51 protein-coding genes are annotated in these 57,671 nt (G+C 56.9%); 45 read left to right on the top strand and 6 right to left on the bottom strand.

Annotated elements, in window-relative coordinates; genetic code table 11:
• The first annotated feature begins 537 nt into the window (after positions 1-537).
• The 4 genes from RIN56_16240 to RIN56_16225 are packed head-to-tail and all read left to right on the top strand — an operon-like array spanning position 538 to position 5,966.
• The gene (locus RIN56_16240; GenBank protein MDR7868349.1) at positions 538-1,833 is read left to right on the top strand and encodes a TrkH family potassium uptake protein; all 1,296 of its coding nucleotides are present in this window, start codon (positions 538-540) and stop codon (positions 1,831-1,833) included.
• 9 nt (positions 1,834-1,842) lie between these two features.
• Positions 1,843-2,502 (top strand): TrkA family potassium uptake protein, encoded by a 660-nt coding sequence (locus RIN56_16235; protein MDR7868348.1) that lies wholly within the window; start codon positions 1,843-1,845, stop codon positions 2,500-2,502.
• A gap of 58 nt (positions 2,503-2,560) precedes the next feature.
• Positions 2,561-5,272: a sensor histidine kinase KdpD gene (locus RIN56_16230; GenBank protein ID MDR7868347.1), complete on the top strand. Its 2,712-nt coding sequence runs from the start codon at positions 2,561-2,563 to the stop codon at positions 5,270-5,272.
• A gap of 4 nt (positions 5,273-5,276) precedes the next feature.
• A complete protein-coding gene (locus tag RIN56_16225; GenBank protein MDR7868346.1) occupies positions 5,277-5,966 on the top strand; it encodes a response regulator in 690 nt (229 codons plus the stop codon).
• A gap of 224 nt (positions 5,967-6,190) precedes the next feature.
• On the opposite strand, the gene RIN56_16220 is transcribed toward RIN56_16225, so the two are convergent.
• A complete protein-coding gene (locus RIN56_16220; protein ID MDR7868345.1) occupies positions 6,191-6,604 on the bottom strand; it encodes a uracil-DNA glycosylase in 414 nt (137 codons plus the stop codon).
• Between the two features lie 560 nt (positions 6,605-7,164).
• On the opposite strand from RIN56_16220, the gene RIN56_16215 reads away from it, so the two are divergent.
• From RIN56_16215 to tatC, 11 genes are all read left to right on the top strand, one after another.
• Positions 7,165-7,860, top strand: coding sequence for a 4Fe-4S dicluster domain-containing protein (locus RIN56_16215; protein MDR7868344.1), 696 nt, complete (start codon positions 7,165-7,167; stop codon positions 7,858-7,860).
• Between the two features lie 15 nt (positions 7,861-7,875).
• The gene (locus tag RIN56_16210) at positions 7,876-9,693 is read left to right on the top strand and encodes an aldehyde ferredoxin oxidoreductase family protein (protein ID MDR7868343.1); all 1,818 of its coding nucleotides are present in this window, start codon (positions 7,876-7,878) and stop codon (positions 9,691-9,693) included.
• 66 nt (positions 9,694-9,759) lie between these two features.
• On the top strand, positions 9,760-10,221 hold the full coding sequence (locus tag RIN56_16205) for a hypothetical protein (protein ID MDR7868342.1): 462 nt from the start codon (positions 9,760-9,762) through the stop codon (positions 10,219-10,221).
• Positions 10,218-10,787, top strand: a complete 570-nt coding sequence (locus RIN56_16200) for a hypothetical protein (GenBank protein MDR7868341.1) — start codon at positions 10,218-10,220, stop codon at positions 10,785-10,787. Before RIN56_16205 ends, RIN56_16200 begins: the two co-directional genes overlap by 4 nt.
• 12 nt (positions 10,788-10,799) lie before the next feature.
• Entirely contained in the window at positions 10,800-11,360 is a 561-nt protein-coding gene (locus RIN56_16195; GenBank protein ID MDR7868340.1) for a 4Fe-4S dicluster-binding protein, read from the top strand.
• 13 nt (positions 11,361-11,373) lie between these two features.
• Positions 11,374-12,522, top strand: coding sequence for an aminotransferase class V-fold PLP-dependent enzyme (locus RIN56_16190; GenBank protein ID MDR7868339.1), 1,149 nt, complete (start codon positions 11,374-11,376; stop codon positions 12,520-12,522).
• Entirely contained in the window at positions 12,519-12,797 is a 279-nt protein-coding gene (locus RIN56_16185) for a DUF3343 domain-containing protein (GenBank protein MDR7868338.1), read from the top strand. The genes RIN56_16190 and RIN56_16185 overlap by 4 nt, the downstream gene beginning before the upstream one ends.
• 4 nt (positions 12,798-12,801) lie before the next feature.
• Entirely contained in the window at positions 12,802-13,524 is a 723-nt protein-coding gene (locus RIN56_16180) for a twin-arginine translocase subunit TatC (protein ID MDR7868337.1), read from the top strand.
• Complete coding sequence (locus tag RIN56_16175) at positions 13,524-15,521, top strand: FAD-dependent oxidoreductase (GenBank protein MDR7868336.1); 1,998 nt, start codon at positions 13,524-13,526, stop codon at positions 15,519-15,521. The genes RIN56_16180 and RIN56_16175 overlap by 1 nt, the downstream gene beginning before the upstream one ends.
• Positions 15,522-15,544: 23 nt before the next feature.
• A complete protein-coding gene (locus RIN56_16170) occupies positions 15,545-16,477 on the top strand; it encodes a 4Fe-4S binding protein (GenBank protein MDR7868335.1) in 933 nt (310 codons plus the stop codon).
• Positions 16,478-16,491: 14 nt separating this feature from the next.
• Complete coding sequence (tatC, locus tag RIN56_16165) at positions 16,492-17,244, top strand: twin-arginine translocase subunit TatC (GenBank protein ID MDR7868334.1); 753 nt, start codon at positions 16,492-16,494, stop codon at positions 17,242-17,244.
• Positions 17,245-17,434: 190 nt separating this feature from the next.
• Here tatC and RIN56_16160 read toward each other — a convergent pair whose 3' ends face one another.
• Positions 17,435-17,848, bottom strand: coding sequence for a uracil-DNA glycosylase (locus RIN56_16160; protein ID MDR7868333.1), 414 nt, complete (start codon positions 17,846-17,848; stop codon positions 17,435-17,437).
• A 565-nt stretch (positions 17,849-18,413) separates the two neighbouring features.
• Here RIN56_16160 and RIN56_16155 point away from each other — a divergent pair.
• The 9 genes from RIN56_16155 to RIN56_16115 all read left to right on the top strand — a co-directional run bounded on the left by RIN56_16155 (position 18,414) and on the right by RIN56_16115 (position 25,952).
• The gene (locus RIN56_16155) at positions 18,414-18,734 is read left to right on the top strand and encodes a hypothetical protein (protein MDR7868332.1); all 321 of its coding nucleotides are present in this window, start codon (positions 18,414-18,416) and stop codon (positions 18,732-18,734) included.
• Positions 18,735-18,754: 20 nt separating this feature from the next.
• Positions 18,755-18,937 (top strand): hypothetical protein, encoded by a 183-nt coding sequence (locus RIN56_16150; GenBank protein MDR7868331.1) that lies wholly within the window; start codon positions 18,755-18,757, stop codon positions 18,935-18,937.
• A gap of 74 nt (positions 18,938-19,011) precedes the next feature.
• Entirely contained in the window at positions 19,012-20,607 is a 1,596-nt protein-coding gene (locus RIN56_16145) for an ATP-binding protein (protein MDR7868330.1), read from the top strand.
• Between the two features lie 16 nt (positions 20,608-20,623).
• Complete coding sequence (locus RIN56_16140) at positions 20,624-22,099, top strand: sigma-54 dependent transcriptional regulator (GenBank protein ID MDR7868329.1); 1,476 nt, start codon at positions 20,624-20,626, stop codon at positions 22,097-22,099.
• A gap of 276 nt (positions 22,100-22,375) precedes the next feature.
• Positions 22,376-22,747 (top strand): GreA/GreB family elongation factor, encoded by a 372-nt coding sequence (locus RIN56_16135; GenBank protein MDR7868328.1) that lies wholly within the window; start codon positions 22,376-22,378, stop codon positions 22,745-22,747.
• 34 nt (positions 22,748-22,781) lie between these two features.
• Positions 22,782-23,147, top strand: a complete 366-nt coding sequence (locus tag RIN56_16130) for a VOC family protein (GenBank protein MDR7868327.1) — start codon at positions 22,782-22,784, stop codon at positions 23,145-23,147.
• Positions 23,148-23,243: 96 nt separating this feature from the next.
• Positions 23,244-23,663 carry a hemerythrin domain-containing protein gene (locus tag RIN56_16125; protein ID MDR7868326.1) on the top strand — a complete coding sequence of 140 codons (420 nt, stop codon included), beginning with the start codon at positions 23,244-23,246 and terminating at the stop codon, positions 23,661-23,663.
• Positions 23,664-23,750: 87 nt separating this feature from the next.
• Complete coding sequence (locus tag RIN56_16120; GenBank protein ID MDR7868325.1) at positions 23,751-25,037, top strand: Glu/Leu/Phe/Val dehydrogenase; 1,287 nt, start codon at positions 23,751-23,753, stop codon at positions 25,035-25,037.
• Positions 25,038-25,064: 27 nt separating this feature from the next.
• The gene (locus RIN56_16115; protein ID MDR7868324.1) at positions 25,065-25,952 is read left to right on the top strand and encodes a nucleotidyltransferase domain-containing protein; all 888 of its coding nucleotides are present in this window, start codon (positions 25,065-25,067) and stop codon (positions 25,950-25,952) included.
• A gap of 227 nt (positions 25,953-26,179) precedes the next feature.
• Here the strand turns inward: RIN56_16115 and RIN56_16110 are convergent, their stop codons facing one another.
• The gene (locus RIN56_16110; GenBank protein ID MDR7868323.1) at positions 26,180-26,578 is read right to left on the bottom strand and encodes a uracil-DNA glycosylase; all 399 of its coding nucleotides are present in this window, start codon (positions 26,576-26,578) and stop codon (positions 26,180-26,182) included.
• A gap of 568 nt (positions 26,579-27,146) precedes the next feature.
• Here RIN56_16110 and RIN56_16105 point away from each other — a divergent pair.
• The 16 genes from RIN56_16105 (at position 27,147) to RIN56_16030 (ending at position 48,085) form a co-directional block, all read left to right on the top strand.
• Positions 27,147-27,782, top strand: coding sequence for a corrinoid protein (locus tag RIN56_16105; GenBank protein ID MDR7868322.1), 636 nt, complete (start codon positions 27,147-27,149; stop codon positions 27,780-27,782).
• A 38-nt stretch (positions 27,783-27,820) separates the two neighbouring features.
• Positions 27,821-29,272: a trimethylamine methyltransferase family protein gene (locus RIN56_16100; protein ID MDR7868321.1), complete on the top strand. Its 1,452-nt coding sequence runs from the start codon at positions 27,821-27,823 to the stop codon at positions 29,270-29,272.
• Positions 29,273-29,293: 21 nt separating this feature from the next.
• Positions 29,294-30,274 (top strand): hypothetical protein, encoded by a 981-nt coding sequence (locus tag RIN56_16095; protein ID MDR7868320.1) that lies wholly within the window; start codon positions 29,294-29,296, stop codon positions 30,272-30,274.
• A gap of 163 nt (positions 30,275-30,437) precedes the next feature.
• Positions 30,438-32,198: a sigma 54-interacting transcriptional regulator gene (locus RIN56_16090; GenBank protein MDR7868319.1), complete on the top strand. Its 1,761-nt coding sequence runs from the start codon at positions 30,438-30,440 to the stop codon at positions 32,196-32,198.
• A 33-nt stretch (positions 32,199-32,231) separates the two neighbouring features.
• Positions 32,232-33,044, top strand: coding sequence for a CZB domain-containing protein (locus tag RIN56_16085; GenBank protein MDR7868318.1), 813 nt, complete (start codon positions 32,232-32,234; stop codon positions 33,042-33,044).
• A 355-nt stretch (positions 33,045-33,399) separates the two neighbouring features.
• Positions 33,400-34,035, top strand: coding sequence for a corrinoid protein (locus tag RIN56_16080; GenBank protein ID MDR7868317.1), 636 nt, complete (start codon positions 33,400-33,402; stop codon positions 34,033-34,035).
• 15 nt (positions 34,036-34,050) lie between these two features.
• Positions 34,051-35,526: a trimethylamine methyltransferase family protein gene (locus RIN56_16075; GenBank protein MDR7868316.1), complete on the top strand. Its 1,476-nt coding sequence runs from the start codon at positions 34,051-34,053 to the stop codon at positions 35,524-35,526.
• Positions 35,527-35,556: 30 nt separating this feature from the next.
• On the top strand, positions 35,557-36,906 hold the full coding sequence (locus RIN56_16070) for a uroporphyrinogen decarboxylase family protein (GenBank protein ID MDR7868315.1): 1,350 nt from the start codon (positions 35,557-35,559) through the stop codon (positions 36,904-36,906).
• Between the two features lie 384 nt (positions 36,907-37,290).
• Entirely contained in the window at positions 37,291-38,709 is a 1,419-nt protein-coding gene (locus RIN56_16065; protein ID MDR7868314.1) for a sodium/glutamate symporter, read from the top strand.
• Between the two features lie 21 nt (positions 38,710-38,730).
• Positions 38,731-40,584 (top strand): ASKHA domain-containing protein, encoded by a 1,854-nt coding sequence (locus tag RIN56_16060; protein MDR7868313.1) that lies wholly within the window; start codon positions 38,731-38,733, stop codon positions 40,582-40,584.
• 51 nt (positions 40,585-40,635) lie between these two features.
• Complete coding sequence (locus RIN56_16055; GenBank protein MDR7868312.1) at positions 40,636-41,580, top strand: GTP-binding protein; 945 nt, start codon at positions 40,636-40,638, stop codon at positions 41,578-41,580.
• Between the two features lie 10 nt (positions 41,581-41,590).
• The gene (locus RIN56_16050) at positions 41,591-42,298 is read left to right on the top strand and encodes a hypothetical protein (protein MDR7868311.1); all 708 of its coding nucleotides are present in this window, start codon (positions 41,591-41,593) and stop codon (positions 42,296-42,298) included.
• A 23-nt stretch (positions 42,299-42,321) separates the two neighbouring features.
• Positions 42,322-44,277 (top strand): hydantoinase/oxoprolinase family protein, encoded by a 1,956-nt coding sequence (locus RIN56_16045; GenBank protein ID MDR7868310.1) that lies wholly within the window; start codon positions 42,322-42,324, stop codon positions 44,275-44,277.
• Between the two features lie 62 nt (positions 44,278-44,339).
• Positions 44,340-45,212 carry a methyl-accepting chemotaxis protein gene (locus tag RIN56_16040; GenBank protein ID MDR7868309.1) on the top strand — a complete coding sequence of 291 codons (873 nt, stop codon included), beginning with the start codon at positions 44,340-44,342 and terminating at the stop codon, positions 45,210-45,212.
• Positions 45,213-45,276: 64 nt separating this feature from the next.
• Entirely contained in the window at positions 45,277-47,112 is a 1,836-nt protein-coding gene (locus tag RIN56_16035) for a nitrilase-related carbon-nitrogen hydrolase (GenBank protein MDR7868308.1), read from the top strand.
• A gap of 112 nt (positions 47,113-47,224) precedes the next feature.
• A complete protein-coding gene (locus tag RIN56_16030) occupies positions 47,225-48,085 on the top strand; it encodes a DMT family transporter (protein MDR7868307.1) in 861 nt (286 codons plus the stop codon).
• A 422-nt stretch (positions 48,086-48,507) separates the two neighbouring features.
• Here RIN56_16030 and RIN56_16025 read toward each other — a convergent pair whose 3' ends face one another.
• From RIN56_16025 to RIN56_16015, 3 genes are all read right to left on the bottom strand, one after another.
• Positions 48,508-48,921, bottom strand: coding sequence for a uracil-DNA glycosylase (locus RIN56_16025; GenBank protein ID MDR7868306.1), 414 nt, complete (start codon positions 48,919-48,921; stop codon positions 48,508-48,510).
• A 174-nt stretch (positions 48,922-49,095) separates the two neighbouring features.
• Positions 49,096-50,430 carry a HAMP domain-containing sensor histidine kinase gene (locus RIN56_16020; protein MDR7868305.1) on the bottom strand — a complete coding sequence of 445 codons (1,335 nt, stop codon included), beginning with the start codon at positions 50,428-50,430 and terminating at the stop codon, positions 49,096-49,098.
• Positions 50,420-51,106: a response regulator transcription factor gene (locus RIN56_16015; GenBank protein MDR7868304.1), complete on the bottom strand. Its 687-nt coding sequence runs from the start codon at positions 51,104-51,106 to the stop codon at positions 50,420-50,422. Before RIN56_16015 ends, RIN56_16020 begins: the two co-directional genes overlap by 11 nt.
• A gap of 844 nt (positions 51,107-51,950) precedes the next feature.
• Between RIN56_16015 and RIN56_16010 the strand changes: the two genes are divergently transcribed.
• Genes RIN56_16010 through RIN56_15990 form a run of 5 tightly spaced genes read left to right on the top strand, consistent with a single transcriptional unit; the run spans position 51,951 to position 57,543 of the window.
• Positions 51,951-52,778 carry a 4Fe-4S binding protein gene (locus RIN56_16010; protein MDR7868303.1) on the top strand — a complete coding sequence of 276 codons (828 nt, stop codon included), beginning with the start codon at positions 51,951-51,953 and terminating at the stop codon, positions 52,776-52,778.
• A complete protein-coding gene (locus RIN56_16005; GenBank protein ID MDR7868302.1) occupies positions 52,771-55,341 on the top strand; it encodes a molybdopterin-dependent oxidoreductase in 2,571 nt (856 codons plus the stop codon). Before RIN56_16010 ends, RIN56_16005 begins: the two co-directional genes overlap by 8 nt.
• Positions 55,342-55,343: 2 nt before the next feature.
• Positions 55,344-55,910: a 4Fe-4S dicluster domain-containing protein gene (locus tag RIN56_16000; GenBank protein MDR7868301.1), complete on the top strand. Its 567-nt coding sequence runs from the start codon at positions 55,344-55,346 to the stop codon at positions 55,908-55,910.
• Position 55,911: 1 nt separating this feature from the next.
• Positions 55,912-56,823 carry a DmsC/YnfH family molybdoenzyme membrane anchor subunit gene (locus RIN56_15995; protein ID MDR7868300.1) on the top strand — a complete coding sequence of 304 codons (912 nt, stop codon included), beginning with the start codon at positions 55,912-55,914 and terminating at the stop codon, positions 56,821-56,823.
• Positions 56,824-56,880: 57 nt separating this feature from the next.
• Positions 56,881-57,543, top strand: coding sequence for a molecular chaperone TorD family protein (locus tag RIN56_15990; GenBank protein ID MDR7868299.1), 663 nt, complete (start codon positions 56,881-56,883; stop codon positions 57,541-57,543).
• Positions 57,544-57,671: the final 128 nt, after the last annotated feature.

Genomic DNA, 57,671 nt, shown 5'->3' with positions numbered 1-57,671 from the left:
CCCTAAAGGGCTTAGATGAGTTTCGAGGTCTTCAAAACGTAGTGAGCACCTAAAAGAGCCAGGGCTGCACTAATAAGTACGGCCCCGGCGGCGTATTTCCACGGGCGGCCCTCGGCCGCCGGCCAGGACGGCTAGCGAGAGCATAGCTGAGACGCCATCCGAAACGCGCAGGCCGTGACCGCCTTCCCTGATAAGAAACGAGAGCTCAAAGCTCTCGTTTTTACATTTTCTTTACACCTATGCCATAATCCCAGACACTGTCTTAACATTGATTGGACTTATAATTATTCTGTTAATCAACCGCATATTAAACTGATCTGGTCAGTTATTCGCATGTACGGCGGGGAGCCGCCGGTTGTGTCCGAGGGGGGCGGGTGCTGGGCGTGATCAACTTGCGCCAAGTTCCCGACGGCGGCGAATGAGTATCCAGACCTCAGCGTTCTACTAAAGATAAGATTAGGAGCGGAGACTGTGAATTTTGCTTACACTATACCCCGATTTATTGACCCCGCCCGATGGCGGATGTCGACATACCAGATGCTGGTTTTGGGTTTTGCCGGACTCATTCTGGCCGGCGCGCTGCTGCTGATGACGCCGCTGGCGCTGCAGCCCGGAAAGAGCCTGAAATTCATCGACGCGCTGTTTACCGCCACCTCGGCGGTTTGCGTCACCGGCCTTGTGGTGGTGGATACGGGTACGCATTATTCGGTTTTCGGCCAGATGGTCATACTCACCCTCATCCAGGTCGGCGGTCTGGGGGTTATGACCGTGACCACCTTGCTGGCTGTCGCAGCCGGTAAAAAAATCAATCTGCGCGAAAGACTGCTGATTCAGGAAGCCACCAATCAGCTCGACCTTTCCGGGGTAGTCAAGCTTACGCTGACAATTATCAAAACTACGCTGGTTGTCGAGTTCATCGGCGGCTCCATCCTTGCTTTTAGGCTATATCAGGACTTCGGGCCGCAGGGGGTCTACTTCGGCTTCTGGCATGCCGTCTCCGCCTTCTGCAACGCCGGCTTCGACCTATTCGGTAACTACACAAGTATAACAAGCTATGTCGACGACATAACAGTGAGCGCTACGGTCGCCGCGCTGATAATAATCGGCGGCATCGGGTTCCCGGTAATCGCCGATGTATGGAATTACCGTCGGACAAGACGACTTTCCCTCCACAGCAAGATCGTTCTCCTTACCAGCCTTTTGCTTATTATCGGCGGGGCTAGCGTTGTATTTTTGGCCGAGTATACAAATCCCGACACGCTGGGTCAACTGCCGCCGTGGGTCATGATAATGGCCAGCCTCTTCAAGGCGATCACTGCCCGGACAGCGGGCTTCAATACTATCGACACCGGGGCTTTACGTGAGGGGACACTGCTCTTTATAATGCTTTTAATGTTCATCGGGGCATCACCGTCCTCCACCGGCGGCGGCATAAAGACCTCAACATTCACAGTTCTTCTTTGCGCCCTGGCTGCCTCGTTCCGGAGCCGCAAGGACGCGGAAGTATTCAGGCGCCGCATTCCGGAAGGCTCGGTCAATAAAGCTTTCATTTTGGCGATGATCTCTTGGAGCTGGGTACTGGTCTTATCCATGCTGATGTCCTTTACCGAAGATGCCCCGCTCATCAAGGTGATGTTCGAGGTGTTCTCGGCCTTCGGGACGGTCGGTCTGTCGACAGGAATTACGCCGACGCTTTCGCCGGTGGGCAAGGCTTTGATCATTTTAACGATGTTTGCCGGAAGAGTAGGAACCGTAACGCTCATAATGGCGCTGATTCTCCGAAAGCGCACGGGTAATATCCAGTATCCCGAGGGAAAACTGCTGATAGGATAGGTGTGCTAAATGAGAAAACAATACGCGGTAATCGGTCTTGGCAGGTTTGGACTCAGCCTTGCAGCCACGTTGGCGAAGGCAGGCAACGAAGTTCTCGTAATCGATACCAACGAAGATATTGTACAGAAGTATTCGGATCTATTCACCCATGCCGTTACGGCCGACACGACGGATGAACAAGCCATCAAGGCTCTTGGCCTGCGGAACTTCGACGTTGTTGTCGTAGCCATCGGCCATGATGTACAGGCCAGTGTTCTCACTACCCTTCTGCTGAAAGAGATTGGGGTCAAGTACATCGTGGCTAAAGCCGACAACCAACATCACGGAAAGATGCTGGAGAAGATCGGCGCGGACAAGGTGGTATTCCCCGAACGGGATATGGGCAAACGGATCGCCCACAACCTGATGGCCGCCGGCGTGGTCGAATATATTGAGGTCGCCCAGGATCTCGGACTGATGGAGACGGCTGTTCCGGCAAGCCTACAAGGGATAAGCCTGCTGGCTTCGGATTTGCGCCCCAAATACGGCATCACGGTACTGGGGATCAGACGTAATGGAAGGATATTGTTGTCCCCCAGCCCTGAAGAAGTTTTCCGGGAGGGGGATGCACTAATCCTAGTAGGTGACAGCACGGGTATACACCATTTTGAAAAGGATTACTGCGATTAGCTCGCGAAGGTTTATGTAATTTTTCAGAGGCGAGTGAGTGTTTCCGGAGGAGTGCCATATGCCGACAAGCAAAAGGAGAGACGACCGGTCCGACCCCGATGCTCTTCCGGAGACAGGCAGTAAGGAGGGGCGTGGCAAGCTCACTGTTTTTCTCGGCGCCGCCGCAGGTGTAGGCAAAACCTACACAATGCTGGAGACTGCCCATGAACGCCGTCGGGCGGGTACGGATATCGTCATCGGCTGGGCGGAAACCTATGGTCGCGAGGACACCGGGCGCCTGCTCGCCGGTCTTGAACGCATTCCGCCGCGGATAATCGAATACCGGGAAAAGCGCCTCGATGAGATGGACACCGACGCCATCCTGTCGCGCAAGCCGGAAATAGTGCTCGTAGACGAGCTTGCCCATACTAACGTGATGGGGTCGCGCCACGCGCGGCGGTTTCAGGATGTCGAGGAAATCCTCAACGCGGGAATTAATGTATATACCACCCTGAATATCCAGCACCTCGAAAGCTTGAACGACATAGTTGCCCAAATCACCGGCGTTGTCGTCAGAGAGACTGTCCCCGATCACATCCTTGAAGACGCCGATAGTATTCAGCTTGTCGATATACCGCCCGAGGACCTTTTGGAAAGGCTGAAAGAGGGCAAGGTATACGTTCCCGAGCAGGCTGATCGCGCTCTGAAAAAGTTCTTCCGCCCCGGAAACATCAACGCCCTCCGGGAACTTGCCCTCCGTTATACCGCTCGCCAGGTCGATAAGAATCTCAGCGATTATATGCGGGAGCAGCGTATCGAAGGGCCGTGGCCGGCGGCCGGCCGGGTCATGGTATGCGTGAGCGCCAGCCCCTTTTCAACCCAACTGATCCGGGCCGCTCATCGCCTGGCGGGCGGTCTGCAGGCGGACTGGCTGGCTGTGCATGTGGAGACTGCGCGCCGTATACCCTCTACAGCTGAGGAGCGCGACAGAGTCGCGTATAATATGAAGCTGGCTGAAGAACTTGGCGCCAAAACGATTAGCCTCCATGCGGATAATATCGTAGACGAGCTGCTGGAGACGGCCCGTACCCATAATGTGACGGCCATCGTCGTCGGCAAACCCGGCCACAGCCGGCTGGTCGAATTATTCCGGGGGTCGGTTGTCGATAAGCTTATCCGCCGAAGCGGCGGCATCAACGTCTACGTTATTCAAGCTGCCAAAGAGAAGGAGAAAAGGCCGGCTATAGTTACCAGGTCGTCAATCGAGCGCCCGGATTGGCGCCAGTATGGAGCAAGCCTGCTGATGGTCCTCGCGGTAACGGTAGTTGGTCTGGTGCTAATAGAGCGTATCGAGACGATCAATATCGCTCTTCTTTATCAACTGCCTGTAACCATGAGCGCGTATTGGTGGGGCCGTTGGCCGTCCTATTTTACAGCCTTAACCAGCGTTCTGTTGTTTGATTTTCTCTTTATTCCCCCGATTTTGACCTTTACTGTCGACGATATACGATATGCATGGAGTTTTATTACTTTCCTGATTGTCGCATTCGTCATCGGCGGCCGGACGGAACTGCTCCGCAACGAGGCTGCGCTGGCTCGGAAGAGAGAACGGAGCACTGCGGCCCTTTATAAGTTCAGCAAAGGGATTGCTGCGGTCGTCGACTTGGAAACGGTAGTCCGGGAGCTAGCCGTGCAGGCGGCTGATACGTTGGGACGAAAATTTCTGGTGCTGCTCCCCAATGACGAAGGCCGTTTGGTGGTTTGGGCTGAGCTTGAGCCTGGTTCGGAATGGCCTGAGGAAGGCCTCAGCCGAGCGCCCCTTGCCGACAGCAACGAGGCGGCGGTGGCTACATGGGCCTTCGAGCATAGGAAAGTAGCCGGCCGCTCGACGGAAACGCTGGCCGGCGCCAACTACCTTTATCTGCCACTGTCGACCAGGGATAATACCGTCGGGGTAATCGGCCTGCATATCGTTGAAAAACTGATCTCGCCTGAACACCGTCAACTGATGGAGGCTTGGGCGGGGCTGGCGGCCATGGCTATCGAACGGGTAATACTGGCGGAAAAAGCCCGTGAGGCGGCCCTGTTCGTCGAGTCGGACAAACTGCGCACCGCGCTATTCAACTCAATTTCCCACGAACTGCGTACGCCGCTTGCCTCTATCATGGGGGCGGCATCCACCCTTCTGGAGTCGGAGACCATCTATTCGGCGAACGACCGGCGGGAACTCATGGAGACTGTCAGGGACGGCGCCAACCGGATGGACCGCGTCATCGCCAACCTGCTGGATACCGCAAGGCTGGAAAGCGGCATGATGAAGCTGAAGAACGAGTGGTGCGACATCGAAGATATCGTCGGCACAGCGCTCAGGAGGATGCGCAGTTCGCTTTCCAACAGGACAATCACCGTCAATAGTCCCCCGGCTCTGCCGCTTGTGCGCGGGGACAGCGTACTCCTGGAGCAGGTAATGATCAATCTTGTCGACAACGCCAATAAGTATTCGCCTGGGGGTAAACCTATCGAAATCGCGGTTACAGCTGAGACTGGCCGGATAATGGTATCAGTATCCGACCGCGGGGTGGGTATACCGGCCGAGGATCTCCCGAAGGTATTCGACAAGTTTTACCGTGTGCAGCATCGGGCTATCCGCGCCAGTGGCACAGGGTTAGGGTTGTCCATATGCAAGGGTATCATCGAGGCGCACGGAGGAGAGATATGGGTGAATAACCGGGCCGGCGGCGGCACGACGCTAACATTTTCCCTGCCGTCGCATTCCGGGGAAAGCAGGTGAAGCTATGATCGAGAAGGGCCTTAAGGTTCTCGTAATCGATGACGAACCGCAGATTCGCAAACTTCTGCGAGTATCACTGGCTGCCCATGGATATGACGTGCATGAAGCTGCCGCGGGATTAGACGGCGTTTCTCAGGCTGTGGCGATAAAGCCGGATATCATTATCCTTGACCTCGGTCTGCCCGATGCGGACGGGAAGGAAGTCGTCAGAAGCATAAGGGAATGGTCGGATGTACCAATCATCATTCTGACTGCCCGCGAGCAGGAGCAAGAAAAAATCGACACCCTAGACGCGGGTGCTGACGATTATCTCACCAAGCCCTTCGGCGTGGGCGAACTTATGGCGAGGATGCGGGTTTCGCTCCGCCGGGCGGCGCATTCGGAAGACGAACCTGTTATACATTGCGGCGATCTGGCCGTCGACCTCGCGCAGCGGCGTGTCACGGTCGATGCCCGGGAAATCAAGCTTACCCCCACTGAGTACGATATTATCAAGGCGCTTGCCCAGCATGCCGGGAAGGTATTGACCCACAAGCAACTACTCAAGCTAGTGTGGGGAAGCAACTTCAACGAGGATACCCACTATATCCGTGTTTATATAAGCCAGCTGCGCCGTAAGATAGAGGAAAACCCGACCCAGCCGAAATACATCGTTACCGAGTCGGGGGTAGGCTACAGGCTGATAGGTAAGTGAGCTGAGGCTATTTCAGCCTCAGCGGATAAGGGAAAATGAATAACCCCACCGCCAGACCCAGGCAGAACATTGTTACTGCCGGGTAAGGGCGACTGACCAATCCATGATGTAGCACCCGCCTTGGATGTACGTCGGCTACATAGTATAAAAAACGACGCTCCGACTTGACCGGGAGCGTTAGAGAACTAAATATAATCTCGGCGTCAAAATGGGTAAGCTCAACTCTATCGGCCTTTTCGCCGCTCTTGCCTGCGGCTCTCGTACATGGCCAGCAGGTCGGGCTTTTCGGGGGAGGCGAGTTCGTACCCCGGCTCCAGTTCACGGCATTTCTCTACCGCTGCTTTGAGGTCGTAGAAGACTTCCCATTTCGCTCTTATCTGGTCCTGGCTGGCGAGGCGCAGGAGGTAGGCGGGGTGGTAGGTGGCGATGGCGGGGATGCCGTATTTTGTGTCGAACCAGCGGCCGCGGTCTTTGGTGATGCGGGCGTCGGGACCCATCAGATACTTCAGAGCCACGCTGCAGAGGGCGACGATTACTTTGGGCTTGACGAGGCCGAGTTCTTCGTCGAGCCAGTGGAGGGCGCAGATGCGCTCTTCTTCGACGGTGGGAGTGCGGTTGCCTTTGGGGCGGCATTTTATGATGTTGGTAGTACGTCAGTTATCTGCCGCAGGTTGTAAACCAAGTTGGTATCTAGTCTCTCGGGATATACAATGACCTTACTTATCAGTTCATCAAGGAGCATGTTTTAGCGGTTCGATCCCGCTTATCTCCAACAGTCACGACAAAGGCATCGCGGAAACGCGATGCCTTTGTTTTTTATTGTTGGCCGGCAAGCGGTCATGGCATACTCTCCTTCGCAAATTAATATGGTTTATAGGGCAAGTACTCATGGATAATTGCAGGAATATTCTTACGCATAAAGAATATCTCTCAGCATAATTACCAAATTTAACCATAAATGTATTTATATAGATTCCGTGTCCGGGTAAATGAGTGACGCTACCGGCCGGGCGAAGGCCGCCGTCACCAAAGTGCTTTAATAATCATACGGGGGGAGATGGGATCGTTTTGAATTCCGGCCGGCAACGAGGCTGAGGAGGGTCGTCCGGACAGATAGCCTCGGAACTGAATCACGGCAAACGGGAATGGCTGACTTGAGTGCCGTCAGCCGATTACACAAAAGGGAGGGGGATAAGCCATGAGTGAAAACGAGAAGAATCCGGAAGGCCAGGGCGAGCAAGATAACAGGTATATGTTCTTCACACGGCGCGAGTTCGTCATCGGGGCGGTGGCCGGCGCTGCGGTCGGCGCCGCCGTGACAGGCGTGTCGATGAAGGGGGGCCCTGCGACAGCTCCGGCCAAGCCCGGCGCGGTTTCGGCAAAACCGATCAAGGTGCCTAGCTACATAGCGGTCGATTACGCCAAGTGCACCGGCTGCCGAAACTGTGAGGTAGAGTGCGCGCTCTTCCACGACAAGAAGCTCGATCTCACGCGGGCGCGGATCAGAACCTACTACTTCAACCCGCCGGTGGATGTTCCGTCGCTGTGCGCCAAGTGCGGCGACGCTCCCTGCATCAAGGCCTGCCCCGAGAAGGTGGGTGCCATGAGCAAAGACAAGACGACCGGCGCGGTGCTTGTGGACGAGAAGAAATGCATCGCCTGCTGGGCGTGCATCGAGCCGTGCGCCAAAGATCGGACCGACGTTATCCGCAAAAGCAAGGACGAAAAGGTCATCGTCGGCATCTGCGATCTGTGCGGCGGCGACCCGAGCTGCGTCAAAGGCTGCCCGGAGGGCGCCCTGTCCATAGTGCCCGTCTACCAGGACGGCAAATACTTCGCCGCCAAGCCGGCCGAAATTGCCCGGGCTGTGGCCAAAAGCCTCTATAGAGCGTAAAGGGGGGGAGAGAAGATGGCGAACGGATACATGGGGAAAATCCTCGAAATCGATCTGACAAGCAAAAAGGTCGGAACGATAGACACTGACATGAAGATTGCCGAGAAGTTTGTCGGCGGCCGGGGAATGGGCGCAAGATACCTGTGGGAAAGGGTGAAGACCCCCGGCCTTGACCCGCTCAGCCCGCAGAACCCCCTGATGATATTCACCGGGCCGCTCACCGGCACCATCCTGCCCGGTCCTTCGCGGCTGGTTGTGTGCACCAAGTCGGCCAACACCTCGCCGGCGTCCTCGTCCTATCCAAAGGCGTCGACAGTCGCCTATTCCTGTATGGGCGGCCAGATCGGCCCCGAAATAAAATTCGCCGGCTATGACGGCATCATTATCACCGGCAAGAGCGAGAAGCCCGCCTATATCGTGATCGACGACAGCAAGGTCGAGATCAGGGACGCCGCCAAACTGTGGGGCAAATCCACCAACCAGACCGATCTGCTGCTCAGCCAGGAGCTGGGGCCGACCTTCCGCACGATGTACATCGGCCCGGCGGGCGAAAACCTGGTGAAATACGCGGGCATCATCACCGAGTCGTCGCGGGCCGCCGGCCGCTCCGGGGTCGGCTGCGTGATGGGCTCGAAAAACCTCAAGGCGATCGCCGTCCGCGGCACCAACATCGTGCCGGTGGCCGACATGGAAGGCCTGGTCGCGCTCCGCAAGGAAATGTTCAACGCCCTGAAGACCTGGAACGGCTACGACCAATGGCGGCGCTGGGGCACGGCGGCGATGCTGCTCGCCTCCAGCCAGGCCGGCACCCAGTCGACGAAAAACTTCCGGGAGGGCACCGACCTGCAGGGGGCAAAAATCGGCGCGCCCATTTCCGAGAAGGAATTCTGGGTCAAGCACCGTTCCTGCTTCCAGTGCCCGCTGCACTGCATGAAGATCGGCCAGGTGACGAGCGGCCCGTATAAGGGCACCATCGCCGAAGGCCCGGAATACGAGACAGGCACCATGCACGGTTCCAACTGCCAGGTCACCGATGTCGCCGGGATGATGAAATCTATCGAACTGGCCGACGATCTTGGCTTTGACAGCATATCGGTCGCCAACGTCCTGGCCTTCGTCATGGACCTGTACGACAAGGGCGTCGTCACCAGCGCCGACCTTGACGGCATCGAGATGAAGTGGGGCAATGTCGAGGGCATGATCGCCATGCAGAAGAAGATCGCCTACCGCGAAGGCGTCGGCGCCATCCTGGCCGAAGGCGTCAAAGCAGCCGCCGCCAAGTTCGGCAAGGATGCGGACAAATTCGCCATGCATATCAAGGGCCAGGAGATCGCCGCCTGGAACATCCCCGCCAACCACGGCTTCGCCATCGTCTACGGCACCTCCAACCGCGGCGCCTGCCATCAGGTAGGGCCGACGGTCGAAGAACAGCAGCGCCGCACGATGTGCGACACCGTCGTTATCTGCCGTTTCCTCTATTACGGCATCGGCACCGCCCTGTTCCAGAAGGCGCTCAACACCGTCACCGGCTGGAAGCTGGACGACGCGGCCTTCTTCCGCGTGGCCGACCGCATCTGGAACCAGGAGAAGGTCTTCAATGCCCGCGAAGGCTTCCGCCGTGTGGACGACTACGTGCCCAAGCGGATGACCACCGAAGCTTTCACTGCGGGGCCCAAGAAGGGGGCTATCCTGCCGCCTGAAAAACAGGAGCAGATTCTCGACGAATACTATACGAAGCGCGGCTGGGACACCAAGACCAGCCTGCCAACCGAGGCCAAGCTGAAGGAACTCGATTTGAGCGACCTTGCGCCCGTTGTGCAAGGTCTCAGGTAAGAAGACGGCCGTGTTGTGCCAGTTGGTTTTGCCAACTGGCACAACGATGTTAGAGGAGTGGCGTTCATGGAACGAGTTACGCCGGTAATGATGGGCGTGGTCGCCGCCGCGCTGGCGGTTGTGGCCCAGGCCTTTCTATGGGTGGTGCCGCCACCGGCTTACGGACTGTGCATCGTCTGTCACGGCCGCGATTTCGTCGTGTGGCTGACCGGCGCGCTGACCGGCCTGCCTGTCCAGGTGGCCGAGGCCAGCTCTGCCTGGCCGCTGCTGACAGTGCTCGGCGTTTTCCTCGGCGCCCGCTATGCGGCGGCTGAGCACGGCGAATACCGAGATCAATGGATCGAGCCCCGCTTCACTGCCTTTTTCTGCGGGATGGGTGTAATGATTCTAGGGCTGCTGATTATGGGCTGCCCGACAAGGCTGCTGCTCCGCGCCGCCTACGGCGACCCCATCGGCGCAACCGGCGCGGTTTTCGTGCTCCTCGGCGTGGCTGCGGCCACATTCGTGATGCGCAGGAGGGCTGGATGATGCTGCCGGCTTTCATCAGCCTCATTTTCGGGTTCATAATCGGCTACATGGCCCAGCGGTCGCGGATGTGCTTCATCGGCGGCCTGCGTGATTATATCCTCGTGCGCGACACCGCCCTGCTCAAAGGCCTTGTCGCCTTCCTCGCGACAGCGGCGCTGTTTTTCCCGCTCGCCCAGGCCATGGGCGGCGAAACGCCCGGCTACCCCTGGTACGACCGCGCGGGCAGGACGGCCGCGGCGGTCGACGCCGCCAGGGAGTTCTATATATTTGCCGCCTGCGTCATCCCCGACGAGGTGCTGCTGGCCATAAAACGTGCCACCGAAGTGCCCTTCCGCGGCGTTTCGCTGCCCGGCGGCCTGATGGTAAGCTACGCCGCCCTTATGTCCATCGCCTGCGGTCTGGGTATAGGCTACCTGTCCACCGTGGCCAACGGCTGCCCCGTGCGCCAGCATGTAATGGCCGCATCAGGCAACAGGAGCGCCGGTGTCTACCTTCTCGGCTTTTACGCCGGCGCGCTCGTCTATAACTATCTTATATTCCCGCTTATCAATAAATTATTGCAATAGGCGGTGACTATCATGCCTTATTCCCGTCGTACTTTCATCAAGATGACCGGCGCCGCCGCCGTGACGGTCGCGGCGTTCGGTTCCGCCAGCCTCCTTCCCGCCGAGGCCGGGCTCGTCAGGCCGCCCGGCGCGGTGGCGGAGAGCGATTTCCGGCACATCTGCCTGCGCTGTCACCAGTGTCTCGACACCTGCCCGGAAAAGGCGATCGCTTCGGCCCATCTCGGCACCGGCTGGAGCAATGTGGCCACGCCGCTGCTGGCGGACGGTTGTACGCTGTGCATGAAATGCACCGCGCGTTGCCCCTCGGGGGCGTTGGCAAGAATACCGGCCGCCGAGGCCAAGATGGGCACCGCCGTCATTCTCGAAAAGGAGTGCGTGGGCTGCGACAAGTGCATAAAACCCTGTCCGGCCGGCGCTATCAGCAAGGTGCCCGGCAAACGCCTTGTGGCCGTCGACCCGGCAAAGTGCACCGGCTGCTACACCTGCGTCAAAGCCTGTCCCGTCAAGCCGGTAGCCATTAAGGTCACGGCGGCGGGGGCCAGGCGTCCGGCCTTCTCGACCGCGAAAGCATAGAGGGTGAATGACCATGGCTATCTACCTGGACAACGCGGCGACCTCCTGGCCCAAACACCCGGCCGTGCTCGCCGCCATGCAGGATTATCTGGCAACGGCCGGTGGCAATCCCGGCCGGTCTGGGCACAGCATGTCGATCGAAGCCGCCCGCGTAGTATTCGCGGCCCGCGAAGGCCTGAGCCGGCTGTTCAACGCCGCGTCGCCCGACCGGGTGGTTTTCGCCAAGAACGCCACCGAGGCGTTAAATATGATCATCTTCGGCCTGCTCGGAGCAGGCGACCATGTCGTTACCACCGGCATGGAGCACAACGCCGTCATGCGGCCGCTGCGCAGGTTGGAGTCGCTGGGAGCCGCCCTTACGGTGGTGCCGTGCGACCGCACGGGGATGACAGACCCGGACGGCGTTAAAAGGGCTGTCACACGGAACACCAGGCTGATTATCGCGACCCATGCCTCCAACGTCACCGGCGCCATCATGCCGGTCGCCGCGCTCGGCCGCATCGCGCGGGAATGCAGGGTGCCGTTCGCTGTCGACGCCGCCCAGACGGCCGGCTGCGTGCCCATCGACATGCAGGCCGACAACATCGATCTACTCGCCTTCACTGGCCACAAGGGACTGGGCGGGCCGCAGGGCACAGGCGGGCTGGCGCTGTCCCCCGCGGTCGAGCTGCCGCCGTTGCTGTACGGCGGCACCGGCAGCTTATCCGAGGCCGAATACCAGCCGGACTTCCTGCCTGACCGCCTGGAAAGCGGTACCCTCAACGCCGTCGGCATCGCCGGCCTGGGGGCCGCGGTGGCCGAACTGGCGGCGACCGGGGTCGACAAGATCGCAGCCCACAAGCAGGACCTCGTCGCCGCGCTCGTCAAAGGGGCGGCCTCCATCCCCGGTATCACCGTTTACGGGCCGACGGACGCGGCGGACAACGCCGGTGTGGTGTCCCTCAACTACGACGGACTGGTCTGCTCGGAAGTGGGGCTGGCCCTCGACCGGGCGTTCGGCATCCTGACCCGGACGGGCCTGCACTGCGCTCCGGCCGCCCACAGGACGATCGGCACCTTCCCCCAGGGGACGGTGCGGTTCAGCGTCAGCCAGTTCACGACCAGGGAAGAAATCGGCCTGGTGGTAAGCGCCCTGGGCCAGATAGCCGAAATGGCGAGGTGAGCGCCTTGAGCGAGCCGTGCGGTATCGTCACCTTTTTCTCATCCCAGCACGCCGTCCAGGCGGAAAAGGTGCTGACACGGGCCGGCCTGGCGGTGGAGCTTATCCCCGGGCCGAAAGATATAAGCCCCAACTGCGGCGTGGCCCTGAAATGCGCCATCCGGGACCTCGCCGCCGCCGAGGCGCGATTGCGCGAGGCCGGTGTCCGCTACGAAGCCGGCCACAGCTACGTCCTCGTTGCCTCGAAATCGCTGCTCGATAAACTTCTGGGGCGGTGACGCTGTGGACAACACCCGCCTTAGCCTGGTAGAGCACCTGACCGAATTGCGCCGGGCCATCATCGCCGCCCTCGCCGCCCTGGCCGCAGCCACAGCCGCCGGCTATTTCATGGCCCCGGCATTCTTCGCCGCCCTGAAGTCGGTGCTGCCTGGCGTGCAGATGGTCTTTTTCGGGCCGCTCGACGGCTTCTACCTGCAGCTCCGCCTGGCGGTGACCATCGGCCTTATCCTTTCTTTTCCCGTGACGGTGGCCAGCGCCGCCTGGTTCGTGGCTCCCGGCCTGCGCGAGGGGGAGAAACGGCTGGCTGTGGCGGCCGGCGTGGCGGCAACCGTCATGTTCGCCGTAGGGGTAAGCTACGCCCTGTTCGTGGTCCTGCCTGTGGTGATGGTTTTCCTCATGAGCTTCTCCACCACCGAGATGACGCCTTTTATCGCCGCCGAGGAGTACCTCTCCTTCGTCCTCGCCTTCATCATTTACGGCGGCCTCGTTTTTCAACTGCCCTTGTTTCTTTTTATTCTCTTAAAGACCGACCTTATCCCGCCCGCCCTCGTCAGCAGCCAGCGCAAGCTGCTGGCCGCGGTCCTCACAGGGTTGACGCTGTTTTTCTCCCCGGGCGGCGATCTTACCGTCCAGCTTTTACTGGCGGTGCCAATTTTCCTGCTCTTCGAGGGCGCCGTGCTGCTGGCGAAGCTGGTCAGAGGCGGGCGCAAAAGCCAAAAGGAGTGATGCTGAACATGGCTCAGGCTGATATCAGGGTCACGGTCAAGGGACAGGTGAAAAAGCCGGGGACGTATACGGCGAAGGGGGGAGAAAACCTGCTTGACGCCATCTTCGCCCACGCAGGCGGCCTGGCCGACAGCCGGTTCTCGCTGCGCGCCGTCCTCGTCGGCGGCGCGCAGGGACATTTTGCCGCGGCGGACGAGCTTGCCGCCCCGCTGACTTCGTCCGCGGAACTGATGGTCGTCGACAGCGGCAGTTGCCTGGTCAACTTTGTCCGCCTGCTGCTTGCCTATAACGACACGGCCCAGGCCGGCTACGGGGGTTGCCTTTCCTGTCGCGGCGCCTTGGCCGCCGGCGTCCGTCTACTCGCCAGGCTGTGCACGCCCCTGGGGAGCGCCGCCGACCTGGCTGAGCTTGAAAGGCTGACGGGAGTCATTAATCCGGCCTGCCCCGACCAATGCAGCGCCCTCAGGCCTCTGGCCAGCGCCCTAAGCCACTGGCGGGAGGAATTCGCCGAGCATGCCGCCGGCCGCTGCCGGGCCAGCATCTGCGCAGAGCTCATGCTGAGCCCCTGCAACAACGCCTGCCCCGCCGACGTCGACCTGCCGGGCACCATCGCCTTGACTCAGTTGGGCCGGTACATCGACGCCGTGGCCCTGGGGCGGCATGACAACCCCTTCTTCCTGACCTGCGGCCATGTGTGCGAGGCCCCCCCCTGCCAGAAGAACTGCAAGCGGCTCAATTTCGACGATGCCATCTACTCGCAGAGCCTGCACCGTTACGCCGGCGAGAAGGCCGCCAGGGCCGCCGGCGGGCTCGGCAAGGCCCTGACCCACGATACCCTCAGACCCGGCACCAAGTCCGGCAAAAAGGTGGCCGTCGCCGGCGCCGGGCCGGCCGGCCTCGCAGCCGCCCATTTCCTCGCGAGGCTGGGCCACAAGGTCGTCGTCTACGACCGCAACCCCAAGCCGGGGGGGATGATGACCTACGGCATCCCGGCCTACCGGCTGCCGCGGGCAACGGTGGAGGCCGAGATAGCGGCCATCGCCGCCCTGGGCGTGGAAATCCGCGGCGGCTGCGACCTGGGCCGGGACATAACCCTTTCCCGGCTGCGGGAAGAATACGACGCCGTGCTGCTCGCTCTGGGCAACGGCAAAAGCCGCGGCCTGGGCATACCGGGCGAAGACCTGTCCGGCGTGATCTCCGCCCTCGACTTCCTGCATCAGGTGGCGGACACCGGCGCGGCGGAGGTCGGCCGGCGGGTGCTCGTCGTCGGCGGCGGCAATGTAGCCGTCGACGTGGCCCGCACCGCCAGGCGCCTGGGCGCGGAGCACGTCGTCATGATGTGTGTCGAGGACAGGTTCGAAATGCCGGCCTCGCCGGGTGAGATACAAGCTGCCGAGGACGAGGGCGTCAGGATCAGCGTCCTCGCGGTCCCGCTCGCCTTCAGCGGCGCCGGCCGCGTTGCCGGTGCCCTCTGCACGGCAATAAAGCCCGGGCCTTACGATGTCCTGGGGCGGCGCTGGCCGCCGGCGCCGCTCCGGGAAGCGGGCAAGGAGGAGGAGTACGACGCGGTCATAGTCGCCATTGGCCAGATGGCGGAGTTAGACGGCCTAAAGGGCAGCGGCCTTGCCTGCACCAAATCATTCATCGCCTGCCCGGACGGCCATGCCACCAGCCTGCCCGGCGTTTTCGCCGCCGGCGACTGCGCCGGCGCTCTCAACTCCGTTGTCAAGGCGGTGGGCAGCGGCAAAGCGGCGGCCTTCGCCATCGACCGCTTCCTTACCGGGGCTGACCGGACGCTGAGTTCACCCCTGCGCGTCAAACTGGGCTGCAGCGAAGGAGAATATACCTGGGCCGTCGCCACGCGTGCCCATATGCCCGAGCAAGACCCCGCCGCCCGGGTAGGCAACTTCGCGCCGGTGGAACTGGGCCTGGACGACAGCCGGGCCGCCGCCGAGATGCTGCGCTGCATCTGCGCCGCCAAGGGCGGCAGGCAGTAACCTGTTGGGAAAGGGTGAGAAGGATGAAACCTCGGCAACTGAAAATCGCCCGGACTGCCAGCCAAATCGTCTTTTTCCTGCTCCTGGCCGTCTTGCTTGTCGGCACGTTCTGCTCGGTAAGCCTTGGCGGTAATTATTACCTCTCCTGCCCGTTGGGCGTGCTGCAGCTTACCCTTGGAGCGAGGGAAATGCTCGTGGGCGCCATCGTCTCCGGCCTGCTGCTCATCGGTCTTACCCTGCTTCTCGGACGGGTGTTTTGCGGCTGGATCTGCCCGTTCGGCGCCCTGACCGACTGGCTGCGCAAACCGCTGGCCCGCTGCCGCGCCGCCCGCGCCGATGTCCCCGCCCTGCACCCGGACAACAAGGCTCTCAAATACGGCATCCTCGGCGGCGTGCTGCTGACGGCGGGCATCTTCCGTTCCCCGGCGTTCTGCGCGATCTGCCCGGTTGGCACAACCTGCCGCACCGCCGGCCTGCAGGGGGTCAACCTCGGGCTGGAGACGGCGGCCGTGCCCCTCATCCTCAGTCTGGAGACCGTCAACAGGCGGTTCTGGTGCAAGATTCTTTGCCCCATCGGCGCTTTGCTGGCTCTATTTTCGCGCTTCCGGCTGGCCAAGATCCGTCTGCCGTTCGCCGCCTGCGCGGGCTGCAACCGCTGCGAGCAGGCCTGCGCGATGGATAATTCGCCGCGCCAGGGGCACGAGCGGCTGAAAATCGACCCGGCGGTGCTCCAGGCTCTGATAGAATACGGCGTCCCCGATCTCCTCGACCGCCCCGGGCAATACGAACGGGCGCCGCAGCCGATACGCGACTTGCTGGACGCCAAGGCAAGCTCGCTGTCGGTTCCCGGCGCCGAGTGCACAAGCTGTTATTCCTGCATTGCCGCCTGCCCGGTCCTCAACAGACAGGCGGACAAGAGCGGTGCTGCCGACCAGTCCGCGCAGATAAGCGCCTGAAAGGGGGCATTCGCATGGAAACCAGCGACATCTACACCCTGCTCGCCCAGATCACGATCAAGCTGCGGCGGCGCCTCCTTGTCCTCGCCGCCCTGCTGGGGCTTGCCACCTGCGTCGGCTGGTTTTTCGCCGACGATGTCATGCGCTATATGTTTAGGATGGTTCGCCAGGTCATCTTCATCAGTCCCACCGAGGCATTTGTCACGAAACTGAAGGTATCGTTCGCCATTGGTTTGTCATTGAGCCTGCCGGCTTTCATGTACCTGGCAATCGGCGTGTTCAGAGGCCGGGTTAGGGATTTTTCACGGTATGGCCATTTGTTGCTTACCCTGGCCGGCTTCGCCCTGTTTATTATCGGCGCTGCTTTCTGCTACTTCGCCGTCCTGCCGATAGGCATTGATTTCCTCCTCGGCTTCGCCACCTTAGAGATGCAGCCCCTGCTGTCGGCCGGCCGCTTCGTATCTTTCGTGCTGAGCTGCATAATTGCTTTCGGGCTGATGTTTGAGATGCCGCTTGTCATAATGCTGCTCGCCTCCCTCGGCCTGCTCGACGCCGACACGCTGCGGAGCAAGCGGCGCTACGCTATTGTACTGATATTCATCGTGGCCGGTGCCCTTACGCCGTCGCCCGACGTCGTCTCCCAGATCCTGCTCGCTGTCCCCATGCTAGGTCTCTACGAAGCAGGCATCATCCTTTCCCGTCTGTGCAAAAAGCCTGAGGAAAAACTGCCCGAAATGCCTTCCGATCAGCAGCAGATCTTCAATTAAATGGGCACGGGCAGCCTAGACCGCATTTCCACACACAGATATTTAAAGCTTCCGCATCTTTGCGGAAGCGTTTTACTTTTGGTTGAAATCCATCTACCACGAGGGGACTTATTCATTCCGCGGCCGGTTGCATAACGAGTCTCCTGGTTCCTTTTCCCGCTGGAAAAACGGCGCTCCGCTACATTCAACCTTATCGGCCTTGGCGCCGCTCTTGCCGCCTGCTTTCGTACATCGCCAGAAGGTCGGGCTTCTCTGCTGACGCCAGTTCGTACCCCGGCTCCAGTTCACGGCATTTCTCCACCGCTGCTTTGAGGTCGTAGAAGACTTCCCATTTGGCTTTGACCTGGTCGGAGCCGGTGAGGCGCAGGAGGTAGGCGGGGTGGTAGGTGGCGATGGCGGGGATGCCGTATTTTGTGTCGAACCAGCGGCCGCGGTCTTTGGTGATGCGGGCGTCGGGGCCCATGAGGTATTTTAGGGCGACGCTGCCGAGGGCGACGATGACTTTGGGCTTGACGAGGGCGAGTTCTTCATCGAGCCAGTTGAGGGCGCAGACGCGACCTTCTTCGACGGTGGGGGTGCGGTTGCCCTTCGGTCTGCATTTTATGATGTTGGTAGTACGTCAGTCATCTGCCGCGAAGCTGAAGGCCCTGAAATATCTAGGCCCGCGGTGTGTACGGCAAATACGTACATTACGTAGAAAACTTGTATTTGAGTGCGGCAGCCGGAATCCGTTTCGGCTGCCGCCTTTCTATCCCGGCTAATAGAAATCTTAACAATGTTTTTCTTGGGGTGTAAGTATGAGACAAAATGTTTGGGCATTGGCGGAAGTTGAAGACAGACGCTTATGGCAAACAAGAGTACGCTGCTCTACGCTTGCCGACCCGGATGGCAAGCCGTACGGCGTTCCTCTGGACTCTGCCCTCAGGAACAACATACTGTATTTCCATGGAGCAAGGGATGGTGCTAACGAGCCTATCGACGACGGGCATGTAATTGATTAATGCAAATTTCGTTGACAATAATTGCACTGAAATGCAATTTTGGAAGGCCCGCTAACATTTCCCCTTCCTGAAAAGCAGGCCATACCCGCAATTATGCCGACTCTCCGGTGTGGCACGTTTTTTGCTTTTCTATCTGCTTGCCGTCAACTATCGAAAGGAGGCTAGTAAATGACTGATACTTCCCAAGTGCCGGACGAAATTGTTGAACAGGTCCTTCTCGAAGTCTCGCTGATGGTGGCAGCAAGGTATGGTTCATTGTTGGCAAAGACGGAGTTGTTTAACCTGGGAAAACTGGAATTTCTGCTTGGGGCGCAGTTCAGGATAGCTCGGCAAGCCCGGCTTGAAGGTTATATGATTCAGGATTGCGATATGTGCTCCTCCTGGGACAAGGCAACGAGATACTGCAATTATTATCAGGTTCAGCAAGCAACGCAGGTCAGGCTTGATTATTATTATCAGGCGTTATGTCCGGCGTTGACACTTAAGTAATTCATGGGGAGTGGTATTTGATGATCGCAAGGGAAAAAGTCGCTGAAATGGTAAGGTCCCAACTGGCACTTGCCACGGAGGAAGTAGTTAACCGCTTGACCGACGATATCGTCAGAGATACCGAACATAAGCTATACTCGCTAATAAGAAAAGCCGTTGCGCAGGAGAGAGAAACCGCGCTTGCCAACATGAAGGGAAAGTAGTCGTTACCCGGTGAAAGGAGATAGTTTCGCTGTCGGCGAAGTTAACCCCAGGCCCGTTGACTGAGGGAGGAAACGTGAAGCGGTTACTAATTTTGCTTGTTATTCTGTTTGCAGGACTTATGGCCACTGCCGCCTTGGACCGGTTGTATACCCGCAATGAGTATATTCGCCACGAGCGTAATCTGGAGGTGCTTACGGAGAAGTTCCAGGGGCTTGTTATGCATAGTCTTACGGACCTTACGGCAACCGGGGATTTAAAAGCATTTCTGAACGCTCGCCGCGATTTGCCGGACCGGGAAGCTTTCGATAATTATGCCTGCGAAGCAAACAGGTATTATCCAACTGTGACCTACTTCGGCTTTGCGCGTGAAAACGGCGAGACGCTGTACGCGCATTTTACGGCCGGGCAGCAGGGGATAGAGAACGACAGCCGACCGGGGCGGTTACGCGCTTTGGCCACGGCAAGCGGGCCGCGAAAGATGGCGATCGCGGAACCGTTCAATACCCAGGGGCGATTGATCAGCATCGCTGTTGACCCGATCTACCGTGGTGACGTTCTTATCGGTTTTGCCGAAGTTCACTTTGACATCGGAGCAATTTTTGACCAGGCGATGTACAATTTGGGTATTGATGGAGAACAGTACTATATAAGGATTGCCGCCCCCGAGGGAAGAGCCTTCTGGGAGAAGGGGCCAGTCCCCGCCGCGGAGGAAATCCTGGTTCGGAAGGCTAGCATTCCGGTTGGGAATGCGCAGTGGGATGCCACCGTTGGCTGGCGGGGGTTGCCGGATAATAACTACTACGTTCGCGGCATCATCTGGGCCAGCGGCAGTATCGTGACCTTACTGCTGCTGGTAATGGTCAACGGTGTTTGGATACGTCAAGCGTGGCTGACCAAACAGGTCAACGAGAAGACTACGGAATTGTTGCTCAAGAATAAGGCTATTATCGAGGCAAAGGAAGCGCAGGCCCGTGTGGAAAAGCTATCGTCGCTCGGGTCTATGGCTGCGGGTATTTCCCACGAGATAAACCAACCGTTGAATTCGATCAAGATATTGTCCAGCGGCATTCTCTATTCGCTCCACAAAGGCGGACGTTTCGATCCGGACGAGATCCGAAGGGTCGTCGAGGAGATTTCCCGCCAGGCGGACCGTATAACAAGCATCATCAACCAAATGAGGTCTTTCATCCGTCGGGACAACAGCGCCAGAGTGCCGTGCAACGTGAATGAAGCGGTTAAACAGTCGCTCGGTTTGGTCGGGACGCAGATAACGAACCATGGAATAGAAATTCGCCAGGAGCTGTCTTCAAAACTGCCTACTGTCCAGGTGCCGCCTACAGCTTTGGAAGAGGTGCTTGTCAATCTATTGGTGAATGCCATGCAGGCGCTTGATAAGGTTGAGCAGCCGGAAAAACGGATTACGATCCGCACCTGGTTTGAAGAAGGGGTAATAATAGTGGTCGCGGACAATGGTCCTGGCATCAGCGAAGAAATTCTGGATAAAGTCTTTGAGCCTTTTGTTACGACACAGGCCGAAGGCGAAAACTGGGGGCTGGGGTTGCCGATCGCGCATGCGATAATTACGGCCTGTAATGGAAATATAAACGTAGCCACCGGGAAGGACGGCACAACCTTCAAAATCCATATTCCGGCGGTTTTCGAAGCATAGAGCGAGGTGCTTGGCGATGGATATTCTCGTTGTTGATGACGACGCTGCCAGCCGTGAAGCGGTAAGCTGGTTTCTACGCGTTGAAGGCCACCGTGTGACAACCTGCGGCAGCGGGGCCGAGGCATTGGCGTTGATGGCCGGAGCCGATTATCCCATGGTGCTGTCCGACATAAAGATGGCGGGGATGTCCGGGATTGAGCTTCTGGCGGCCATTAAAGCCCTGCCAGGAGGCTGGCTGACCGATGTCGTTCTTTTTACCGGGTTTGGCGACATGGAATCAGCCATCCAGGCGCTTCGGTCAGGAGCTTACGATTATTTGCTTAAGCCTGTTGACGCCCAGGAATTGGCGGCCACTGCCGAACGTATTGAGGAACATCAGGCGCTGCTGCGCGAGAACAGGTACTTGTCGCAGAATCTGGAGAATGAGATCAAGGCGGCCACTGCGGAAAAAGACCAGGAATTGTTCAGGGTAAAGAAGCTTGTAACTGAATCGGTTTTCGGGCAGATAGGCATTTTTTCCGATAAAATGCGCAGTATTGTCAACCTGGCTCAGAAATACCATAATGACCGGTCGATCCCTGTGCTGATCGAAGGGGAAACGGGCACCGGCAAAGAGATTATCGCCCAAATCGTACACTGGGGTGATGTCCACGGAGGGAGCGCCCCTGGGCCCTTTGTCGATATAAACTGCGCCGCAATTGCTCCGAGCCTGTTCGAGAGCGAGCTGTTCGGCTATGAAGCCGGGGCGTATACGGGCGGGCAGAACAGGGGCCAAAAGGGGAAACTGGACCTTGCTTCCGGGGGGACGCTGTTTCTGGACGAAATCGCGGAAATATCACCGGAGATACAGGGCAAACTTTTGAGGGTCATCCAGGAGAAAGAGTACTATCGCGTGGGCGGACTGAAAAAGCTGCCCGCGGATGCCCGCATCATCTGCGCCACCAACGCGGATATGAAGAGAAACATTGATGAGGGTAAATTCCGCCGCGATCTGTACTACCGCTTCCAGCTCGGCCACATAACCATCCCGCCCCTGCGCGAACGCCGCGAAGAGATTATCCCGCTGGCCAACATGTTTTTGTTGCAGGGAGCGAAACAACGGGGCAGGAAGTTTAAGACCATCAGCGATGAAGCGGCAAAAATACTCGAAAGCTACGAGTGGCCGGGCAACGTGCGGGAGTTGAAAAATACGATTGAATTCGCCGTCTTTATGTATGATGATACGGAAATCCGGCCCCATCACATCCACAAGGTCAATCGCACGGTTGTCGACGAGAACGCCGGGGTGGGCTCGCTGCAGGAGACTGAGCCGCGGTTGTGCTTACCGTTCCCTCGCGATGGTTTTGCCCTGAAAGATTATACCGACTGCATCATCAGGGAGGTGCTGAACGCCCACGGCGGAAACCAAATGGCGGCCGCCACCTATCTGGGCATTTCTCTTCGCACATTGGCATACCGAATGGCGAAAATGAAAAAGGCCGATAAGAATTGATACACCAAAACTTGCAGAAGATTTTCGTTTTTTCTGCAAGTTTTCGTAAAGGCATAAACCGGCTGATTGATTTTGGGAAAGTACTGCAATAGCAGCAACATCGCGGTTCGGCGGACATTGCAAGCAAAACGCATGCGTATGGCATGCGTTTTGCTTTTATATTGCATCAGGTTCTCGGAGTTATCGCAAACAATGCTCCCTGGACCAGCAATTAAACGGGAAAGGATTGTCGACGTGCCGAGAAGAGTGTTTATCACGAGTGCAGACAAGTCGAGATTGCTTACTTTCATCAGCCGGGAACGGGAGTTCGGCGGCGGTAACACTGAAAACCTCATCGCTTTGGAGTGCGAAATCAAACTAGCAACCCTTACGAGCGCCAAGGATATTCCCAAAGATGTCGTAACGATGCATTCCAGGGTTGGGCTGAAGGATCTCGACACCGGTGAGGATGTCTATTATACGTTGGTTTATCCTGTCGAGGCGGACTTGTCGGAAGGCATGATATCTGTCCTGGCCCCTGTGGGGACGGCAATTCTCGGTTACAGGGTGGGCGATATTGTTGAATGGGTCGTCCCCGGCGGAATGGCCCGTTACCGGATCGAAAAGGTCCTCTTTCAGCCGGAGTCAGACGGAAAGCTGTTTCTTTAGCCTTCAGGGTAATAACTCCAGATGAGGTGATTGCGTGTCAGCGAAGATAATTCCCTCGTTGTCTGTTGCAGATATAAAAGTCAATATAGATTACCTTGTCAACGCTCTTGGCTTTAGGTTGAATTATCTTGCCATAAGCGGCTCCCAAGCAATTCTTGAGTACCGTGGCGCAGTACTGGTACTTAAGGAGGGAACAGCAAACGGGCCCCCGGCCGTGCCGGAGAACTTCCTTGAAATCCAGGTAAGCGTGGAGGATATAGAAGAGATATACCGGTGGGCGCTTACAAGAGGTGCGATTATCAGCCGCTACCTGCAAAAAACCTGTTCTAATGACGGCGGGGGTGAACGGAGTTTCACCGTTTCCCTGCCAGACGGATATTCCTTGATGTTCGTCGGCTGAAAAATGCCGACGCAATTTGCAAAGCGGCATAATATTGGGGCTTTTAAGGCCAACAGCCGTCTTCAAGGTACAAAAGCGCGCATAGGAGGTACTAATTTGGCGGACATATACAGCCTGACGCTGCAACACGAAGAAATACTGGCTCTGCTGGCGGAGCTGCGCTCCCATGAGAGCTATGGCGATATAATCGACAACGCCAAGGGGTTGTCTTTGACCGTGGGCCTGTTGGCCAGGAAAGTTTATTTTCATATTTTGGCTGAAGAAAGGGTCGTGTATCCTGTCCTGCTTGCTCATAAGGACGAATCCGTGCGGGAGACGGGAAGGAGTTTTTCTGCCGAAATGGATGAAATCGCCTGTAAGTTCAGGAGGTACCGGGGAACTTATTCGAACGCTGGCACCATATTTGCCCGTCCTGATACATTCAGGCACAACACGGCCATAGTGGCAAAAACCCTTATCAAGAGATTTGAAGATGAGAGGACGGTTCTCTATCGTTTGCTCGGCAGCTCTTGGTGAAGGATAAAAAGCTTCGATAACCGGACAAAAAGGGCGATACATGAAGGCTATGTGAGGCCGCCATCAAAATGAGGGAGGATTCATTTCATGGGTAAATCAAACTACAACGCTTACGATGAGGCCAAGGCGCAGTTTGACCAGGTAGCGGAGAAGATTGGCCTGGACGGCGCGACGCGTGATTTTCTCAGACAACCGATGCGTGAATACCACTTTTCCATACCCGTCCATATGGACGACGGAAGCAGGAAGATCTTCAGGGGATACCGCGTGCAGCACAACGATGCCAGAGGACCGGCCAAAGGCGGCATAAGGTTTCATCCGCTGGAAACGATCGACACTATCCGGGCATTGTCGATGTGGATGACCTGGAAGTGCGCCGTTGTCGACATACCGCTGGGCGGCGGCAAAGGCGGGATAATCTGCGATCCGCGCGGGATGAGCGACCGCGAGCAAGAGCAGTTGTGCCGCGGCTGGGTAAGGCAGATTGCGAAGGATATCGGCCCCGTCATTGACGTTCCGGCGCCTGATGTAATGACAAACGGCAAACACATGTTATGGATGCTGGATGAGTACGAAACGATACACGGCGGCAGATATCCCGGCTTCATCACCGGAAAACCGGTCGGCATGGGCGGTTCGCTGGGACGGAAAGAAGCGACCGGATTCGGCGTTATCTATGTCCTCAGAGAAGCCATGAAAGAATTGAATATGAGCATAAAAAACAGCACCGCCAGTATTCAGGGCTTCGGCAACGTGGCCCAGTACGCGGCTAAACTGTTCCAACAGTTTGGCGGTAGGGTAGTTGCGATTTCGAGCTGGGATAATGCCGATACCCAGGCATACACTTTCCGCAAAAAAGACGGGCTTGCTTTCGACGATTTGGAGGCCATCACCGACCCCTTCGGGAGTATCGACAAGGACAAGGCTCACGGCCTAGGTTACGAGATTCTGCCAGGTGATGCGTGGATCGAGCAGGACGTGGATGTGCTTATTCCGGCGGCGTTGGAAAACCAGATATCGGCGGAAAACGTCCATCGGATAAGCAAACAGGTAAAGATCGTCGCCGAGGGTGCCAATGGGCCGACAAGCAGGGACGCGGACAAAGTGCTGGCGGAACGCAACATATTTGTTATCCCCGACTTCCTCTCAAACGCGGGGGGCGTCACCTGTAGCTACTTCGAGCAGGTCCAGTCGAATACAAATCACTACTGGGAAAAAGAAGAGGTTATTCAAAAACTGGACAGCAGAATGACGGCTGCCTTTAAGGCGGTATATGATCTGGCCAAAGAGAAAAATATTCACACTCGCGATGCCGCCTACAGGATTGCAATCGACCGCGTGGTATTCGCCATTAAAAGCAGGGGCTGGGTGTAAGAAGTGACTGTCGGGAGACTTGATCGGGTGAACGGTTTACCTTGCGAGCAGGAATGTCTGCTCAGCACGCTCAGGGAAAGAGAAAAGGAACTTGACTGCCTGTACAAGGTCGATGAGGTGCTATGCAACCACCAACTGTCATTGCCCGAATTATTGTCAGCGCTCGTCGATGTTATACCTGCGGGCTGGAGATTCCCCGAACTTTGCCGGGCGAGTATAACTTATAATAATTGCCTTTATCAGTCTCCCGACTTCATCGCCTCGCCTTTGTCGGAAAGCTGCCCGATCAAATGCGACGGAGAAACCATCGGCAGCGTCACGGTAATGTATCTTGAGAATGTACCGGAAGCGACCGAAGGCATTTTTCTTGATAAAGAGCGCAAGCTTATCCGGACAATAGCCGATCGTATCGGGCAATTTGTTTTCTGCCGGGATATGAGACTTGTTTTGGACGATTTGAATAACCCCCGCAGGGAAAATGCCGCGAGTGATGAGCTGTACGGGGAGTGCGATTACAGGCGAACCGACGGCCAGGAGTGGCGCTGGCGCCAGCATATGGCGGAGCGCCTGGCCGCATCGCTCGATTCGCAGCACTTCGGGGTGAAGTCGATATATCTCTTTGGAAGCACGAATGACGGAACGGCCGGCCGGCGAAGCGACATCGATCTGATAATTCATTTCGAGGGTTCCGAAGCGCAAAAAGCTGAGCTTTTCCATTGGCTTGAGGGATGGAGCCTGTGCCTGGACGAGATGAATTACTTGAAAACGGGTTATCGGATGAATGGGTTATTGGATGTGCATGTGGTTACCGACGACGATATAACCAGGAAGACCTGTTTTGCGATCAAAATCGGTCTCACCACGGATCCGGCCTACCGGCTGAAAATGAAAGACGAAGCGTGCTCATCGGGATAGACGAAAAGGAAGAGCGGGAAGATGGACACGCGGGGGCGCTCAAGAGGCCGCTGGCCCAAAAACTGCATGCCCCAGAAAGGAAACACAAGGAGGCTCCACGACAAAGTGAAGCCTCCCTTGTCTATATAATTGTGTCATATGATATGCTGCGTACACCGTCCTGCCGCGCAGCACTCACGGAGGAATACTTATCACGTCTGAAAAAAAGCGCTCCGCTACATTCAACCTTACCGGCCTTGGCGCCGCTCTTGCCGCCTGCTTTCGTACATCGCCAGAAGGTCGGGCTTCTCTGCTGACGCCAGTTCGTACCCCGGCTCCAGTTCACGGCATTTCTCCACCGCTGCTTTGAGGTCGTAGAAGACTTCCCATTTGGCTTTGACCTGGTCGGAGCCGGTGAGGCGCAGGAGGTAGGCGGGGTGGTAGGTGGCGATGGCGGGGATGCCGTATTTTGTGTCGAACCAGCGGCCGCGGTCTTTGGTGATGCGGGCGTCGGGGCCCATGAGGTATTTTAGGGCGACGATGACTTTGGGCTTGACGAGGGCGAGTTCTTCATCAAGCCAGTTGAGGGCGCAGACGCGACCTTCTTCGACGGTGGGGGTGCGGTTGCCTTTGGGACGGCATTTTATGATGTTGGTGGTATGTTAGTCATCTGCCGCAGGGCTGAAAGCCAGCAGTTATAAGGTTTTTGAAGGGTGTACGACGACCCTCTAAATGAACAGGTTAAGGAGAGCAATCTTAGCGCTAAGATCAGCGGAATCCCCTTGTTCTAAAAGGTTTTGGAGCGTGAGTCTATTCCGCTATCGACGCAAAGGAAGTGCGGGCGCCCACCGCCGTATGTCTTCGGCGGTAGTATACGGCAGTCTGCCCAGGCTCCTTAGACTGGCAATCTCGGCGCCTGCGGCGTTAACAAAATACCCGCCTGCTGGTAGACGGCAGGCGGGTGTTTTGTGTCAATAAGAGATGTGATATCTCGTTATGATATGCGATTAACGGGCGACATTTCCAATTGAGATAGGAAAATCGCGTATCAATATGAGATGGAAGGCTGGCGTTAAAAAACGAGGGGGCACTGTTCTGGCCGGGGCTGATTCGTTGATGGCAGGATGATTGCGGATATTTTTCCCGGATTGGCATATAAATTGCATTGCTTTAAGGCGAAAGTATTTTTTGCCATATTTACGAGGGAGGATTAGTGTGAGCGCATTATTGGAGCAAATCGCCGGAAATCTGGTCGAAGGGCAGTCGAAGAAGGTCAGGGAGCTAGTGCAACAGGCGCTGGACGAAGGCGTGGCCGCCAAGGAGATTCTCAACAACGGCCTGTTGGCAGGGATGAACGAGGTGGGCGCACTGTTCAAGGACGGCGAGCTGTTCGTTCCCGAGGTGCTGGTGGCCGCGAAAGCGATGAACGCAGGCATGGAAGTGCTGGCGCCGCTGCTGGCGGAGGGGGATATCGAGAAGAAGGGCAAGGCGGTGTTTGCCACCGTCAAGGGCGACCTCCACGATATCGGCATTAAGCTGGTGGGGATGATGATGGAAGGGGCCGGCTACGAAATAGTCAATATCGGCGTGGATATTCCGCCGGAGCAGATCGTGGCGGCGGTAAGGGAGCATAAGCCGGACCTTGTGGGGATGGCGGCGATGCTGACGACGACGATGGTGGCGATGAAGGATACGGTCGAGGCGCTGAAGGAGGCCGGGCTTTACGATAAGGTCAAGGTCATGGTCGGCGGGTCGCCGGTGACGGACCGGTTCGCCAGGGAGATCGGGGCCTACTACGCGGCCGATGCTTCGGCGTCGGTCGAGGTAGCCAACAAGTTGATGGAAGTATGAGCAGGATCAAATTATTTTGAGTGGAGGAGGCAATTTATATGTTTGCGGCTGTCGATGGAGGACAACTGCGGCTACTGAAGCCGGAGGATATCGAGAAAATCCACGAGACTTCCATGCGGATACTGGAAGAGGTCGGCATGAAGATAAAAAGCGTCGAGGCGCGGGAGGTATTTGCCGCCCATGGCGCCCAGGTCGATAAGGAGACGGATGTCGTCAAGATTCCCCGCAAGCTTGTCGAGGGGGCGATAAAGAAGGCCCCGTCGAAGGTGATCCTTTACGGTCAGGACGCCAAGAACGACCTGCATCTGGAGAAGACCCGCACCCATTTCGGCACGGGCGGGACGGTTTTGTACGCTCTCGATCTCGCCACCGGGCAGAAACGGCCGACAACGACCCACGATGTCCGCGATATTGCCAGGATGGTCGATTATTGCGACAGTGTCGCCTTTTATGTGGTCAATACTTATCCCCAGGACGTGCCTGACGCGGCTTCGGACGTCAACCGCTTCTACTGGGCGCTGACCAACACGACCAAGCACGTGCAGGGCGGCATGTATACCATGAAAGGGCTGAAGGACGTCATCGCCATGGCGGAGGAGATGGCCGGCGGCGCGGAGCAGCTGCGTCAGCGCCCGTTGATTTCCTTTATCGTCCTGATGATAAGTCCGCTGGTTATGGACGGGGAGTATACCGATTATCTGATCGAGATCGCCAAGAAGGGTCTGCCGGTGACGGTGTCGTCCGAGCCGCTGGCGGGAGCGACCGCGCCGGTGACCATCGCCGGCACGATCGCGCTTAATAACGCCGAGACCCTGGCCGGCATCACCCTGACCCAGCTGATCAATCCCGGTACGCCGGTGCTGTACGGGTCGACCTCCAGCATCATGGATATGAAGGAAGGCACCTATATGGCCGGGCCGATCGAGTCGGCGATGATCAATGCCGGCATCGCCCAGATGACGCAGTTTTACGGGCTGCCGATGTACGGCACGGCCGGGATGTCGGACTCGAAGACCAACGATTCGCAGGCCGGCTATGAAAGCGCGCTGACGGCGATGACGGTGGGGCTGTCGGGCAGCAATTTCATCCACGACGCGGTGGGCATTCTGGAGATGTGCCAGGTGTTCTCGTACGACAAGATGGTTATCGACAACGAAATCCTCGGCAATGTCCTGCGGCTGATGAAGGGCATCAGGGTGGACGAGGAATCGCTGGCCTTCGACGTTATCAAGACGGCCGGCCCCGGCGGGCATTTCCTGGCCGAGGAGCATACGGTGACCAATTTGCGCAAGGAGTTTTTCATCCCGAAGGTGTCTGACCGGCAGACACGGATCAGGTGGGAGGAAACGGGTTCGCTGACTGCTCCGGAGCGGGCGAGGAAGATTGTCGACAAGGTACTCTCGAAGCATGTACCCATGCCTGTCGCTCCCGAGGTGAAGGCCCGGATAAGGGCCAAGTACCCGGAGATAAAGGGCGAAGAACTGTACTGATCGACGGAGGAGGCAATGGCAATGGCCGGAGCAGATACAGACGTCGACAAAATATTGCGTTCCGCCTTGCAGGGACGGATACTAACGAGGGAAGAAGCGTTGGCACTGCTGCGGATCGCCAACAAATCGGACGATTTTTTCCGTTTGCTGGCGACCGCCAACCGGTTGACCAGGACGCAGTTCAATAATAAAGCCTACATTTTTGCGCAGATAGGCATAAACGCCGAGCCGTGTTCCCAAGGGTGCAAATTCTGTTCGATGAGCAAAAACCATTATGTGATGGACGGCACCTGGAGGAAGGACGCCGCGGACATTCTCGCCGAGGTTGCCGCGGTGACGGGCCAGGGAATAGATGACCTGTTCCTGATGACGACGGCCGATTATTCTGTTGCTGATTTTATTGAAACGGGAAAGAAAGTTAAGATACGCCTTCCGAAGGATATGAGGTTAGTTGCCAATATCGGCGATTTCGATTACAATACTGCCATAGCCCTGAAAGAAGCCGGGTTTACGGGCGCGTATCACATCAACCGGCTGAGGGAGGGCATCGATACGGGCATAAAGCCGGCGGCGAGGATTGCCACTATCGAGGCGATCGTCAAAGCCGGACTGGAGTTGTATTATTGCGTCGAACCTATCGGACCGGAGCACAGCTACGATGAACTTGTCGAGGAGATGCTCAGGGCGAGGGATTACGATCTGAAGGTTATGGCGGTTATGCGGCGGATACCGGTGCCGGGAACACTGCTGTGCGACAAGGGGCAGATAACAGCGCTGGAACTGGCTAAGATCGCCGCCGTGACCAGGCTAGTGTCCCGGCCTTCACGCGCCATGAACGCCCATGAGGTCACGCCCGTGACACTGGTCAGCGGCGTAAATCAACTGTATGCGGAAATCGGGGCGAATCCCCGCGATAGTAAGTCCGATACCGAGAATCATCGCGGCTTTTCCGTGGCGAGGATAAAGGATCTGTTTGCCGATGCCGAATACAGTTTGTCATAAGCATTAGGGAAAGGTTGCTCTGGAAGGCGGTTTCGGGGTGTACTGTCGGTACGCCCCGGTACGCTTGTCCGGGGCGTATTTTTTTGGCAGGATTTTCAACAGTGGGTCCGTAATTTAGAATAAGAATATCGGTACTATACTCTGTCCCCGAGGAGGCGTACGGATGACCCTCTTAGCGCAGGTGAAACATGTCGTCCAACAGTTCGCGGAAGCCGTCAGCGCGGCGTTGAAGGTGGACGTGGAGGTCTATGACCGCCAGGAAAGGATCGCAGGCACCGGCAAAGCCCGGGAGCTGATCGGCAGGCCGATCCTGGAAAACGGGATTATCAGCCGTTTTGTGTACCAGGGCGCCGGGCAGAAGAAGATTATCATCGATAATCCCGGCAAGGACGAGAAGTGCCGGCCGTGTTCGTATTTCGGCTTATGCCATTATAGGCGGGCGGTTTACGCCACGATCGAGTATGAGGACGGCGTAATCGGCGTGATCGGTATCGTCGCCGAGAACGACGACCAGGTGAAATTGATCGAATACAACAATTACGCCATGCTGGAGTTCGTGGACAAAATCGCCAACCTGATCAGTTCGAAGGTGAAAGAGCATCAGATGCTGAGACAGGTGAAGACGTACGCCGAGCTGATGGGCACGGTCATGGACAATATCGACAAAGGGGTGGCGGTTTTGAACAAACGGTTCGAAATCGTCGATATCAACAAGTATCTGCTGGAGAAGCTCGCCGTGAGCAAGAACCGGGTGCAGGGCCGGCACATCCACGACTTTTTCCCGGCGCTGGTCCTCAACAAGGCAAAGGCGGCGGGAATCACCCCCGGGTGCCAGGAGATCGTCTACACCGTCAGCAATAAACAGATATATCTTCTGTGCACGCTGAAGGTGATTGTGGTGAATGAGGAGCTGGAAGGAAGCCTCTGCTTGGTGGAGGATTACAAGGACACCACCCAACTGGCGTACGCGATCGCCTCCAAGCACAACGACATCGGCCTGGACGATATCGTCGGCGATAATCCGCAGTTCGTCCAGTTCAAAGATCGGGTAAGGAATGTGGCGATCAACGATTCCACCGTCCTGCTGACGGGCGAGACCGGGACAGGTAAGGAACTGTTCGCGCGGGCCCTCCACTCGGCCAGCCGCCGCAAGCCTCAGCCGTTCGTAGCCATAAATTGCGGCGCCATTCCGGAGTCGCTGCTGGAAAGCGAGCTGTTCGGCTACGAGAAGGGCGCGTTCACTGGCGCGAGTCAGATGGGCAAGCACGGCAAGTTTTTCATGGCCAACAAGGGGACGCTCTTCCTTGATGAGATCGAGACGCTGCCGCTGTATCTCCAGCCGAAGCTGCTACGGGCGATCGAGCGGAAGGAGATCGAGAGGATCGGCGGCGTCCGCGGCATCCCGATCGATGTCCGCATCATCGGGGCCACCAACGTCCGTCTTGACGAGCTGGTGAAAAAGGGCGAGTTCCGCGAGGACCTCTTCCATCGCCTGAATGTGGTGACGCTGTTCATTCCGCCGCTCAGGGAGCGGGGGCGTGATGTGCTCGTGCTCGCCGAGTATTTCGTGAACAAGTTCGCCGAACGGTTCAATAAGAAGATTCTCGGCTTGTCGGCGGAAGTGGAGAACATCTTCCTGAATTACGGATGGGGCGGCAACGTCCGCGAGTTGCAGAACGCCATCGAGTACGCCATTAATATGGAGAAGGGCGATTATATCACCGTCGACAACCTGCCGTTCCAGTTCAAGGAAGTCAAGGTCACCAAACGGATTCCTACCCTGGAAGAGGTGGAAATGGATTATATCAAAAAGGCACTGGATTTTTACGGTTGGTCCGAGGAGGGGCGGATAACGGCCGCCAGGCAACTGGGCATCAGCCGGGCGACGATTTACCGGAAGATCAAAAAGTACGAACTGGCCTAAGGAAACGGCCTGCTGAGTGGGGGCGATTATCGGGTGGCTGAAGGTAGAATGATGGATTGCACGGCATGCGGACAAGTTGATTTGGACAAGCTGTACGACGCCATGCAGGGCGTTAGCGAAGGGGAGTTCTGTTATTTGACGGCGGACGAGCTTGGCGACAAAAGGCTGGCGGCCGTCTGGAACCGAATGCTGGACAGCATCCAGGCCGATCGGCGGCACTCGCTGCTGGAGGTAAACGGCTTGCTTGGGGCTGTGACATCCATGTATCACGCCAAGGACGTTATCGACGCTGTCGGCGATATGAAAACGACGCTTCATTACTTTGCTGCAGGCGACGAGGCGTCGCGCAGCGGAGGCGCGACCGGCGGAGGACGGCGGGACGCGGCCCGCTCCGACGAGGAATTGCGGATCTCCCAGCAACAGGGATTGCTGGAACTAAGCCAGCAGCTTAACGAAATCAGGCTGTCGCTGGTCCAGGGCGGGCTGCGGCTGACCGATAAGGAAACGCTGGAAATATGCCTGGTCGATCATCTCATGTGGCGCTGGCGGGTATATAACATGATCCTGGGCTATGAACGGATCGATCTCAACGGGGTCGGCACTCATCGCGACTGCCGGCTGGGCAACTGGTATTATGGAGTGGACGGACAGAAGTTCAAGGGAGAGGAATTGTTCGCCAGCATCGAGGAACCCCATGACAGGCTGCATGGCCTCGCCGGGAGGGCAATCGCCGCCTCCCGGAATGCGGATGACCAAGAAGTGAGGAAAAGCCTGCTGGCTATGGAGGAGTGTTCGGAACTGATCGTCGGCAAGCTGAAGGAGCTTATCCGCCGGTGTAAAGGGTAGGTCGGCCGGGAACGGCTAAATGTCGGATAATTTAAATGGGCGGTGGGGACGATCGCAGAAGACGACGGTTGTACGGATTCTTTAAGACATATCATAATGCGATATGGCATCGCGTTTTGATATGTCTTAAAGTTTGTTTACTGGAAGCTTTTTCTTGGCTCGGTATCACTGTGAGATGTGCACGGCGCCGTGAATGGCGGGGCCCGCAACGGGAGGAAGTCGGGAATCCGGGGAATTCAGGGGTTTCGTCGCCTTCGGGCCATGGCGGGGAGCCGTTGGCACGGTTCTTGCTCTAAAATGATGCCAGTGTCCCAAGGAGCTATTCTCAAGTCAAGATTACGGGGGGGGTAATACTGTGAGCGCATTATTGGAGCAAATCGCCGGAAATCTGGTCGAAGGGCAGTCGAAGAAGGTCAGGGAGCTAGTGCAACAGGCGCTAGACGAGGGCGTGGCCGCCAAGGAGATTCTCAACAACGGCCTGTTGGCAGGGATGAACGAGGTGGGCGCGCTGTTCAAGGACGGCGAGCTGTTCGTTCCCGAGGTGCTGGTGGCCGCGAAAGCGATGAACGCAGGCATGGAAGTGCTGGCGCCGCTGCTGGCGGAGGGGGATATCGAGAAGAAGGGCAAGGCGGTGTTTGCCACCGTCAAGGGCGACCTCCACGATATCGGCATTAAGCTGGTGGGGATGATGATGGAAGGGGCCGGCTACGAAATAGTCAATATCGGCGTGGATATTCCGCCGGAGCAGATCGTGGCGGCGGTAAGGGAGCATAAGCCGGACCTTGTGGGGATGGCGGCGATGCTGACGACGACGATGGTGGCGATGAAGGATACGGTCGAGGCGCTGAAGGAGGCCGGGCTTTACGATAAGGTCAAGGTCATGGTCGGCGGGTCGCCGGTGACGGACCGGTTCGCCAGGGAGATCGGGGCCTACTACGCGGCCGATGCTTCGGCGTCGGTCGAGGTGGCCAACAAGCTGATGGAGGCGTAGGAAGGAGTGGCAACAATGAAAGCAAACCGCAGGTATCCTTTTCCGGGCGGGCTTGTCGGCGGCGCTTACAAGCCTTTGAGCCAGGAGGGCATCGAGAAGATACATAAGGCGACGATGAAGGTGTACGAGCAGACCGGGATCCAGGTCAGCGACGACAACGCTCTCAAAGCGTTTCACAACGCCGGGGCGGAAGCCGACTTCAAGCGCAAGGTCGTCAGGGCGTCGGAAAGCTGGATCATGGACAAGATCAAGACAGCGCCCGCCACGATTACGCTGTACGGCCGGGAAGACCGGCACAACCTGGAGCTGGACGGTTACAAGGTTTATATCGGCACGGGCGGGACGGCTCCCAACGCGCTGGACATCGACAGCGGCGAGCGGCGGCCTTCGACTCTCAAGGATGTGCAGATGGCTGCCAGACTGGTCGACGCCCTCGATAATATCCATTATTTCGTTATTTCCTGTTTTCCTAACGAGCTTCCCAAGAAGGACATCGATGTCAACCGTTTCTACGCGGCGATCCGCAACACCACCAAGCATGTCATGGGTGGCGTGTATACGAGCGAAGGGGTTAAAAACGTCGCCAAGTACGCGGCCATGATCGCCGGCAGCCGCGAGGCCCTGCTGAAAAAGCCGTTCGTGTCCTATATCACCTGCGTTATGAGTCCGCTGGTCATGGACAAGGATTATACCGAGCTGATGCTCACCGCCATCGAGACCGGGCTGCCGTTGGCCACGCCGACCGCGCCTATGGCCGGTTCGACGTCGCCAGCGACGCTGGCCGGCACGCTGGTCCAGATGAACGCCGAGGCGCTGAGCGGCGTGCTGCTCACGCAGATTATGGACCCCGGCCACCCGGTGCTATATAGCTGCGTGCCTACTACCACCGACCTACGCTCGGGAGCGTTCTGCTTCGGTTCGATCGAAATGGGCATTATGAATGCCGCCTGTGCCCAGTTGTCGCGGTTCTATAACCTGCCCAACTACACGACCGCCGGAGTGAACGAGGCGAAGATTCCCGATATCCAGTCCGGCTACGAGGGCATGGCTTCCACCCTGATGTGCGCTCTGGCCGGCTCGAATTATATCCACGACGCCGCCGGCCTGATCGAGTCGGGGATGGCGATCTCGTACGAGCAGTATGTGATCGACGACGACATCCTCGGCATGTGCATGCGGGCGGTGAAGGGGATCGAGGTCAGCGACGATACGCTGGCTGTCGACGTTATCCATGAGGTGGGCCCGGCCGGCAACTACCTGTCCCACGACCATACGCTGGCCAATATGAAGAAGGAGTTTTTCTACAATAAGGTGTCCGACCGCAACACGCGGGTGCGGTGGGAACTCGACGGCGCTCTCGACGCCAGGGAGAAGGCCCGCCGGATGGCCAAGGAGATCCTGGCGACCCACAAGCCGCAGTTTATCGATAAAGCGGTGGAAAAACAAATTCTCGCCACCATTCCGGGGATCGTGCAGGAATGGATCGACTAGCAGCCGCTGAATAGTTAAGGGGGCATTGGCATGAACGGAAAAGAGAGAGTTTTGAGAACGCTCAGCTTCGAACCGGTGGACCGCACTCCCTGGGTGCCGTACGCCGGGGTGCAGACCGCCAATTTGATCGGCGTGGATGCCGAGACTTATTTGAAGGACGCCGATAATATCGTCCGCGGCATTCTCAAAGCTTACGAGCTTTACCAGCCGGACGGGCTGCCGGTGGCGTTCGATATCCAGATGGAGGCGGAGGCCCTCGGCTGCAAGGTGACGTGGGCGAAGAACAACCCGCCGGCGGTGGCCACACACATCCTTGAAGAGAAGGACCTGTCCGAGCTGAAGCTGCCGACCGAGAAAGACGGCCGCTATCCGATCGTGCTGGAGGCGGCCAGGAAACTGGTGGCCGCGATCGGCGACAAGGTGGCGCTGTATGCCCTGATTTGCGGGCCTTTCACGCTGGCCCTCCATTTGCGTGGCACCGAATTCCTCACCGACATGATCGAGGAGCCGGAAAAGGCGGCCGATATCATCGCCTTCGGTACCAAGGTCGCCAAGGATCTGGCGGGGATGTACGCCAAGACGGGCGTGGACGTGGTGGCGGTGGTCGATCCGATGACCTCGCAGATATCGCCGCGGCATTTCAAGAAGTTCGTCCTACCGTACACCGTCGAGCTGAACAGGTGCGTGAAATCGCTGGGGTTGAAAGTAACCAGTTTCTGCTGCGGCGACGCGACGAAGAACATCGAGCTGATGTGCCAGACCGAGACCGACGGGATCGCCTTTGACGAAAATGTCGACCTCGCTTACGCCAAAGAGATCGCGGCAAGGTATAAAGTGTCTTACGGCGGCAACCTTCCCCTGACGACGGTGATGCTGTTCGGCTCGCCCCTGGAGAACGTCGAAGAGGCTAAGAAGGAGCTCGAAGTCGGCCAGGGGGTGGGCTACATTCTCTCGCCCGGGTGCGACATGCCGTTCGAGACGCCGGTGAACAACATCGTGGCGATTTCCAACTATGTCAACGGCAACTTCGCTTCCCTGGATCAGCTGGAATCCGACCGGCAGGTCAACGACGAGGAAGAGGTCGAGTTCACAGATGTCGTCGTTAAGCCCGGCGAAGTGTTCATCGAGATCGTCACCCTCGACTCGGAAGGTTGCCCGCCGTGTCAGTATATGTGCGAGGCGGTCAAGAAAGTGCTGCCGAGGTACGCCGGCAAGCTCACCTGGCGTGAGTCGCTTGTTAAGACGCGGGCCGGTATCAAGAGGATGGCCCAGCTCGGCGTTAAAAACCTGCCGGCAATGCTGATCAATAATGAAGTTGTTTTTGACAACATCGTTCCAACGGAAAAAGCGTTAGTGGCGGAGATAGAAAAAAGGCTTTAGCGGCGACGAGGAGTGTATAGACAGGCAAGCATATCAAGTTGAGATATTAATATCTCAACTTGATATGCTTGCGATCCTAATAGATATTAAAATAGGGATGCGTTTATAAAGGCCGAATGTCTTTTTGAGATGCACTGGCTGTGTTTATTCTGGGCAAAGGTATGGCCAAACGGGCGTTGCGGGCTTTGGCACAGTAATTGCATCGAAAGTGGCGTAATGGAAAGGAGGCGAGGTTAATGGCTGCGATTAATTTGGACAAAAAAAAGTTAGAATGACAACCGGTAAAGTCATCATTCCTTAAACAAAAACATTACAACCCACAACAATTATAAAGAAATTTCTCGTCGGGAGCAACTGCGGAGGAAAGAATAAAGAGGTGAGATCATGAATTTCGGTCCATACGATATGTTGATGGACTTTGCCCTTATGTCGGTATTGTTGTTTATCGCTCAAATAATGCGGGCCAAGATCAAGATTATCCAGAACCTGTACATACCTTCGTCGATTCTGGCCGGTTTCATGGGGATCCTATTCAGCAATCAGTTTTTGGGCTGGGTCCCCTTCAGTGCCCAGATGAGCAGTTACGCCTATCTTCTCGTCGTTGTGCTGTTCGCGACGCTGTTCATCGGCAATAGCGAGAGACATTCTTTGCGCAAGGTGATAAACGAAGTCGGTGATACGTTTACTCTTAATATGGCCGCCGAATTCGGCCAGTTCGGCTTGGCTATTCTGGTTGGTACTCTTATAATCATTTCGTTTTATCCGGAGGTGTCCCAAGCATTTTCCATTTTGCTGCCCGCAGGTTTTGTAGGCGGGCACGGTTATGCTGCGGCTATCGGCGGCACTCTCAAGGATGTGGCCAAATGGGACGAGGCGTTGCCCATCGGTCAGACTTTTGCCACAATCGGTCTGCTGGCCGGCATATTTGGCGGTTTGATTATGATCAACATTGCCACTAGGATGAAGGCCACCCGGTTCATTACTTCGATCAACGAACTCCCCAAGAGCATGCAGACCGGGTTGGTGCCCAAAGAAGAGCAGACGTCGATGGGTAATCAGACCATTAACCCGATGGCTATGGACCCGCTGGCCTGGCATATTCTGCTGGTTCTGATCGCGACGGCCGGTGGTTACTACGGAACTGTCTATGCGAAGAAGTTTTTCGATATCGGGTTGCCGATGATGAGTGTTTCGATGTTGGCAGGCGTTTTGCTGCAGTTCATCCTGAACGGCCTCAATATGGGTCAGTATGTCGACAAAAAGGTCATTACCAGGATCGGCAGCTCGGTGACCGACTATCTAGTAGCTTTCGGCGTCGCCTCGATAAAGATATCGATTGTGATGAAATACGCCAGCCTGATTCTTATTATGTGCCTGCTTGGCCTGGCTTTCTGCCTCTTTAACACTTACATCATCGGCAGAAAGTTGTTTCATAATTTCTGGTTTGAACGGTCGATATTCATGTTTGGCTGGACCACCGGCGTTGTGGCCACCGGCGTCACGCTGCTGCGAATCGTCGACCCGGAGTTTCGCAGCAAGACTCTGGAAGACTACGGTATGGCGTATGTCTTTATCTCGGTGATCGAATTGTTTATCGTATCGTTGACCCCGCTTTATGTCGCCGTCAGCGTCAACAGCGCCCTGATTACCGGAGCGGTATTACTCGCCATCGCCATCGCTTTATGGGCGATAACGGCCGTCAGGTATGGGATCTTCAAAGGCAAGGTGAGCGATTTGCGGGAAGGCGAAACGGAAGCCATTGCCCTAAGCAGTACCAGCAAAGGGAGCTCGATATCGGTTTAGGGATCCGCTCTGCCGGGTAGCATGCCGCAAATACTGAGGTTTAGAGGGAGCGCGCCAGTGAGCGAAGTTGTCGTGTTACGGACAAATGGATCACTAAATTTGCTTGCAGATAGCAGCAAGACGGTCCTGGAATTGTTGAATCAGTCGGGGACGGCGATTTACGCTCCTTGCGGCGGGCAAGGGGTTTGCGGGAAGTGCAAGGTCCGGGTGTCGGGAGATGTGAGTCGTCCCGCCCCGGAGGAGGAGCAGGTTTTGACGGCGGAAGAACTGGCCGGGGGCGTCAGGTTGGCATGTAAAACCCATGCCCTCGGCAAGGCCGAGATTGTCCTTGGCGACGGCTATGTGAACGAGTCCAAAGGGAGGCTGACGGATGACCGGCGATACAAGCCGAACCCGATGGTCGCGCAGCAAGAGGTCCGGCTCGCCGAACCGGCAATGGCGCTGGGGGAGAGCGCGCTCGACGTTATCAGGAAGGGGCTGGGGAAGGTCGAGGTCGGCCTGCCGGTTTTGCAGGATATTTGCCGGCGGATAGACTATGGCCGCAGCGGCGTCTTCACCCTGTACGGCGACGAGGTGCTCGACCTGGAATACTACCGGGCGGCCGGCACAGCTTACGGGGTGGCGGTGGACGTCGGCACCACCACGGTGGCTTGTTATCTTCTCGATCTGGCGCAGGGGGTGCAGCTTGCCGTTGCTTCGCGGCAGAATCCCCAGTTCGGCATCGGGGCCGACGTAATTTCGCGGATAAATTACACCCTCGAACACGAGAGCGGCCTGGAGGAATTGCGGCAGCGCATCGTCGCCGGGGTCGACGGGCTGATCGGCGAAGTGACGGCGAAAGCGACCGTGGACAGCCGCCGCATCTACCAATGCGTGCTGGTGGGCAACACCACCATGGCCCATATTTTCTGGGGACTGAGCTGCACGAGCCTGGCAAGGCTGCCGTTCAACGCCGTCACGAGCGATTTGCTGGTCGACCGGGCGGACAGCGTGGGTTTGACGAATATGAACGCCAACGGCAAGGTGGTCTTCTTGCCGGGGATTGCCGGCTTCATCGGCGCCGACACCGTCGGGGCGATGATCGCGGCTCGGTTGGAGAGCGCCCGAGACTGCCTGCTGCTTATTGACCTTGGAACCAACGGCGAGATTGTCCTCGCCACCCCGGACGGACGCCGCTATGCTTGTTCGACCGCGGCCGGCCCGGCTTTCGAGGGGGCGCGGATCACGCACGGCATGCAGGCGTTCGCCGGCGCGATCGATACGGTCCGCATCGGCGATGACCTGCAGTATACGACGATCGATGGTCAGGCGGCTCGGGGCATCTGCGGCTCGGGCCTCATCGATCTTGTGAGCGAACTTGTCCGCACGGGGCTGGTCGCCGCCGATGGGAGAATCGCCGCTCCGGAGGCGGTCGGCAACGAGAAGCTGGCCGGGCGCATCGTCCGCAACGGACGCCACCGGGAAATCGTCGTGGCCCGGGAAGGCGAGACGGCCGACGGGGAGGCCATTACTCTGACTCAGAAGGACATCCGGGAGCTGCAGGTGGCTAAGGCCGCTATCAGGGCGGGGATCAACATTCTGTTGAAGCAGGCCGGGATAGCGTTCAGCAGGATAGACCATATCCTACTGGCCGGGGCATTCGGCAATTTCATCAACAAAGATAGCGCGCTCCGGATCGGGATTATTCCCGATCTGGAAGCGGCGAAAATCATTTCCCTCGGCAACGCCGCGGGCGAGGGAGCCAAGATGGCCCTGGCCGACAGGGACATACTCTACGGGGTAGCCGGGAGACTGGCGGCCGGGACGGTGAATGTGGATATCGCCAGTCATCCCGATTTCCAAGAGGAGTTCGTGCAGGGGATGTATCTGGGGTGACGGCGGGGAAGGCGGTCCGCGGGAACGACAAGGAGAAAGGGAGAAGGCGCGATGAGCGACAAGCCGATCAAACTATACCTGCTTACGGGCTTTTTAGGAGCCGGCAAAACAACTTTTCTCAAGAGGCTTATCGACCATCTCGGCGATAAAAAGCTCGGCATCATCATGAACGAATTCGGCAAGATCAGTGTAGACGGGGTGCAGATCAAGCGGCACGGCATCGACATCACCGAGATCAACAACGGGTCGATCTTCTGCAGCTGCCTGAAGGGGTCGTTCATCGAGGCGCTGGTCGCGTATTCGGAGCTGCCGATTGATTATCTGCTCGTCGAGAGTTCCGGGATGGCCGACCCGTCTACCATCGGCCACATCCTGACCAATTTTGTCGGCAAGGTCCGGGGCAAGAGTTTCGATTTCCGCGGGACGGTCTGCATCGTCGACGGCAAGCACTTTCTGGGCCAGGTTGATCTTTTGCCGGCGCTCGAAAAGCAGGTGGCTGCCAGTAATCTGGTGATCATCAACAAGACCGACCTGATAAGCGCCGAGGAACTGCGGGAAGTGGAGGCGGAGGTGCGCAGGATCAACGCCGGCGTGGAGATTGTGCGGACCGCTTTTTGCGAGGTCGGTCTCGATTTCCTCGGCCGGGAGCTGGCTGCTGTCAGGGTGGAAGCGGGCGAAGGGCAGCAGTGCCTGAACACTCCGCAGAACCGGCCGGTGGCGAGTACGCTGTCGGCGAAGGGCGAGTTCGAACGAAGCAGGTTTGTCGAGTTTCTGGAGGCGCTGGCTCCCTTGGCTTTCCGCATGAAGGGTTTCTTCCGGCTCAAGGAGGGTTGGCACCAGGTCGACGTGGTGGGCGGCCGGATCGATATAAAACCGGCCGAAGACCGGCAGGAGGTCTCGCAGTTGGTCATCATTTCCGACAAGGGGCTGGAGGCCGTCAAGGCAACGTTTGAAAACTGGGACAAGCGGTTTGCCGAGAAGATGGTTTTGAGCTGAGAACGGTGAGGTGATTATTACGGACGCGGTGATTCTCGACAGGATTCCTTTTGTTGTCGACGACGAAGCGCTGCTCAAGCGGCTGAGGCTGACCAGGGACAGCGAGTACGTCGACCGGGTGCTGGCGCTGGCCAGGCAGGCGGAAGCGGTCGCCCGCCCGAAGGCATTGTTCAGGCCGGCCTATATCGAAATCAAGGGCGAGGATTATATCGTCGCCGAGGGGATAAAACTCACGAGCAAGCTGTGGATTGCAAATACCGGTGCCACGCAGCGGATTTTCCCCTACCTGGTGACCTGCGGGCAGGAAATCGCCCATTGGGCGGGCGGCTTCAACGATGTGTTCGATGACTATACCGCAGACGTGCTTCAGGATATGGCCCGCAAAGCGGCGCTGACGGCGGTCATCGCCAGGATCGACGGCGAATTCCGTCTTGAGAACGCCTCGTCGATGAACCCCGGGTCGCTCAAGGAGTGGCCGATTCAGGAGCAGACGCCGCTGTTCGCCTTGTTCGGCGGCCAACATCGCCTGATCGGCGTGGAGCTGACCGACAGCCTGCTGATGCGGCCGGTGAAGTCGGTGTCGGGGGTGCGGTTTGCCGCTACCCACACTTTTGTAAACTGCCGGCTGTGCCCCCGTCAAAACTGCCCCAGCCGCCTGGCGCCGCGAGGAGAAACGGCGGGTGAGGCGGAGCGGCAGGACGACGGGCTGGCGATGTAGCTCCGGGGAGGGACAAGAAAAAAGTGGCATATATACTCGGTATCGACACCGGCGGAACGTACACCGACGGTGTTATTTACGATGCGGAACGGCAACGGATTGTCGCCAGGGCGAAGGCGCTGACCACTTACGACAATCTGGCGACCGGCATCGGCAACTGTATCGCGGAGCTGGCCTTCGACAAGTTGGCGGAAGTCCGCGGCGTCTGTCTGTCGACGACGCTGGCGACAAACGCCATTGTCGAGGGCCGGGGCTGTGCGGTGGGCCTGCTGCTGATCGGGCACGAGAAGGTGGCGGAGCTGCCCACCGCCCTGGTTGAAGTCGTCGTCGGCGGCCACGACGTCAAGGGGCTGCCGCAGGCCGATCTGGATCCGGCGGAGGTCCGGGCGGCGGTGGAAAGGCTGCGAGGCCGGGTGGAAGGGCTGGCCGTTTCCGGCTATTTCAGCGTGCGCAATCCCGACCACGAACTCAAGGTGCGGGAGATCGTGACCGAAATGCTGGGCGTGCCGGTGGTCTGCGCCCACCAGCTCACCACCTCCCTGGGCTTCCGGGAGCGGACGGTGACGGCGGTGCTGAACGCCAGGCTCATCCCGATCATAACAGGCCTGATCGGCGCGGTCAAAGCGGTTATGGCCGGCGTGGGAATCAACGCGCCGCTGATGATCGTAAAGGGCGACGGCACGCTGATGAGCGAGGCCAAGGCCAAGGAGAAGCCGATCGACACTATCCTGTCGGGGCCGGCGGCGAGCATAATCGGCAGCACCGTGCTGGCCGGCAGGGCGGAGGCGGTGGTGGCGGATATGGGCGGAACGACGACGGACATCGCCATCATCCAGGGCGGCGTTCCCCGGCTCAATCCCGAGGGGGCGGTGGTCGGCTCGTGGCTGACCCGCGTCGAAGCTGCCCAGGTTTATACGTACGGACTCGGCGGCGACAGCTACCTGCAGGTGAACAGCAGGGGCGAGATCGTGCTGGGACCGCAGAAGGTCTGGCCGTTGGCGGTCGCCGCGCGGCAATATCCCCATCTGCCGACGGAGATCCGCAACCAGGCGGAAAAGAAGCGGACCAGGGTCAATTTTCAGCCGACGGACTGTTATCTGCTTATCAAAAGTGATTACCGGGGCAGTCTCAGCGAGCTCGAAAAGGGCGCTCTCAGCCTGCTGGCGGCCGGACCACATTCGCTGCTCTACCTGTCGGAACGCCTCCAGGACAGGGGGCTTATTAACCTGCAGCGGCTGGTCGACGCGCGGGTGGTGGCCAAGATATCGCTGACGCCGACCGACATCCTCCACGCCAAGGGGGTGTACACCGACTGGGACGTAGCGGCGGCCCGGCTGGGCGTAAAGGTGATGGCCGACGAACTCGGCGTATCGGCGGAAGAGTTTGCGGCCCTGGCGATGAATGCCGTGGTCGAGCGGCTGAGCGTGATTATCATCCAGAGTCTGCTCGCTTATGAAGATTGTCCGCCCGCTGTCATGGCCCATGCGGGCGAAGGGTATCTCCGCGAAAAATTGCTCCACCCCGAAAAGGACGGCATTCTCAGCATCAGCCCCCGGCTTAAGCTGCCGCTTGTCGCTATGGGGGCGCCTGTCGGCGCGTTTTTCCCGGCGGTCGCCGCGAAGCTCCAGGCGGAGCTGCTCGTGCCGTCCGACGCCGCAGTGGCCAACGCCGTGGGGGCCGCGTCCGGCAAGGTTGTGGAGAGGGTGAAGATCCTGTTCAAGCCGATGCCGGAAGGCGGCGTCATCATGCACGCGCCGTGGGAAAGAAAGGTGTTCGGCGGGCTGGAGGAGGCGAAAAGCTACGCTGTTGCCCGCGGCAGGGAATGGGTGGCCGGCGAGACAAGGCGGATGGGGGTCAGCGAGTGCCAAGTCGCCGTCGATTGCGACGACAAGTATGTCGGCGCCGACGGCCAGCCCGGCGAGCGGGTGTTTTTGGAGAGCCGCATGGAGATTGTCGGTCTGGGCTATTCCGCGTGGTAGTGTCGCTGGCCGGGGCTGTCATTTTCCAATTATTGTAGAATTTATGAAAGAGAGGTGATATAGTGCCGGAAGAAAACGAAATATGTGAAACACTGCAACATTATTTGGCAGTAGCTCCTGAGTTTAAACGGTTAACAATTGAAGATATAGGGGTATCAGTGGTCAATTCTGAAAAGTATATTTTCTACGATCCCCCCGTTACGATCAAGTTTCCCAAAGATTCATATCTGGGCGATCCAATTGCCCCCGGGTCGGTTATCTCTGAAGCAATGAGAACAGGAGAGCGGGTAGTAAAGGAAGTAGGAAGTCAGGCTTTTGGAGTTGCGTACATAGCTATGGCAGTTCCGATATTTGAGAATGGTCAATTAGTCGGCGGTATTTCTATTTACCAATCGGTCGAAAAAAAACAAAAGCTTTTGGCAATCGCCAATTCTCTGGAACAGATTATTAAGTCTTTGGATATCACTATTCAACAAATAGCTGCCGAAGCTGAGGAACTCGCCGCCACAGGTCAGGAACTGGGAAGTATTTCCCGGGGAACGGAAACTCAGGTCAGGGAAACAGATGATATTACAGGGGTTATCCGTAAAATAGCCGACCAAACCAACTTGATTGGCCTTAACGCGGCCATCGAGGCTGCACGGGTGGGGGAACACGGCCGTGGATTTGCCGTTGTTGCCGAAGAGGTGCGTAAACTAGCCAACAGTAGTTCAGTATCCACCCAAAATATTAGTCAAACACTGGATAAAATAAAAAAGGCAGTGCTGCAAATTAATTTGGCGGTAAAGGAAGTAGCTACAGTGGCCAATCATCAGGCCCAGGTTCTCACCGAAATTACGCCGACAATAGATGAATTGACGCATTTGGCGGATACGATTGTGTCAATGGCAGAAGGTTTGACGCATGATAAATACAACGAATACCATAAAAGCTAAGCCGCCTGCCGGGTTTATACGGGGGCGCCAGGGTGTCCCAAAAAATAGCCGAAGGGGTGATGTCATGTTCAGGCGAAAGATGTTCGCGGTGTTCTCGGTGGTTCTTATCGCAGCTTTATTCGTCAGTGGCATAAGCTGCACCACGGTTATGGCCAAAGGCGGGGATGGTTTGCAGCCGTTTAAAGTAGCGGCCGTACAGTTCAATCCGGTGCTCAACGAGCGGGAAAGAAACGTGACCGCGCTGCTGCAGGCGGTCGAGGAAGCGTTACAAAACGGGGCTAAGTTGGTGGTCGCTCCCGAAATGTCCACGACGGGTTATTACTACAAAAACCGGGCAAGCATCAGCCCCTTCGTGGACACTATCCCCGGCGACACCACCGCGCGGTTTGCCCAGTTGACCAGGAAGTACGACGCGTACGTCGTTTTCGGCCAGGCCGAGGTCGACAGCCAGACGGGGCTCTATTACAATGCCGCCGCCCTCGTTGGGCCAGAGGGTTATATCGGCAAATACCGCAAGACCCATCAATGGGAGACGGAAGAGCACTGGGCTGCCTGGGGCGATCTGGGCGTTCCTGTGTATAACACCCGGCTGGGCCGGATCGCCATCAACATCTGCATGGACTCGGCCTATTTCGAAACCGCCCGCCTGGCGGCACTGGGGGGCGCCGACATCCTCGCCTTCCCGACGAATTCCTCGGCGCAGGCCGTCGCCGCGCTGCCGGCCCGGGCGGTTCAGAACGGATTGTTCATCGTCAGCGCCAACAGGACGAACACGGAAAACGGCTTCCATATGATCGGCGCGAGCGCGGTCTGGTCGCCGGCGGGCAAAAAGCTGGCCGAGGCCCCGCTGGTGGCCGATAAGAGCCAGGATATCGACAAGCCGACGATTATTTACGCGCAAATTGACCCCCGGGAGTACGAGAACGCCAACAAGCTGGCGCTGAAAAACCGGCGCCCGGCGCTCTATAAGGAGCTGATGCTGTTCATCGGCCCGTGGGACTATACCAAGAATACGGCTTCCCACGATGTGACGGCGGCGGCCCTCCAGTACCAGCCGGTTATCGGCGACAAAGAAGCCAACAAGGCGAAAGTGGCCAGGCTGGTAGCCGAAGCGGCGGAGAAAGCCCGCCAGGCGAAGCGGACGCTGAATCTCGTCGTGCTGCCGGAGCTGGCGCTGACGGGGCCGGTCGACGGCCTTGCGCCAGAGAGGATCGCGGCGTTGGCTGAGTTCGAGGATGGCGACACGTTCGCTTATATTTCGGATCTGGCCGCTGCCAATCAGGTCGCCATCGTGTACGGTTTTGTGGAGAAAAGCCGCGGCAAACTGTACAATGCCGCGATGTTGCTCGACAAGGACGGCAGCATGGTCGGCAAGTACCGCAAAACGCACCTGAGCACCGGCGACAGGAAATGGGCGGAGGCGGGCGGCGAGCTGCCCGTGTTCGCGACGGATGAGCTGGGCAAGGTGGGGATACTGGTAGGCGACGACGCCGCCTATCCGGAGACCGCCGGAGTCCTGAGCGTAAAGCGCGCCGACATTATCGCCATCCCCTCGGCTTGGCGCGGGCAGTTCGGCGGGCTGATGACGATCAACCCCAATATGTCCGCCAACAAGTATCCGGAAGGGTCGATGATCGCCTGGGATGCGGTCGCCATGGGGGCGCAGGCGTATACTATCGCTGCCAATTTCGTCGGCACGGACGTCAAGTTTTTGGGAAGGAGCGGCCTGTTCACGCTCGATCCGTTGTACGGACTAGATCAGCCGGTGGTTGCTTCCGGGATCGAGGAAGAGGCGTTGGTCGTAGTTTTTAAGACGCTGCAGAGCCAGTGGTGGTTCAATCAGGAAATGCTGGTGCTGTCCCGCCGAACGCCCTATTATGGGCCGCTGGTAAGGGAATAACGGAAAAGACACGGTTCGCGCGGCTGTTTTGTGAGAAGGTGTTGGAGCGCAGTTGCCGCGACTACGCTCTTTCCGCTCGTGACCCGGCCGCAGGTGAAAGGGGACTGATAGCATGACGTGGGCGGCTGCCGGCCTCGTACTGACGGCGGCGTTTTTAAATGCCAGCTGGAACTTGCTGATGAAGAGAGCCTGCGGGGGGACGGCCTTCGTATGGCTAGTGGGGCTTTTATCGACGGTATTTTATCTGCCGGTCGCCGCCTGGGTAGTGATCTTTCAACGGCCGGATATCGGCCCGGCGGAGGTTGGCTTATTGGCAGTCAGCTCAACTTTTCACGTCGCCTATTACCTGCTACTTGACCGCGGCTACCGGGTGGGCGACCTGTCGCTGATATATCCGCTTGTCCGCGGGATGGGACCGCTCTTATGCACTTTGTTTGCCATGATCGCGTTAGGGGAGAGGCCGTCCGCTGTCGCCCTGCTGGGGACGATCCTCGTCGCCGGCGGCATTGTCTTTATCGCCGGGAACACCCTGGCGTGGGTCAGGGGCGGCGCTTTGAAACCGCTGCTGTTCGCGCTGGCGTGCGGGGTCCTCGTCGGCACGTATACCGTCTGGGATAAAGCGGTGGTCAGCATTTACCTCGTTCCCCCCTTGCTGTTGGCCTGGTTCAGCGAATTCTGGCGTTCCGTCGTATTGTCTCCGTACGCTATCAGGAATTGGCTGCAGATAAAGGAACAATGGGCCAAAAACCGGAAAGAAATAATCGGTGTGGCCCTGCTCTGTCCGTTGGGTTACATACTGATTTTGACAGCCATGTCTTTCAGTCCGGTGAGCTATGTCGCCCCTCTACGCGAGTTCAGCATTCTTATCGGCGCGGTCATGGGGGCGCGACTGTTGTCTGAGGGTAATGCAAAAGTCCGCATTGCCGGTGCTGGGGCCATGGTCATCGGCCTCGCGGCCCTGACCGTGGGCTAAAATTGAAAAGATATCTCGGCGTCGCATAGGTGCTATATCTTATTTTCGGTGTTTTGTGAGATCGCATGCTTTGGTTGCTTATCCATGTTTCACTATCGGCGCTTACATGGCATTTAAGAAGCAAACGCATTTGGAGTTGAATAGTGTTACCTGCCAATAATCGGAGGCACCGAATGCCAGGAAGCAATGGAGGTAGCCGGTGACCGGTCGCCCGTATTCGAGTAAAGCCACACCGTATACTAAGATGGTTTTGTTTTGGTCTTGCAGGTGTTCGGATCACCTCCACCAACCAAATCCACCATTTTACAATAAATAATATCTGAAGCATAAGATTGCCGTTCTGGCAAACTTATGCTTCTTTTCATGCTTGGCGATATTAAACTGTCTGATGGCTGGTGGTACAGTTTGCGTAGGTAGACCACTTATCGGCCCTTTCGCCGCTCTTGGCGCCTGGGTTCGTACATCGCCAGCAGGTCGGGCTTTTCGGGCGACGCCAGTTCGTAACCGGGCGCCAGCTCGCGGCACTTTTCGACGGCGGCTTTCAGGTCGTAGAAGACTTCCCATTTGGCTTTTACCTGGTCGGAGCCGGTGAGGCGCAGGAGGTAGGCGGGGTGGTAGGTGGCGATGGCGGGGATGCCGTATTTTGTGTCGAACCAGCGGCCGCGGTCTTTGGTGATGCGGGCGTCGGGGCCCATGAGGTATTTTAGGGCGACGCTGCCGAGGGCGACGATGACTTTGGGCTTGACGAGGGCGAGTTCTTCATCGAGCCAGTTGAGGGCGCAGACGCGACCTTCTTCGACGGTGGGGGTGCGGTTGCCTTTGGGACGGCATTTTATGATGTTGGTGGTATGTCAGTTATCTGCCGCAAGTTTTAAACCCAGTAAATATCTAGGCTTGTGGGGGTTCCCCGTTTAGCGCGGCGGTATATACCCCCACTTTTTTCGATCTTGTCCCATATTTTCAGGCGGTGGTTCAAGCGAATTGGCGCCCAGATTCCGTAAAATTGTTCGTTATTTAATAGGAAAACTTATCCTGAATTCGGTTCCTACCCCCACAGTGCTTTCAACTTTAATCTTGCCGCCATGCTTATTGACTATCCATTGTCCGATGGACAACCCCAACCCGTAGCTTCCATCATTGCCAGATCTTGATTTGTCGGCACGGTAAAAACGGTGAAAAATTAAGGGCAAGTCGCTTTCAGCTATGCCGATACCAGTGTCTTTTACAATCAGTTCCACCGAATCTGCCTTCTTGGTGCAAGTTACCCTAACGCTTCCACCCGCCGGAGTAAATTTAACGGCATTGTCCAACAAAATCACCAGCAGCTGGAAAAGCCTTTCGTTATCCCCGGTCATGGCGATATCCTTTTCAATGTCAGTGCCGATGGTGATATTCTTGCTTGCTGCAAGAATCTGAAACTGTCGAGTGACATCGGCAACTATATCATCAAGCAAAACGGGTCGCAAATTTAGCTCTAACTCATCGGAATCCGCCCTGGCCAGCGTCAACAGGGATGAAACTAATCTCCCCATCCGCGTGGACTGATTGATGATTGCGGCAATTCTTTCGCTCTCTTTTTCGATGGTATTGCCGGGGTTATGAAGGGTCAACTCGGCATTAGACTTGATGACTGCCAGTGGCGTCCTTAATTCATGGGAAGCATCAGCTACGAATTGTCGTTGTCTTTCCCACGCAGTCTTGATGGTCCTTAGCAGCTTCCGGGTCATGTAGTAGCTGATCAAGGCAAACAGAACAGCGCCGGCTATGCCGCCCGCAATATTGATTTGTAGAAGGGTGCCGAGGATGTCCGCTTCAGATGAAATATCGGCCAACGCTACCAACTCTTTGGTGACATAACCATCCGTCCCTTCCCACAGAATAGGGTATTCATTGGGGGGGAAGGACTGCCGAAAAATCCGATAGTAATTGTCAAGAACCCTTACCGTTCGTCCGCCGGGCGACCAAGGTTCGGCAAGTAGAATTTCAATGGTTTCAGGGGGAATCTTGCCGGTGGGGTGAGGATCAAAATACCGGTCATTTTCATCACGAATATATACCGTCGGCAGAAGACCCATGGGCATTCGCATGGAATGTGACTGCTGCGACTCATGTGCGCGATAAAAGCCTTTGATTTCGAATTGCATGTTATCATCGATTTTATTGTATACACGGTATGCAAAATACGAGTGGAAAATAACGCTATAGATGATAAACAAACAAAAAATAGCCGTGGCATTTAGGGTCGACAGTTTGATCTGGATATTTTGAAACAGAGAAGGTCTAGTTAGTCGCATTCGCATTGTTCCGCCTTTGGCAGGTATTTGACAGCGGCGGTTATTCTCCACCGCTAGGGCTTACGAGCATATAGCCGACGTTGCGAATGTTCCGGATGACGAAATCGTTCCTTGCCGCAACGAGCTTCTTGCGCAAATGGTGGATGTAAACATCCACAATACCGTAACTGCTTTCCGAGTCAAAACCCCAAAGACGGTCGAAAATTTGTTCACGGGTCAGGATACGCTCACGATTTACTATAAAGTATTCGAGCAATTCGAATTCCTTTGTTGTCAGGCATAAGGCCTGGGATTTGTAGAAGCCTTCTTTCTGGTCCAGATTCAAAACCAATTCCCGATAGGCGATGGAGGAATAGTTGGGACCGTAGCCTTGCCGTCTCAGCAAAGCCCAAGCTCTTGCCGTCAATTCTGCCAGGGAAAAGGGTTTTACGAGGTAGTCGTCCGCTCCTGTGTTCAGGCCGTGGACGCGATTTTCCACACTGTCCTTGGCGGTAACAAGCAATATGGGGATTTGATTGCCCTGACTGCGCAGGCGTCTGATTACTTCCAGTCCATCCACTTCGGGCAGCAGAATATCCAATACCAGCAAGTCGTAAATCCCTTGCTGGATGGCGAATAGGCAATGATCCCCCTGCGCGGTTTCATCAACGGCGTAGCCCTCCTTCCGCAGGGCATCGACAATTGATTTCCGGAGCATATCATCATCTTCGGTAACAAGCACCCTCATAGATAAGTTCCTTTCACGAATATTGCCAGGGAGGAGTGGCACAGCCCGTTCGTCGCCATTGGAAATTATCGAATATTAGCACTAATTGTATTATATCATGGCCATTTTTGCTTTGGTTTGAAAAAACGTTACCATATTGAACCCGGTTTTAAGAATTTTTTAAGAATACAAATCAATAATTAGGCTGTAATCAGTATCGAGAGAATGCGGAAATAATAGTTAGATGGAGGCAGAACAAGCCATGCATGATGGCATTCTGATGACGAGGCGCGGATTTTTGCGAACAGCGGGAATAGCGGTCGCATTGGGCTCCGCAGGAAGCGCCTTAAACTTCTTTGAGCAGCATAAGCGGTTTTTGCGCCCTCCAGGCGCGTTGCCCGAACAAGATCTTCTCGCCCGTTGCTTAAGGTGCCAGAAATGCCTTGCCGTATGTCCCACAGGCGTAATTCTTCCTCTTTCCTTGTCTGAAAGCATCCGCGGGCTGGGTACTCCCGCTCTGAATTATAAAAACGGGTTTTGCAATCTCTGTCTTAAGTGTATCGAGGTTTGTCCCACCGGAGCCCTTAAACCTTTGGAGCCGGAACAGGTCTGCATCGGTACGGCCCGGATCAATCCGGCCAGCTGCGTGGCCTGGAATTGGATGGGCTGCACTGTATGTGTCGCCGAATGTCCTCTCGGGGCCATATCCTTAGATGCGGAGAAGAGGCCGGTGGTGGACGCGGACAAGTGCAACGGCTGCGGGATATGTGAAATGTCCTGCCCAAGCGCTTCCCTTCGCTCGTACAACAACCAGTCCCAGAGCAAAGGCGTCGTAGTGGTGCCGCGAAAAGGCGGGGTATAGCCGATGAAGATTAAGCCGAGAATGCAATGGCTGCGCCAGTTTGCGATTTTATCCATTTTAGGCGGAGCTGTTTATGCCGCTTCCTCCAAAGAGGCCTGGGGAACTTTTTGCGATATTTGCCCCATAGGCCTGTTGGGGGTCTCAGTGGCGAGCAATGTGCTGCTGCCACAGGCAATGGTGCTGATTGGCCTTGAAATACTGGCTGTTGTCGTATTGGGGAAGTTTTTCTGTTCCTGGCTTTGTCCTACCGCGCTATTACCCCGAAATAATGGCCCGCATGTTTCCGCAGAGCAGCAGGCGACGGCAAAAACCTCTCTCGCATCCGGCATCGGCGTACTGGGCGCCGCCCTCCTTTCCACCCTAATCGTCGGCTTCCCGATTTTTTGCCTCGTCTGTCCCATAGGTTTGGTTTTTGTATTTATCTTTGCCGTATACAAACTGTTTTCCATTTACCAGCCTGGCTGGGAATTGATTGTCATCCCCTTGGTACTGGCGGCAGAATTGCTGTTCTTTAAATCTTGGTGCCGCTCTTATTGCGCAGTGGGAGCCTTTATGAACATCATAAGCCGTCTGTTCAGGTTTGGCCCGAGCCCCATGATCAATGACGAAACCTGTTTGGCGGCTAATGGCTGCCATGTGTGTAAGACAAATTGCCCTGAACACCTTGACCTGCCCCATGACAGTGCAACAGCAATGGACAATTGCACTCTTTGCCTTGAATGCTATGAAAAATGTCCTCAGAATGCTGTTGGAATAGGCCTGAGTAAGCCGGCATCAAACTTACGGGATATTTCAATAAACGATATTTCAAGGAGGTCGAGCAATGAATAGTCTCAACCTGACAAGACGGCAGTTTTTGAAAGTCGCTGCCGTCGCCGGATCAGCCGCATCCCTGTTTCCACTAGGTAATGGCGTCATCAAGGGGTTGACGAATGCCGCGCCTGCGACACCGACGGACATGAAAGTCATTCAGAGTGCGTGCCGTCAGTGCTACGGCCGATGCACAATCCAGGGCTATGTCAAGGACGGGCGAGTCATGAAAGTCGAGGGGAAGCCGGGGACTTATTCCGAGGGAACGGTGTGCAGCCGCGCCTTCAGCATCCCACAGATAATGCACAGCCCGCTGCGCATCAAGTATCCCATGAAAAGGGTGGGCGCCCGCGGCGAGGGCAAGTGGCAGCGGATCACCTGGGAAGAGGCCTGGAGCATTATCATCCCAAAAATGAAAGAGGTTCAGGAGAAATACGGCGGGCATACTATCGTCTTCCAAAATGGCACCGGCCGGGACCAATTGATTCTGATGGCTATGCAGAAATGCTTCTACGAAATGGGCAGCACTGGGGGCTTCGGTGTCGGCAATGTGTGCAAGATTGCCAACGACGACTTGCAGCGGCGCCTTATCGGCAATCCCTGCCAGTACACGGGGTGGGACGGTCCCAAGGCAAAAACTATTCTGATGATGGGGCGGGCCCTGTACTCGTGGGGTTATTACGATTGGCTGACTATCAAGCGGGCTCAGGAGCGAGGCGCCAAACTGATTGTTGTCGATCCGCGCCATACGGTAGCGGCCTCGAAAGCGGATTTGTGGCTGCCTGTCCGCCAGGGCAGCGATCTGGCCCTCATTCTGACAATCATCAATATGCTGATCACCGAGAACAAGTATGATAAGGCCTTTGTCGCCCAGTTCACCAACGCTCCCTTCCTGGTCAAGGAAGACGGCTTTTTGCTCCGCCAGAGCGATCTGACCCCTGGCGGCAGTGCCGACCAATACATTGTGTGGGATGAGGCGTCCAACAGCATCCAGCACTGGGACGCCAAGGCGGTGGCCTGGAGCTCACCCGGGGTAAAGCCAGCCTTACTGGGCACACATGCCGTTCCCGGCGGCAAGCAGTACCGGACTGCTTTTCAGGTTCTGGCCGACAGCGTCAAAATGTGGACTCCGGAAAAGGCCGCCGAAGTCACCTGGGTCCCGGCGGAAAAAATTCGCGAAGCCGCCAGGCTGTATATCGACAACAGCCCGGGAGCCTGCTTCATGCGCGGCCAAAAAATCGAATTCAGCAACCATAGCAGCAGCAAGACCCATGCTATCGCAATCATGATGGCCCTGGCGGGCAATCTGGACGCGGAGGGAGGGAACCTGGTCCGTCCCGACACGCCCCATTGGGTAAGCGCCTTTTTTCAATCCCTGCGGCCCCATGGCAAGATCCGCAAGGAAACGGTCGCTAATATCCATAAGTACAGCCTGTGCCCGGGCCAGGCCAAAATCTCCGGTGAGATCGGCGGCTTTGCCGCCGCCACCACCCGCACCATTATCACCGAGAAACCTTTCCTGCCGAGAGTGTACTGGAACCAGACCAGTGAGCCCATGGCCGGCTCTTTGGACAGCCGGCAAGTGTGCGAAGCCCTCAAAAAATTTGAATTAAGCGTGAATGTGGATCTGTTTATGACCCCTACCGGCGAACTGGCGGACATTATTCTGCCTGCCGCTCATCCCAACGAAGTAGACCGTGTCGAATACGCCCAGTCAGGGCACTGTTGGCCGGCCTCCTACACCTGCTCTATCCGTCAACCCTTTGTTCCTCCGCCTGGCGAGTGCCGTGACGATGTGGATATCATTTTTGACCTTGCCAAGCGCATGAACGTCGATATGGGCTGGAAGGACAAATATCAATGGTTTGAGTTTGCCTTGTCCCCCTCGAAAATAACTTTTGAAGAATTACGGAAAAAAGGTCATCTCACCAGGCCGGCGACTTACCGGCGCTATCAGAGCGGAAAGCTCCGCAGGGACAACAAGCCGGGCTTTCAGACATCTTCGGGCAAAGTCCACGTATATTCCGAGGACCTGAAAAAATACGGCTGGGGGCCGCTGCCCGCCTATATCGAAGAGCCCCTCTCGCCGCTGAGCAATCCGGAGATGTTGAAGGATTATCCGTATATCTTCTTTACCGGCGGCCGCTCCCATGTCTACTTTCACAGCGAATACCGCATGTCCCCTTTCATGCGTGAGGTTCATCCCTTCCCGACTGTCGAAATCAATCCGGAAACAGCAAAAAAACATGGCATTAAGGACGGCGACTGGGTCTATATCGAAACTCAGCATGGAAGATGCAAGCAAAAAGCGCGCCTTACCACAGCGATCGCCCCTCACAGCATTCACTGCGACCATGACTGGTGGTTCCCGGAGAAACCCGTAACCGATGACTTGCACGGCATTTTTGAGTGCAACCCGAACGCGATTGTCGATAACGAACGCGTGCACGACCCGGCAGTGGGGACGTCCAACTACGGCGGTCTGTGCAAAATTTACAAGGCTGAGGACGGAGCGCCCAAAGGCATTTACACAACACCCAAGCAACTGGAGGCATTCATGCCCAAAGCGCCGGGGAGGGAGTAATCATGGCCAGAAAAATTATCATCGTCGATCTGGACCGGTGTGTCGGCTGTCATTCCTGCGCCGTTGCCTGCAAACAGGAAAACGGCGTCAGTCTGGGCGTGTTTTACAACAAAGTCCTGACTGTGGGTCCTTCCGGCCAATACCCCAACCTTGAGCTATACTATCTGCCGGTCACCTGCCAGCATTGCGACAAACCGGAATGCGTCAGTGTATGCCCGACGGGCGCCTCATTCAAGCGACAGGACGGCATTGTTTTGGTTGACCACAACAAATGCATCGGCTGCCAATACTGCATCATGGCTTGCCCTTACGGGGTCCGTACGTACGACAAAGCCAAAGGCGTTATAGAAAAGTGCACGCTGTGCGCCCATCGTGTAGACGTAAACGAAACTCCCGCCTGCGTATCAATCTGCCCTGGCAAGGCGCGGATATTCGGAGACCTTGACGATCCCAACTCAGAAGTGTCCAAAGCTGTGAAGGAGGCGGGATCTTCTCTGCATCGCTTCGCCGATGTGGGCAACGGACCTGGTGTCGGCTACATTCTGAAAAGCCGGAAATGGAGGAGTTAGTATGGAAATACAATGGACGCTTCTCATTTTTAGTCTGTTTGTCGGTCTAGGCATGGGTTCCTTCGCAATCGTGTCCATCAGCGAGCTGCGGGGAAATATGCCTGGGATCCGTCTGCCCGGGGCGATTACCAGCCTGGCGGCTCTCGGCGTTGGCAGCATCGCAAGCTATTTTCACCTGGGGCATCCGGAAAAGATCTTCCATGTCCTTGGCAACATTCGCTCCGGTATAGCCCAGGAACTTGTCGTGACCTCCATCGCCGGCGCGGTTATTTTCCTCTATACCGTTCTTCTATGGAAAGATACCGCTCCCGATGTCCGCAGAAAGCTGGCGTGGGCCGGCCTGATCCTTTCACCAGTCGTTCCATTTGCCACGGGGCGGATATATGTACTGGCCGCTCGACCGGCCTGGGACACCTGGCTGCTGCCCCTGATGTATATGGTCTCGGCAGCCGTCCTGGGGGCGTTTACCATGTATCTGTGGATGATACTGCGCGAACCTGACCACAAGATGCTGGCCACCGTGAATAAGGCGGCGCTGTGGGGGCAACTGTCTTTGATCATAATAATCGCAGCGTATCTTATTTACCTGGCTGTTGCACCCCATCCCCACGCTAGCCGTTCGGTGACACGGCTACTGACCGGCGACCTTGCGGTGCTATTCTGGGGCGCCGTGGTCCTTGTCGGACTACTTGTGCCACTGTTTTTGACCTGGCGAAACATGCAAGGGCATACGGCTCTGTTAAATATCGGTGCTCCGGCTACCCTTACGTCAGAAGGCGGCGGGACGGTTGCCGCAGCCGAAAACCGAACTCTTCTGGCGGGGGCGGGCCTGCTATGCGTGTTCGTCGGATCGGCAGCAATTCGGATTATTGTCTATCTTATCGGTAGCAGCGTACAGTCCTACATCTATTAAAACTGCGCGTCTGGCTTGTCCGACGCAGACAGGCTACATCCAGGAAGGTGTGTGTTGATGAACGAACTTAATACCCTTGAGTTGGAACAAGTCTTCTCTTTCCGGGGAGCCATATATCAGCTGCTTGCCCGGTTTTACCGCCAGGAAGTGGACCGGGAGCTTCTTGACCAATTGCACCTGCTGCAGTTTGATGCTGATGCGACAATGCCGGAAGTAATGGACGGTAATCAACTGTTGAAGGTCTATTTGAATAGGGCGGGAGAAAATGCATTGACCGAACTTGCGGTAGATTACGCAAAGATTTTCCTCGGAGCAGGCCCAACTTTGGGGGACGGAGCATACCCCTATGAATCGGTATATACCAGCCCTGACCGTCTATTGATGCAAGAAGCGCGGGATCAGGCGGTCGCAATCTACGCTAGTGAGGGAATTGAGCCCGAAGGCGACTTCAACGAACCAGAGGATCACATTTCTATTGAATTATCATTCATGGCTTTTCTATGCCAGAAGACTGTTGAGGCAATACGCCGCAACGATGAAGCTGCTGTCAACAGCTATCTGAAAAAACAGCTTCAATACCTTCAGGATCATCTGATCCCCTGGGTGCCGATGTTTTGTGCCGATATCGTGCGCCTTGCAACAACTGATTTTTATAAAGCCATTTCCAAAATTACGTATGGTTTTCTTATCATGGATAGAGATGTATTAGGGCAAACATAGTACCCTCAATCCCTAAAATGCCATCAAATCGATATGTCAATGCCGATTTGATTTTGCATGAAAGTGGCGTTTGAAATTTGCATGTTTGTGGCGACGGGTTACTGTTGTTTCTGTTCGAACAGCGTGTT

The sequence above is a fragment of the Sporomusaceae bacterium genome (genome assembly GCA_031460455.1).
In the GTDB taxonomy this organism is placed as follows: Bacteria; Bacillota; Negativicutes; order Sporomusales; family UBA7701; genus Anaeroselena.
This window is presented reverse-complemented; position numbering and strand designations above follow the sequence as displayed.

Bases quoted from the DNA above. Each gene is read 5' to 3' on its own strand.
- RIN56_16240 (MDR7868349.1), top strand. From the start codon at position 538: ATGCTGGTTTTGGGTTTTGCCGGACTCATTCTGGCCGGCGCGCTGCTG.
- RIN56_16235 (MDR7868348.1), top strand. From the start codon at position 1,843: ATGAGAAAACAATACGCGGTAATCGGTCTTGGCAGGTTTGGACTCAGC.
- RIN56_16230 (MDR7868347.1), top strand. From the start codon at position 2,561: ATGCCGACAAGCAAAAGGAGAGACGACCGGTCCGACCCCGATGCTCTT.
- RIN56_16225 (MDR7868346.1), top strand. From the start codon at position 5,277: ATGATCGAGAAGGGCCTTAAGGTTCTCGTAATCGATGACGAACCGCAG.
- RIN56_16215 (MDR7868344.1), top strand. From the start codon at position 7,165: ATGAGTGAAAACGAGAAGAATCCGGAAGGCCAGGGCGAGCAAGATAAC.
- RIN56_16210 (MDR7868343.1), top strand. From the start codon at position 7,876: ATGGCGAACGGATACATGGGGAAAATCCTCGAAATCGATCTGACAAGC.
- RIN56_16205 (MDR7868342.1), top strand. From the start codon at position 9,760: ATGGAACGAGTTACGCCGGTAATGATGGGCGTGGTCGCCGCCGCGCTG.
- RIN56_16200 (MDR7868341.1), top strand. From the start codon at position 10,218: ATGATGCTGCCGGCTTTCATCAGCCTCATTTTCGGGTTCATAATCGGC.
- RIN56_16195 (MDR7868340.1), top strand. From the start codon at position 10,800: ATGCCTTATTCCCGTCGTACTTTCATCAAGATGACCGGCGCCGCCGCC.
- RIN56_16190 (MDR7868339.1), top strand. From the start codon at position 11,374: ATGGCTATCTACCTGGACAACGCGGCGACCTCCTGGCCCAAACACCCG.
- RIN56_16175 (MDR7868336.1), top strand. From the start codon at position 13,524: ATGCTGAACATGGCTCAGGCTGATATCAGGGTCACGGTCAAGGGACAG.
- RIN56_16170 (MDR7868335.1), top strand. From the start codon at position 15,545: ATGAAACCTCGGCAACTGAAAATCGCCCGGACTGCCAGCCAAATCGTC.
- tatC (MDR7868334.1), top strand. From the start codon at position 16,492: ATGGAAACCAGCGACATCTACACCCTGCTCGCCCAGATCACGATCAAG.
- RIN56_16155 (MDR7868332.1), top strand. From the start codon at position 18,414: ATGACTGATACTTCCCAAGTGCCGGACGAAATTGTTGAACAGGTCCTT.
- RIN56_16150 (MDR7868331.1), top strand. From the start codon at position 18,755: ATGATCGCAAGGGAAAAAGTCGCTGAAATGGTAAGGTCCCAACTGGCA.
- RIN56_16140 (MDR7868329.1), top strand. From the start codon at position 20,624: ATGGATATTCTCGTTGTTGATGACGACGCTGCCAGCCGTGAAGCGGTA.
- RIN56_16120 (MDR7868325.1), top strand. From the start codon at position 23,751: ATGGGTAAATCAAACTACAACGCTTACGATGAGGCCAAGGCGCAGTTT.
- RIN56_16100 (MDR7868321.1), top strand. From the start codon at position 27,821: ATGTTTGCGGCTGTCGATGGAGGACAACTGCGGCTACTGAAGCCGGAG.
- RIN56_16095 (MDR7868320.1), top strand. From the start codon at position 29,294: ATGGCCGGAGCAGATACAGACGTCGACAAAATATTGCGTTCCGCCTTG.
- RIN56_16090 (MDR7868319.1), top strand. From the start codon at position 30,438: ATGACCCTCTTAGCGCAGGTGAAACATGTCGTCCAACAGTTCGCGGAA.
- RIN56_16075 (MDR7868316.1), top strand. From the start codon at position 34,051: ATGAAAGCAAACCGCAGGTATCCTTTTCCGGGCGGGCTTGTCGGCGGC.
- RIN56_16070 (MDR7868315.1), top strand. From the start codon at position 35,557: ATGAACGGAAAAGAGAGAGTTTTGAGAACGCTCAGCTTCGAACCGGTG.
- RIN56_16065 (MDR7868314.1), top strand. From the start codon at position 37,291: ATGAATTTCGGTCCATACGATATGTTGATGGACTTTGCCCTTATGTCG.
- RIN56_16060 (MDR7868313.1), top strand. From the start codon at position 38,731: ATGCCGCAAATACTGAGGTTTAGAGGGAGCGCGCCAGTGAGCGAAGTT.
- RIN56_16055 (MDR7868312.1), top strand. From the start codon at position 40,636: ATGAGCGACAAGCCGATCAAACTATACCTGCTTACGGGCTTTTTAGGA.
- RIN56_16035 (MDR7868308.1), top strand. From the start codon at position 45,277: ATGTTCAGGCGAAAGATGTTCGCGGTGTTCTCGGTGGTTCTTATCGCA.
- RIN56_16030 (MDR7868307.1), top strand. From the start codon at position 47,225: ATGACGTGGGCGGCTGCCGGCCTCGTACTGACGGCGGCGTTTTTAAAT.
- RIN56_16015 (MDR7868304.1), bottom strand. From the start codon at position 51,106: ATGAGGGTGCTTGTTACCGAAGATGATGATATGCTCCGGAAATCAATT.
- RIN56_16010 (MDR7868303.1), top strand. From the start codon at position 51,951: ATGAAGATTAAGCCGAGAATGCAATGGCTGCGCCAGTTTGCGATTTTA.
- RIN56_16005 (MDR7868302.1), top strand. From the start codon at position 52,771: ATGAATAGTCTCAACCTGACAAGACGGCAGTTTTTGAAAGTCGCTGCC.
- RIN56_16000 (MDR7868301.1), top strand. From the start codon at position 55,344: ATGGCCAGAAAAATTATCATCGTCGATCTGGACCGGTGTGTCGGCTGT.
- RIN56_15995 (MDR7868300.1), top strand. From the start codon at position 55,912: ATGGAAATACAATGGACGCTTCTCATTTTTAGTCTGTTTGTCGGTCTA.
- RIN56_15990 (MDR7868299.1), top strand. From the start codon at position 56,881: ATGAACGAACTTAATACCCTTGAGTTGGAACAAGTCTTCTCTTTCCGG.